The following is a 57,671-nucleotide window of genomic DNA, read 5'->3' as shown; positions in this document are numbered from 1 at the left end:
TTGCACTTAGACGATTTTTTCGGAAAGTATTCTTTAACCATTACAACAGGTTTACTATTACTACTCATTTTTTATGTGTTTGGTTATTTAGCAACCTTACCACGATTTAAAACATTTTACAATTGGTTTGAAGGCATGATGCTGGATGTTATTCCGGGATACGGTAAATATAAAACCGAGCTTGAGAATAAAATAAATCCGAAACCAGATAACAGAACATCAGTATTAGTTAGTACTCCAATGGGTAATAAGCCAGGTCTTTTAATAGATGAAAAAACTAGTAGTTCGGTGGTGTTTTTTCCGAGTACAACAAATGCCTTAGAAGGTGAAGTTTTGGTTGTAGATAATAAAATGGTGCAGAAAATTGATATTGATGCAAAATCTCTCCTTAGTATCATGAAAAAACAAGGAAAAGGCTTGCCAGTTGCATAAAGCGGTTTTGTTTAAATAATTTAGAAACATGTTTTCTGTGATTTGTATTTCTTTTGCCTAAATGTAAGGTGTAAGTTCTCTTTTAAATCTTTTAAAGTTTAATTATAAAGATACTATTCGTTAATAATCTTTATGTTACCTCTGTTTTTGTCCGTATATTGTAGGGGAGATAGCACCGGTTTCGTAAATCATTTTTATAAGATGTATTGCATTCGACAATGGTTTATTTCTGTAAGCGAACAGTGTCTATTCTAGTTGTAAATTAAACTAACAGCAAACTGAAAACAATTTTGTTTTTTAACTCTAAAAGATTCCATGCAATTAAGACTATGAGTGTCATGCTCTGTTCTGTTGTGTGCCTGTCGTCATGTGTATTTAAAAAGACTTCAAATATGGAAAATAATATGAATGCATCAGATTCATTACAAACAAATACCAGTAAAACTAGTGTGCCGCATACAGATTCCTTTGCGGCAGATGTTGCTTTTATGGAACGTTATATAGATGTTATTCAGCTTTCCGATGCCTCGACAAATTCTAAAGTGGCAATTTCGGCGGCTTTACAAGGTCGCGTTATGACTAGTAGTGCTTTTGGTGATAACGGTAGGAGTTACGGTTGGATTAATAAGGCTTTATTTGAGTCGGAAGAAATTTTAGAACATATAAATGTGTATGGAGGTGAAGAACGTTTTTGGTTAGGGCCAGAAGGTGGGCAATACTCCATCTATTTTGAAAAGGGCACTGAATTTACGTTAGACAATTGGTATGCTCCAAAACTTATAGATTTAGAGCCTTTCGATGTGAAAAGTCAAACGGAAAATACGGTTGTCTTTTCTAAGCAAGCGTCATTAAAAAATTATTCTGGTTTTAATTTTGAGATGGGAATAGAGCGCGAGGTTGTAATTTTGTCTAAAACGGCTGTTATAGATGCACTCGGTATTGATAATCTTGGAACGCAAGTTAAAGCGGTTGCGTATAGGACAACCAATTCTATTACTAATTTAAGCGAAACAAATTGGACCAAAGACAAAGGATTGCTGTCTATTTGGTTGCTCGGTATGTATAATCCTTCGCCAAACACCACCATGTTTATTCCTTATAATTCTGGAGAAGTCTCTAAATTGGGTGAAATTGTAAATGATGAGTATTTTGGCAAAGTGCCATCTGATCGTTTGGTTGTAAAAGACCATGTGATTTATTTTAGTGGCGATGGTAAACACAGAAGTAAAATAGGGTTGTCGCCTATGCGTGCTAAAGATGTCGCGGGGTCTTACGATTCTAAGAATGGGATACTAACTATTCTTAAGTATAATAAACCTGAAGGTGTAACGGAGTATGTAAACTCGATGTGGGAAATTCAAGAAGAGCCTTTTTCAGGAGATGTTATTAATGCGTATAATGACGGAGCGCCAAGTCCAGGAGAACAACCATTAGGCCCTTTTTACGAATTAGAATCTTCTTCGCCTGCCTTAGAGTTAAAATCTAATGAAACAGGAACGCATATTCAGCTAACTTGTCATTTTGAAGGTGATGAAGATGCTCTAAACCCGATAGTGAAACAGGTGTTTGGAATCACTATTGAAGCTATTAAAAATGCTTTTTAATTGAAGTACGTTTGAAAATGTTTCAAGCTGTTTTGTTACATAGGAATATCTATAGCTTAGTCATTTTATTGAGTGTTCTGAAGCATGACTATTTCTTAAAAGAGAAGTTATTTAATAGAATATTAGTCTTTTAAGAAAATAGTAAGGCTTAAAGCACCATGCGCGCCAATAACTAAAGATTGTTCAATATCTGCGGTTTTAGACGGACCAGCTACAAAAACACCATAATCTAATTCTGAATCCGATAGTTTTTTATAGGCTTCATGCATGTAAGCCACGATATTTTTTTGAGAAATAACTATAGCTAAGTGTTTTGTGATAAAAGGTAAAACCCGAACAGGGATCTCGTTGTCCGACAACCATACAGCACCGTTTTCGGCTACACCTAATGTGCTTTCTAAAACTAAAGTATCTAAGGTTTCTAATTCATGCGGATTTTGAATGCTTTCTAAGCTGATGGTGTTAAAAGTCGATGTCTCATCTAAATGAGAATACCTAACGTTTTGATTTGCAAATGTGGCTTCAATTTGTGTAATAACATCTTGATTAGAATCTGTTTTTAAAACATTTCCACCTACGACCTCTACTTTTTTTATAAATTCAGCAATAACATCTAAGTCTTCTTCCTTAAAAACAGAACTGTCTATAATAGGTAAATCTATTAATTCAGGTTTGTTAGATTTTATTTTTGCTAGTATTTGTTCTCTGCTTCCCATTGCTTAGTCTTTTTTGTTTTTATTGCGCTCTTCGTACCATTGGTCAAAACTTTGTTTTGGTCCTTCAGGTAAGTCTCTTGCTTTCCCCCAGGCATTGAGTTTCGAGTTAATAACAGATTTTGGTAAATTTCGTAAAGACCATCGGGCTGCTTTTCCAACCTTTTCAAATTGAGATGGTTTGGAGAACATCTGTCCCATCATTTTCATGGATTGTGCTTTTACAAAAGGCTGAGGTGTTTCTTTTGTAATGATTTGGCGCCATTTATAAAGTTGCGAATGGATATCTATTTTAACTGGACACACATCGGAGCATGAACCACATAACGTAGATGCAAATGGTAATGAACTGTGTTTGGTTAAATCTTTACCTGGAGATAGTATAGATCCAATAGGTCCAGGTATGGTAGCATCGTAACTGTGTCCGCCACTTCGTCTGTAAATAGGGCAAGTGTTCATACATGCACCACAACGAATACAGTGTAACGAGGCTCTAAAATCAGGTCTGCTTAATTGTTTAGAACGGCCATTGTCTACAATAACAATGTGCATTTTGGCACCTTTTCTCGGTTTTCTAAAGTGTGAAGAATAGGTTGTAATAGGTTGTCCCGTTGCGCTTCTTGCTAGAAGACGTAAAAATACACCCAAGTGTTCTTGTTTCGGGATTATTTTTTCAACACCCATACAAGCAATGTGTACAGGAGCTAAATGTGCACCCATATCTGCGTTTCCTTCGTTTGTACAAACTACAAATCCACCTGTGTCTGCAATAGCAAAATTAACACCAGTTATGGCGACGTCGGCTTCTATAAATTTTGTACGTAAATGTTTTCTTGCTTCACTAGTTAAATACTGCGGGTCACCATCACAGGGTTTTGTGCCTAGATGTTCTTGAAATAATTCATCGACTTCATGTTTGTTTTTATGTATGGCAGGCAATACAATATGGCTAGGTGGTTCCTTTGCCAACTGTACAATGCGTTCACCTAAATCGGTGTCTATAACTTCAATACCATCAGCTTCCAAATGCGGATTCAAATGACATTCTTCTGTCAACATCGATTTACTTTTTACAACTTTTTTTGCGTTGTTTTCTTTGATGATGCTGTGTACAATACGGTTGTGTTCTTCGCCATCTGCAGCCCAGTGTACTTGTATGCCGTTTTTTATAGCATTAGTTTCAAATTCTATTAAGTAATTATCTAAATTAGATAACATATGAGCTTTTATTCCGTGGCCTAAATCTCTTAAAGATTCCCAGCCTTTTACATTATGAACAGAAAGGTCTCTTTTATGACGAACAAACCATAATGCTTTGTCGTGCCAATCGACTCTTTTTTCATCTTTATTGAAAATTTTTGCTAATTCTGGATGACTCATTTGTTTTGTGTTTTGAACCTAAATAGAGGTGCGGATTTTAGCTTAAAGATTGCTATTTAAAATTTCTGCGATATGTAAAATTTTTAAAGGCTGATTATTTCTAGTAACTAAACCTTCTAAGTGCATGAGACAAGATGTGTCTGTTGCCGTCATAACTTCGACACCGCTTTCTAAATGGTCTTTAATTTTATCTTTTCCCATTTTAACAGAAACGGCTTCTTCGGCAACAGCAAAAGTCCCTCCAAATCCGCAACATTCATCACTTCTTTGTAAGGGCATTAATTCTACGCCTTTGGTGTGTTGTAATAATTCTTCAATATACGAATACCGTTCTCCTACAACTTCAGAACAAGAACCTAAACGTAGTCCTCTTAATCCGTGGCAACTTTTGTGAACGCCCACTTTAAAAGGGAATGAAGCCCCAATATCTTTAATTTTAAGGATGTTTAATATAAAATCGCATAACTCGTAGACATTGTTACGAACGTTGGTTACATCTTCTGTTTGTGGAATAACATCGAAATGTTTTTTTACATGGTAAGCACAACTTCCAGAAGGTGTTACTATATAATCGAAGTATTTAAAATTGGTTACAAAATTGTTACAAGCACCAACAGATTCCGTTTCGTATCCGGAATTTGCCATGGGCTGCCCACAACAAGTTTGTCCAGAAGGATAGACAACCTCGACTTTAAGTTTTTCTAAAAGCTCTAGAGTGGCTTTTCCTACTTGTGGATATAATTGATTGATATAACAAGGAATAAATAAGCCTACTTTCATCAGTTTGAATTTAGAGTTTTTAATAATTTTTTTAATCTCAAATTGAAGTAATATTTTTAAGGATACCTTTTATTTATAAACTTTTAGTGTTCTGTAGCCATAAACAGCAATTACACAAAAGCATATAAACGGAAGGATGAAAGAGAAATTAACACCAGAAAAAGGGCCAATTTTCTCCATATCTATTAATGTACCTTGTAAGATAGGCATTAAAGCTCCTCCTACAATTGCCATAACTAGACCGGCAGCACCTAATGCAGTGTCGTCTTCGCCTAAACCATTTAATGCAATACCGTAAATTGTAGGAAACATAAGCGACATAAATGCCGATGTTGCCACCAATAAATATAGTCCCATGATACCTTCAATTAAAATCACTCCAGAAATGGTTGCCATAGCACAAAGAGCAAATATCATTAGTAGTTTTTTAGAGTTGATATACTTCATTAAAAACGTACTTATAAAACGACTTACTAAAAATATAGTCATCGCAATAATATTATAGTTTTGCGCTTCTGCTTTAGGTATTCCTAAGTTTCCAGCATATTGAATAATAAACGTCCAACACATAATTTGAGCAGCTACATAGAATAATTGAGCCAGTACACCTTCTTTGTATTTTCCGTTTTTAAACAATCTTTGAAACGATGATTTCGCACTCGAGTGTTTATTATCTTTCTTAGTGTTTGGCATTTTTGTTATAGAAATAATAACAAGCATGGCTATAACGACAAAACCAAGAATGACGTAAGGATTTCTAATTATTGATAGATCATTAGTTCTAATTACTGCTTTTTGAGCTTCGTCTAAGGTGTTGAAAATTAATTCTCCAGCTTCATTTCTTTTGTCAGAGTCTAAAGCAACAAGAATGAATTTTGAAGCGACAAACATTCCAAAAAGTGAACCGATTGGGTTAAATGCTTGTGCTAAATTTAAACGCTGCGTTGCAGTGCGTTCGTCGCCCATCGATAAAATATACGGGTTTGCGGTTGTTTCTAAAAATGCTAATCCGAATGTTAAGATGTAAAGCGATCCTAAGAAGAATCCAAATACCTCATATTGTGCAGCAGGATAAAATAATAAGGCACCTACCGCATATAATGTTAATCCTAAAAGTATACCCGATTTATAACTGTATTTTCTAACAAACAATGCAGCAGGAATTGCCATAGTGGCATACCCACCATAAAAGGCAAGTTGTACTAATGCTGCTTTAGCAGTCGAAATTTCCATAACGGTACCAAATGCAGCAACCATAGGGTTGGTGATATCGTTAGCAAAACCCCAAAGCGCAAATAATGAGGTGATAATTATAAATGGAATTAAGACGTCTTTAGAGACTACAGGGATTTTTTCTTGGGTACTCATTGTGGTTTTAGCTTAGTTAGTTGTAAAAAAATAAACACTATTCCGTTTATAGATACTTATTTTCTCTTAAAGTTGGATAGTGTTTATTAAAAAAAATTACATTTATTTTTTATCTATACTGCGCGTAGATAACTTTGGTTTGAAGATATTCTTCCATACCATGCTTACCATCTGCTCCACCTATACCAGATTTTTTCCAACCTGCATGGAATCCTTGAATCGCTTCAAAGTGCTCTCTATTGATGTATGTTTCTCCGTACTGTAATTCTTCAGCAGCATGCATTACTTTGTTAAAGTTTTCTGAGAAGATAGACGATGTTAATCCAAATTCGCAGTCGTTTGCTAATGCAATAGCTTCGTCAAGTGTGCTAAATTTCATCACGGGTAAAACAGGACCAAATACTTCTTCTTGAATAATTTGCATGTTTTGAGTGACATTAGTTAATAAGGTTGGTTGATAGAAATACCCTTTATCAAACCCTGGTGTTCTAGTGCCTCCTACAATAACTTCAGCGCCCTCTTTCTTAGCATATTCTACCATTTCAGTCACTTTATCTAATTGCGCTTTAGAAACTAGAGCACTCATATCTGGATTGTTTTTAGAAAACGCGTCTTCAACTTTTAAAGTTTTCATTTTTTCAGCAACCATATCTAAAAATTGGTCGTGAATAGATTCTTCAACATAAAGACGTTCAGCACAGTTACATACTTGTCCGCTAAACGTAATTCTTGAGGTTACAACAGCGTTAACGGCTAATTCTAAGTTTGCATCTGCACATACAATTGCAGGGGCTTTTCCTCCTAATTCTAACGATACTTTTGTAATATTTTTAGACGCTGCTTCCATAACCATTTGTCCAGCACCAACACTACCAGTTAAACTAATAATACCTGTGATTGGACTAGATGAAAGTGCGTTACCTACAATACTACCTTTACCACAAACATAATTTAAAACACCAGCAGGAACGCCTATCTTTTCGATTAATTTAGCAAATTCCATTACGGTATTAGGTGCAATAGAACTTGGGTTAATTACACATGTATTTCCTGTAATTAAAGACCCTGCAACTTTTCTAGCCATTACAAAGAATGGAAAGTTCCAAGGTAAAATTCCGACTGCCACACCAATTGGTGCTTTGTGTAAGAAGATGTGTTCTTTACTACGGTCACTTTGAATAATTTCTCCTTCAATACGTCTTGCAAAACCAGCATAATAATCAAAATAATCTGCAGTAACATCAATTTCAACTTGTGCTAACCCCATAACCTTAGCTTGCTCTGCAGCTAAAGTTTCTGCTAAAAACACGCGATTATCACGAATAACATCTGCCATTTTATTTAAATAGTTACCTCTCTCAATAGCAGGAAGAGATTTCCATGCATGTTGAGATGCTTGAGCAGCTTCTAATGCTAATTCGGCATCTTTAACACTTCCAATAGGCATTAATGATAAAACTTCTTCGGTGCAAGGATTTAAAATTTCAATGACATCTGTCGAGGTCGACTTTACAAATTTTCCATTTATGTACTGTTCAAATGTTTTCATGTTCTATTTTTTTAGTTCTGGTTTAATAAATAAGTGTTTGTTTGTAATTGTATTTAATTTAAAGATAAAGCTAAATACTGTGTAAATTGACAATGTTTACATTCCAAAATTAGATTATATTAAGTTTTTATTGTTTATCCATAATAATCAATAATATGTATAATTTAAACATAGGTGATTTGAGTTCGATTTTTGAGCTATACCGTAGGATTTGCGACTTTTCTATTTGTGTAAATACTGTGGAATTATGGTTTTTAAATGTTGTTTTTATAATAATGTATATTATAAGAAGTAAACTAGGTTTTGTGTGACTTAATTAGAGACAGGAGGTGCTTCTATTGGGTGTGTATAATTTGAAATTAATACATTAACTCTTGTTTAGTTATTGAAGATGGTGTGTTTATTATAGAACATAGATCAAGTTTGTGTTCTTTTTTTTCTAAACAATAGCATGGTAAATTTAATAATAAACGTGTAGTGGTTTATTAGGTTGGATGCTTTGTGTGAAAGAATTAAAAATAGACATTATGTATATTTTTCGTCTTTATATGTCGCTGGAGATAAGCCGATAACCGATTTAAAGACTCTTGAAAAATGGAATCGATCTGAGAAGCCTAAAACAAACGAAATTTCTTCAATCGATTTGTTAGTATGTTCAAATAATTCGCAAGCCTTCGCAATTTTTCTATTCTGTATAAAGCTATGGAGTGTAATATTCATTTCTAACTTAAAAAGTCTAGCAAAAGAATTTGGAGCCATATTAATAATTGATGCCAGTTTTGGGTTGCTCAACTTTTTATTGATGTTAATTTCAATGTAACGAATCACTTTTAAAACACGTTCGTCGATATTTATAGCCTTCCATAATTCTGGACCAATATTGGTTAAGGCCTCTTTAATAAAGGCTTGTAGCTTAAGGTTAAATGTAAGTTTAAAGTCTTTGTTTTCAATTTTTAACCGTTCTGTAAGGTATTCTAATCGGTCTTTTAAATAATCTGTTAGTTCTATTTTTAAAATCCCTGGATACACATTGTCGAACGGGATTCCAAGGTTAAAGTGAATAAATAAATGAATTAAAGACCGCTCGTATTGGCTTTCGTTGGTGTGGTTTGTAATGTGTTTTCCATTAACATGTATGCCGTGAGAGTGTATATGGTTCTTTGTAAATCGAGAGGAAAACGAGGTGAACGGTGGTATAATGTAAATACAGTCAGGTTGCATTTCGAAAATATTATCACGGTGAATAAGTTCTCCACCCTCATTTTTGTTCCAATATAAGCGCCAGTATGGAAACACCATATCGTGACAATCCCATAAATCAAGCAGCCAATAGCGACAACACAATACTTTTAAATTTAAATCAATAAAGTTTTGTTTGCTTGAAGAAGGGTCTCCTAATTGAATGTCTTTTACAATCTTCATTAAAACTTAATGTTTGAATTAGATACAAAAATACAGATTTTAAATATCATTCAAATACTACTATGAAACTATTTTTGTGTTATAAATCATTATTTAAAAAATTATGAAGACTTTAAAACTTCCTGTTGAAGTACAAGACGAATTAAAAAAAGTATCTGAAGTTGCTGGTTATTTATGGCAACGTGAATGGGCAGAAAGAAATGCTGGAAATATATCAATGAATTTAACTTCTTTCTTTAGTAAAGAAGAGGTTCAAGGTATTGGGGAAGAAGTGCCTTTCGATTTTCCTAAAGGCGCTGCCGGTTTCGTGATTTATATAACAGGAACAGGATGCTATCTAAGAGACTTAGTAGATAAGTTAGATGAGGTATCTTGTATTCTTTATATTAATGAAGATGCTTCTGCATATTCTATAATTTGGGGAGGTAAGCAAGCTAATTTTGGACCAACATGCGAGTTAATTTCACACTCTAGCATCCATTTATTTAATTCGATTCACCACCCAGAGAATTTAGCGGTTGTACATACACATCCATTAGAATTAATCTGTATGAGTCATCATGAGTTATTTGATAATGAAGAAGAATTAAACAGACAAATTTGGATGATGTGTCCTGAGGTAAAAGTATTTGTGCCTAAGGGAATTCACTGTACTCCATATGCTTTATCCAGTACTGCTGCTCTTGCAGAAGTAACTATGGAAGCATTTAAAACAAGAAACGTGTCGTTATGGGAAAAGCATGGTGCAACAGCAACAGCTCCAGATGTAATGAAAGCATGGGACTTTTTAGATGTAGCAAATAAAGGAGCAAAAATGTTAATGATGTGTTGGGCTGCAGGATTTCAACCAGCGGGATTATCTAACGATCAGTTAACAGAATTAGAGCAATTTACATAATAGAAAAGCATTATAGATCATGAGTAGATTAATAGGTAGATTACCAAAAGTTGGGATACGTCCTGTGATTGATGGACGTGAATTAGGCGTAAGAGAATCTTTAGAGGTTCAGACAATGGATATGGCCAAAGCGGCCGCAAAATTAATTGAAGAAACTTTACGTTTTCCAAGTGGAGAACAAGTAGAGTGTGTAATTGCAGATACTACTATTGGAGGTGTTGCAGATGCAGCAGCTTGTGCAGATAAATTTAGAAGAGAAGGTGTAGAAGTGTCTTTAACAGTAACGCCATGTTGGTGTTATGGTACAGAAGTAATGGATACCGACCCGTTAACACCTAAAGCAGTTTGGGGATTTAATGGAACAGAACGACCAGGTGCAGTTTACTTAGCTGCCGCTTTAGCAGGCTATTCTCAAAAAGGATTACCAGCTTTCGGAATTTATGGAAAAGAAGTCCAAGATGGAGGAGATAAGTCGATTCCTGAAGATGTATCAGAAAAGATTTTACGTTTTGTAAAAGGGGCTTTAGCAGTAGCCCAAATGAAAGGTAAATCGTATTTATCTATAGGCTATAGCTCTATGGGTATTGCAGGATCTATGGTCGATGTAAACTTTTTACAAGACTATTTAGGCGTTCGTGCAGAATTCGTAGAATCTGTTGAACTTTTAAGACGTATTGAGCATAATATTTTCGATCAAGACGAGTATAAAAAAGCATTAGCTTGGACTAAAGAAAATTGTAAAGAAGGACCAGATAGAAACAGTCCAGAATCGCAAAAATCGGCAGAAGTTAAAGAGAAAGAATGGGAGAAAGTTGTGAAAATGACTTTAATCTGTAAAGATTTAATGAACGGAAATCCTAAACTTAAAGCCATGGGATTTGGTGAAGAGTCTAAAGGTAGAAATGCAATTATGGGTGGATTCCAAGGGCAACGTCAATGGACCGATTACCAACCTAATGCAGATTTTACAGAGTCTATTTTAAACTCGTCTTTCGACTGGAATGGAATTCGTCAAGCGTATACGTTCGCAACAGAAAACGATTGTTTAAATGCCATTTCAATGTTGTTTGGTCACTTATTGACTAATAAAGCACAGTTATTCTCAGATGTACGTACGTATTGGAGTGCAGCATCTGTAGAACGTGTTACAGGTAAAAAATTAACAGGTTTAGCAGCGCATGGAATTATTCATTTAATTAATTCTGGTTCTACAACTTTAGATGCTACAGCTCAGCAGTTAGACGAGGAAGGTAACCCAACAATGAAACCATTTTGGGACATTACAGAAGATGATGTACAAAGATGTTTAGATAACACCAAATGGCCACCAGCTACAGTAGAATATTTTAGAGGAGGAGGATTCTCATCTAATTTCTTAACTAAAGCGACAATGCCTTTAACAATGTGTAGAATTAACCTAATTAAAGGTATCGGCCCTGTGCTACAGCTTGTGGAAGGATGGAGTGTAGAGTTGCCGGAAGATATCCATAACGTTTTAAATGATAGAACAGATCCAACTTGGCCAACAACTTGGTTCGTGCCAAGAACAACGGGAAAAGGAGCTTTTAAAGATGTGTATACCGTAATGGCAAAATGGGGAGCAAACCACGGTGCTATTTCTCACGGACATATTGGTGCAGATTTAATTTCATTAGCTGCCATGTTACGTATTCCAGTTAACATGCATAATGTAGATGAAAACGACGTATTTAGACCTAGTGCTTGGGCTGCTTTTGGAGAAGAACTAGAAGGTGCAGACTACAGAGCATGTGATAATTATGGTCCGTTATACGGATTTAAATAATAGATTATTGTAAGGGAGGAACACGTTTTTTAGTTGTTTTGTAATTTGTTAGTTTAACAGGTTCCTCCAAGTATTGGTGATGTTTAAGTTTTCTCCTATTTTGATGTAAATCAGGCCAAGGAGAAAACTTTTCATTTTTAAATTTTAATTTTATGGAAAAAGTTATAGCAGTTGTAGATATAGGAAAAACCAATAAAAAGATATTTTTGTTTGACAAAAATTTTAATGTTGTGTATCAAAACGCAATTCAGTTTGAAGAAATTACAGACGAAGATGGGTTTTGTTGCGACGATATTGAAGCTATAGAAAATTGGGTTAAATCCAGTATCAAACACATTCAAGTTGAAGGTAAGTTTCAAATCAAAGCTTTAAATTTTTCTACGCATGGGGCCTCATTGGTTTATCTTAATAAAGAAGGAAAACGCATAACGCCACTGTACAATTATCTAAAACCATTAGATATAAATGATTATAAAGGATTTTACGAGTCTCAAGGCGGTGTAGAAGAGTTTTCTAGAAAAACAGCTTCTCCTGCTTATGGTATGTTAAATACAGGGATTCAAATGTTATCGCTTAAAAAAAATAAACCAGACACTTGGGAGCAAGTCCATACCATTTTACATTATCCACAATACCTAAGTTATTTATTTACAAAAACAATTACTGCAGATTTTACGTCTGTTGGGGCACATACCGCGACATGGGATTTCGATACCATGCAATACCACAGTTGGTTAAAAGATGAAAATATAAGTCTGCCAGAACCTTGTAAAGGAAACGACGCAGTGTTGACTGAAATTAACGGTGAGCAAATTGCAGTAGGAACTGGATTGCATGATAGTTCTTCATCTATCATTCCGATATTAGAAAATGAAACGCGTAAAAATTTCGTTTTACTATCTACAGGAACATGGATTATTACCATGAATCCGTTTAGTAAAGAAACATTAACACAGCATCAACTTCAAAATAATTGCTTGTGTTTTATGACTCCCGAAAAACAGCAAGTCAAATCTTCTATGCAGTTTTTAGGACGCATCCACGAGGTGTATATAGAAGCCTTAAGCGAATTCTTTAAAAAAGATATCGATACTCATTTAAATCTGAGTTTAAATGAAACGTTGTGTACGGAATTAATCGACCAAGATGCACGTGTGTTTTTATCTGAAAATATCGATACCGATTTTGAAGCACATCCAGAGTTTTTACAAAAGTTTTTGTCTTACGAGACCGCTTATTATCAATTGATTTATGAAATTAGTAAAAAGGTAATGTTGGCTATAGATTTAATATCTGATGAAGATGCCGTTTTAGAAGATGTATATATTTCTGGAGGTTTTAACCGAAACAAAATCTTTATAGAATTCTTACAGTTACTAAACCCTAGTATCACTATAAAAATTTCAGATTGTAAAAATGAAAGTGCATTAGGAGCAGCGTTATTGATGAAATCTTATTTGTAATAAATATTCAAAACTTAGTGTTTGTAACGTCTTTAAAGTAGATGCGTTACTGAGTAATAATATAAGTGTTTTTTAACAGTAGGCTTTTATATGCTGTGAATTTATGTGGTTATTTAATTGATTTTTTAGGTGTATAACGCGTGTTAATCAAAAAATCATTTAAACTTTTTTTAATGCTTATATTTAGCGGCAGATATTGTAAACATAACTATGCAAGAGCAATTTGGTATTCGCGTTAATTCTAAAATAGAATTAAAACAAACCCTCAAAATCGAGCCATTCGATACGACTAAAAGGTTTACAAAACCCCATAAGCATAACAAGTATTTCGAAATTGTATATTTAAGTCAAGGCAGTGGTTTGCATACCATAGATACTACAGCTTATGTTATTGATGTGCCTCAGTTTTTCTTTGTAAAACGAGAAGAAGTGCACCATTGGTCTATAGATACAGAGCCTAAAGGATTTGTTGTTATTTTTAAAGATGAATTTATTGAAAACACTAAGGATAAAGAAATAAATTTATTAGTGTTAGAGTTGTCTAAAATCAATATGCTTAATGTTAAAAACAAAGAAGATCAAATGGTTATTGAAACCATATTTGAATTGCTTTGTAAGGAAACAAAAACAAATTCAAACATTAATATTATCGAAGGATTATTAAAGGCGTTGCTTTCTAAAATAACAAGTTTAAATACTTACGATAAAAAAGGTGTGTTTGGAGATGTTTCGGAACAATTTTTATACTTCTTAAGCGAGAGTCCGCAAAATAACGTGTCGTATTATGCTAATAAATTATGCATAACACCGCAATATTTAAACACAATCTGTAAGCAGGCATTTAATAAATCTGCTTCCGAAGTTATCGCGACTTATATTAATAAAGAAGCTAAGCGTTTATTGTTATACACAGCCTATAATGTTTCCGAAATTGCACACTTACTTCATTTTAAAGATGCTTCTCATTTTGGGAAATATTTCAAAAAAAATAATCAGATTACCCCATTAAATTATCGAAAATCTGCTGTAAGTAAACCAGTTTAGATTCAAATAGACCATGATATCACTCAAGTGATTTCATATTTTTGATTTTTTATAAAACAATAAGAATGAAGTTTAAAAGTTTATGCCTGTCCGTATTAATAATGGTGTTCTGTCAAAATGTATGTGCTCAAGTAACGGGTACTGTTTTAGATGCTAAAGCGCAAGAGGTGATTGATTATGCAACTGTAGCACTGTATAAAACAAGTGACAGTTTATTAATTACAGGTGTTGTTACTAATCAGGCAGGAACCTTTGCTATAGATAATATTAAAAAAGGAAGTTATTATTTAGAGGCGTCTTTTATTGGATACGAAACCACGAAAACGGAACCCTTTACTGTTGTAAAATCAGATGCGAATTTAAATCTTGGAACCATTTTTTTAAACGCTAGTGCCGAACTTTTAAACGAGGTTGTCTTAAAAGGAACGAGTAGTGCTGTTATTAATAAAGTGGACCGACAAGTATTTTCTACTAAGAACTTTGAAAATGCTATTGGCGGTAATGGTGTAGATGTGTTAAGAAATTTACCTTCGGTAAATATTAACGGTAATGGCGAAATTGCACTGCGCGGAAGTACTAGTTTTACGCTTTTACTTAACGGAAAACCTATACAAAGTAGTGCGTCGCAAATTCTGGCACAACTTCCTGCAAATGCAATAGAACGTGTAGAGGTTATTACTGCGCCATCTGCAAAATACGATCCAGAAGGTAAGTCGGGTATTCTTAATATTATTATCAAAAGAGGCGCAACAAACGGAGCGTTTACACAAATAAATTTAAAGTTAGGAGCTCCAAGTATAGAAGATTATGATAACGAAGACGTTGCTGGTCGCTATGGCGGAGATTTTACATTCAATCTTAGAAATGATACTTGGAATTTTTCTCTAGGAGCAAGCTATACACGTAACGACGTGTCTGGGCGAAGAGAGGGAGATGTGTATACTATTATAAACGATACTTTAACGCAGTTTCCATCAGATGGTGAGCGAAGCTTCGATGAAATTAATTATTCTGGGCGTGTAAACTTAGATTATACGCCAAATGCATCTAATCTTTTTTCATTAGGTGTTTATGCCGGTAAACGCTCTAAAGATAGACGTGCTAATATTTTCTATTATGATAATCATGCCATAACACCTGCGGACGGTGGTGATGAAGATCGTATTTATACTTTTCAATATTGGAATGATAATTTAAGAATCCGAAAAAGTGATTTTGTGGTGGCTAGTTTCGATTATGAACATACTTTCATTAATACATCGCATTTGTCAACATCTTTTTTATATGAATATACTTTTCTAGGCGGTCCTACAACTAACGAAAATTTAGCATATCCAGATATTTCAGAAATTTTACAAGAAGAATATAACACAAATGATAATCCATTGCACGGAATACGTTTTCAAGCAGATTATACGTTTAAACCCATGGATATTGGGCAATTCGCTGTAGGGTATCAATATCGAAATTTAGATCATAAAGGAGACTTCGTGTACGAAAGAAAAGATTTAGATACCGGTGAGTTTATATTAGTGCCAGAATTTTCTAGTGAAGTAAATTTAATACGACAAATTAATTCTGGATATGTACAGTTAGATAAGTCTACAGCGCAATTCGATTATAGCGTAGGTTTACGTCTTGAAAGTATGGATAGAGAACTGTATTTAAAAGATAAGGTTGGGGTTGTAGATACAACGTATACATACGATTTTGTGAAACTATACCCTTCTGCATCTGTACAATATAAAGTCAATGAGGATTTAAAATTAAAAGCGGCCTATAGCCGTCGTATTGAGCGTACCACATCTTTTAAAATGAATCCGTTTCCTGAGCGAGAACATTCTGAAACTTTAGAACAGGGAGACCCTACTTTAAAACCTGAATTTATAGATTTAGTAGAGGTTGGAGTTGTTAAAGATTTTGAGGAAGGAGCTTCGTTATATGGAACCTTTTATTATCGCGATGTAAAAAATCTTATTAACCGTGTAAATACCATTTATAACGATACCATTTTAAACAGAATTTACTCTAATGTTGGTTCTGGAACATCAATAGGTTTAGAATTAGGAAGTGAGTTTAAAGTAACCGAAAATTGGAATAATTTTATAGGAGCCAATCTATATAACTTTGCCATAGATGGCGCGTATAACGGAAACCAAATAGATACCAGTAGTTTCGTGTATTCGTTAAATATTAACTCTACCTATACATTTTCTGAGACGGCATCTTTACAGTTTACGTTTAACTATTTATCAGAGCGGGTAACTGCTCAAGGTGAAGATTCTCAATTTTATTCACCCAATTTAGCTTTTAAGAAATCCTTTTTTAACAATCAGTTAGTAGCCACATTACAATGGCAAAATATAGATATGGGACTTCTAGATACAAACGAACAACGTATTACCACTTGGCAGGATGGTTCCTTTTATACTACAACTAATTATGTTTACGAAGTAGATATGATTTTCTTAAACTTAACCTATTCATTTAATAAAAGGAAAAACGAATCTAAATTTATAGAGAGTGAATTTGGTAAGCGTGAATTTTAAACGTTTTAGGCGTAAACGTCGTAACCATACATTATATAAATCTGAATAAAAAAGAGATGACTATAGGGAATTCTTAGTCCGTGTATTTGATACGCTAAAATTAAACTGATTTGTTTTTTTATATAGAAATGTCTTGTTAAAGAAATATTAAAAAACTTCTAGCAATTACGGTTAGCCGTAAAATATTAAGGCGCTAAACTTTTACATTTGAGGTAAACTAAATGAACCTTATGAGAAAGCCAAATCTTATCATGTCCCTGTGTTTAGGGGCTTTATTAGCCGTGAGTTGTAGTAGCTCAACTTCAGATGAATTCGAAGAAGTTAATGGAAGTGTAGAACACAAATTAATTAAAAACGTAATGTATAATTCAGCTCAAAATCCGAGCGAAAATCGTGTGATTACGTTAAACTATAGTTCTAATGGAACTTTAAATACAATTAGCAATGGCGAAGAGTCAAGTGTTTTTGTATACGAAAATGACCAACTAACAAATGTAACAGGAGGCGGAGATGCGTTAAATGTAGAAGAACTTTTTGATTCACCTTACAATGCTTATGAAACTGGGCAAGTAGAAGAATACGACGATAATGGTAATCCTAAATTAATTGTATTCTTCGAGGAGGATTACAATTATGATACAAATGAATATATCATTAAAGAATATACTGCCGAAATTAAGTATGATGATGCGCCAAATCCGTATTACTATACATTAGAATCTGCTGGAATAATTGATGCTTTAGACAAGGTGAAATTAAACTTTAGTTTAAATCAATCTTCAGAAATTTTAAGAGCTAAGGCTTTGTTTCCATTGAATAATCCAATACAAATTATTTATAAAAATGAGCTTGGAGAAATCATGTTAACTTTAAATGCAAACTACGATTACGATACAGATAATTATCCGAAAACAGCAGCATTAACTGCTGTAGATTCAAGATATAATGAAACATCTACTTCGACCCTTATTTATACTTATGTAAACTAATTTTACTCTTATTTTACTTTGTAGTATTAAGTAGAATCTAAAAACGGAACGACAAATTGTATATCTGTCATTCCGTTTTTTTTATTTTGTAATCTATTATAATATCTATGCTGGTCTAATATCTACAGCAACATTCATTTTGTTCTTTCCAGTACTGTAAACCACACCTTTTAAAGGCGGTACATCGTAATAATCTCGTCCCCAAGATACGGTGATGTGTTGGTTTTTTGGAATCTGATTATTTGTTGGATCAAAATCTACCCAACCAAATGTTGGGATGTAAACAGAAAACCACGCATGAGAAGCATCTGTACCTACTAATTTTTCTTTTCCTGGAGGTGGTAAGGTTTCTATATACCCGCTTACATATCGCGCAGGTAAACCTATAGAACGCACGCAAGCAATGGCAATTTGAGCAAAATCTTGACAAACCCCTTTTTTCTCTTTCATAACTTCATGAATCGGGGTAGCTATGGTACTAAAACCAGAATCAAATTTAAATTCTTTAAAGATGCGTTCCATTAATTCGTACGAGGCCTCAAAAACAGAACGGTCCGCTTTAAATGATTCCTCGGCATAAGCTTTTATTTCTGGAGAAATTCGAGTAATAAATATCGACTCTAATTTAAATTGATTGATATCTACCAAGTCAAGTTTATTTGTTTTTAAGAGTCTTAAAGAATCTTCTAAAGTGATGGATTTTCCCATTTTAGAGGTTTCAATGTCGTCTTGTTGACTGTAATCTCTTAATATTTTACTTTTTGCAGTAACTTCTAATTTTTTATGATGTTCTTGAATTGAAAATCGGGTGACTATATTTCCGAAGAAATCTAAACGTTCAGTGATTTCTGCGGGTTTTGGACTAATTTCTAATTCATACTCTAACAACTTTTGGCCAGGCATGGTTTTAGGTTTTAAAGTCGCAATATTATGACAAAAAGTTACACCGCTATCGTAGTCGTAACTTGTGGTGTGAGATACTTTAAACTCCATAATTAAAATGGGAAATTTTGATCAACCAATTGCTTTTGTTGATACGAATGATTGAAATAGGTGTCGGACAAGGAAAGCGACATTTCGTGTAATAAGTCACTCAGTTCGGTTAAACTATCGTCTAAATTTTCTCTAATTATTGTGTCGTCTGCGCTTAGTTCTAATAGGAAATCTAGATTTAAATTTCTGATTTTAGAATTAGCTTCCGAAATAAATTTTTGACAAGCAGTTACGGCTCCAATATTTTCGGAATGCGGTAATTTATCCACATCTTTTTGAATGCGCTTAAGCTGATATGTTAACGATTTTGGGAACTCTTCGTTTAAAAGAATAAGTTCTAAAACGTTTCCTGTACTTAAGTGAGAACGGTAACTATACCTGTAAATGTTTAAACTTTCGTGACTGTTAAGTAATGCTTCTAAAATCTCGTATTGGGTTTGTTTACTGTGACTCACTACCAAAAGAGAGCGGCATTTTGTAATGCGCATCATGGCTTGTTCGCTTTGTAAACCAATAAAATAAAGTAGAAGGCCTTGTTCAACCATTATACTTTCTTCTATAAGTGCCATAAACGCTATAAGTCTAGTAATAATCTTATCTAAAAATTTTATGAGCGACTGTATTGAGGTATTTTCATCGGCATCATCTACAAATAATTTCCAGTTTTTCTGAATACCATCGTAAACACGCCACATGTCTTTAGACCATAAATTCCTTAATGTGAAATACGAATTATTAAAACTACTCAAAGTTTGAGCTAAACTTCCAGGCCTATTCTTATCAATTAAAATAGATAAGATTTCTTTTAATGGATCTTTTAAAGTTGTTTCACCATCCTTACCAACAAATCCTGGAAAGGTAGATGTAATATGTGTGACAGATTTTAATAAGCAAAGCAAACTCTCTGATTGTTCACCTTGTTTATTATACTGTTCGTTGCTCATTTTTGTTAAAACCGTACGTATATAGCGCGCTGTTACTAAGGCACGACCTAAATAACGTCCAGACCAATATAAATTTTCAGCGGTGTTACTTGGTAAATCATTGATACCAGATAATGAAATCTTACAGGTATTATCCCAAGAGTAATTTTGAATATTGGTTTGAGGTTCGTCTGTAATAATCCAGAAATCCTTACTTACACCACCACGCTGATTGGATACAAATAAATCCTCACGCTCCGAAGCGACACGAACTAAGCCACCTGGCATAATAGAATACCCATCGCCTTTAGCCACAGAAAACGTTCTGCACATAACTTTACGAGGTTCTAATTTATCTTTTGCAAAATCTGGAGCCGTAGAAAACAATATTTTTTCTTGAGCAACAAATACAAACGGATTGGCAATGATTTCTTTCTTTAGGTTTTCTAAAGCTTTAGGTTTAAGGAATTCGCAGAAAAAAATGTTCTCCCTGTTTGATCTATCAATACGTTTTAAAACTAAATTAGATAGATTTTCTAGAACATAATCGCGTTCTTTTTTCTGTCCGCACCACCAAGAGCCAATTTGTGGAAGTATTAAATCTTCTTTAAAAAAGTATTTACAAATCGCATTCATAAACGGAATAAGTCCCGAATTTTCTAAAATCCCACTACCTATAGGGTTTATAATTGTAACTTGTTGTTCTCTTACTACATCTAATAATCCTGCTACACCTAAGTACGAATCTTCACGAAGTTCTAACGGATCCATAAACACGTCGTCTACACGTCTTAATATAACATCGACTTGTTTAAGCTCTTTTAGAGATTTCATCCAAAGTTTTCCGCTTCTTACTACTAGGTCGTTCCCGGCAACTAACGGATATCCTAAAAATGAAGACATATACGCATGCTCAAAATAAGTCTCGTTTAGAGGTCCAGGTGTTAAGATAACAATGTTTGGGTTTTCTTTGTTTTGTGGTGCCGAATCAATCAGCATTTTATTAAAATCGGCAAAGAAAGGCGACGGTGGTTTTACGTGAATATCTTTAAAAATATCGGGTAAAATTCTACTTGTAGCATATCTGTTTTCTAACGCATAGCCCATGCCCGAAGGCGCTTGAGTTCTGTCATTAACAACCCACATTTGTCCGTCTGGTCCACGAGCTAAATCTGCAGAATGGATTAGTAAATCTTTAGATGTTTTATATTTTATTTGATCACACTGTCTTAAAAAGCCACGATGTGCATAGATAACTTCTTGTGGTACAATACCGTTTTTTATAAGTTCGCGTTTTCCGTAAATATCTTTTAACGTTAGGTTTAATAATTCCGAACGTTGTTGTAGTCCTTTTTCTATTTTATCCCACTCTTTTTGGTGAATTAGAAAAGGGACTATATTTAATTTCCACGCACGGTGCATCCCTTTCGGGTCGTTGTAAACATTATAGGTTACACCGTTTTCGTCCATTAACCAATCCATCTCCTCTTGTTTTGAGGTCAAGGCGCTAGACCCCATTTGAGTAAGATTACTTAATAATTTTTCCCAATTGGGATTAACGGACATGTTAGATTTAAGAACTTCGTCATAATTTTTAAAATCAGAAAAATAGTTCTCAAATAAAGTGTTTTTATCAATCGGCATTAATCGTTTATTTTTTTCTTAAATCTAGGGTATAAGGGAATTCAGAATTAACTGGTTGTTCCTGATATTTATACTTTCTAGAACTGCCGTGAATTTCGACATTTCTACTCGAATTATTATCATCTTGTTCAATTTTTTCTACTTCAAAGATTTCTCCTTGAGTATGTCCAATATCCCAGAAACGGTTAATTCTCCTAGATTCAGCTTCATAGCTATTAATCGGATACGTTTCGTAAGAACGTCCTCCTGGATGCGCCACAAAATAGGTGCAACCCCCAATAGCGCGTTTGTTCCATGTATCAATAATGTCGAAAACTAAAGGTGTGTCTACATCTATGGTTGGGTGTAACGAAGAGTGCGGGTTCCAAGCTTTATAACGAATACTTGCTACAAATTCTCCTTTTACACCGGTATTATTTAAATTGATTTTTACACCATTACACGTTAGTACATAACGCTCTTCGGTAAAGTGAGACACCTTAACTTGAATACGTTCTACCGACGAGTCTACATATCTTGCTGTTCCGCCTCCAGTCATTTCTTCTCCTAAAACATTCCAAGGTTCGATAGCGGCGCGTAACTCTAAATTAATGTTATTAATTTCGACCATACCATGAAGCGGGAATCTAAATTCGAAGAATGGGTTAAACCAGTCTTCCTTAAATTTATATCCGGCTTTGTTAAGCTGACTAACAATATCTTTAATATCTTCTCTTACATAATGTTCTGTTAAGAATTTATCGTGTAATTCTGTTCCCCAACGTACTAAATCGTGCTCGTAAGGTTTTTTCCAAAACCATGCAACTAATGTTCTCACTAGTAGGTTTTGCATTAAACTCATCTGTGGATGTGGCGGCATATCGAAAGCACGAAGCTCTAATATTCCTAAACGTCCAGACGATGAATCTGGAGAATATAATTTATCGATACAGAATTCTGCACGGTGTGTATTTCCTGTTAAATCGGTTAATAAGTGACGGAATAATCTGTCGGTTAACCAAAACGGAACTTTTCCATTTTTTGGAATCTGACTAAATGCGATCTCTAGTTCGTATAGATTTTCCATACGCGCTTCGTCAATTCGTGGCGCCTGACTGGTCGCTCCGATAAAAGCTCCAGAGAATAAGTACGATAGCCCAGGATGATGTTGCCAGAAGGTTAGTAAACTTCTTAGTAAACTTGGTTTACGCAGTAGTGGACTGTCTTTAGGCGTAACGCCTCCTAAGGTTACATGGTTTCCACCTCCGGTTCCGGTGTGTTTGCCATCTAACATAAATTTTTCGGTACCTAAACGCGACTCTTTGGCGAGTCTGTATAAGGTTAGTGTGTTATGTGTAAGTTCTCCCCAGTTTTTTGCAGGCTGAACATTTACTTCTATTACACCAGGATCTGGCGTAATTTTCATAGATTCTAATCGGTTGTCTTTTGGCGGATCGTAACCTTCTAAAACCACTGGGATTTTAAGTTCTTTTGCTGTAGCTTCAATAGAAGATACCAGGTCTAAAAAGATTTCGGCAGTATCTAAAGGCGGGAAAAATAAGTGCATTTTACCATCTCTAACCTCGGCGCATAAACCAGTACGGATAAAATAGTTATTGGTGTCTTCAGAAATACCGTCTTCTTTAACTTTTCTAGAACGTCTTAAAACAATGTTCTTGTAGCTAGGAAGTTTTTTCTTTTTTGTAAAATTATCGGGTTGTTGCTGTGGAAATTCTCCAAATTCTGGATCTCTAAGCAATGAGTCTAGAGGTAATCGTAATCCGATAGGAGAGTTTCCTGGAATTAAGAATAAGTGTTTACGTCTAAAACTCCAAGCATTAGTGTACCATGTCTCTGAGGTATTGTTTAAAGGTAAAACATGGCCTATAGCTTTCGACTTTCCATCTTTAAGGATTTGCTTTAATTTATCTTTTACTAATAAAGCACCATCGTCTACCGTAGGGTCTACATCTATAGGTAATTTACCTTCTTCCCACATAAAATAAAACGCATCTTCGTAGGCAGGAATAATGTGTTTATCTGTAATATCTAATTTCTGAGTTAAGGTCTTTAAAAATAATTCGGATGCATTTTCTGGAAGTGGCGGATTATCGGAAAATAGGGATAATAACTTCTTATTATGCCAAATCTTTTTTCCGTCTTTTCTCCAACACAGTTCTATTTGCCAACGTGGTAATGGTTCTCCTGGATACCATTTTCCTTGTGCTTGGTGCAATACACTACCGTTATCGTATTCGTCGTATATTTTTGCTGCTAAATTTTTTGCAAGCTCGCGTTTGTGAGGACCATCGGCAGCTGTGTTCCATTCTTCCGATTCCATATCGTCTATAGACACAAAAGTAGGTTCTCCACCCATGGTTAATCTTACATCGCCTTTTTCAAGTTCTTTTTCTACTTTAAATCCGAGTTTGTATATGGCTTTCCATTGTTCTTCGGTATAAGGTTTTGTAACGCGAGGAGATTCAAAAATACGTTTTACTGAATTCTCAAATTCGAATTCTGTTTCACAAATATCTGTCATTCCACTTACAGGAGCAGCACTTTCAAACGACGGTGTACAGGCAAGCGGAATATGGCCTTCTCCAGCTAATAATCCAGAGGTCGCATCGAAACCAATCCAACCCGCACCAGGAAGATAAACCTCTGCCCAAGCGTGTAAGTCTGTAAAATCTTCCTCAGGGCCAGAAGGGCCATCTAACGATTTTTCGTCAGATTTTAATTGTACGATATATCCGGAAACAAATCGCGCACCAAATCCTAAATGGCGTAAGGTTTGTACAAATAACCAAGCATAATCTCTACAAGACCCTGTTCTGTGATCTAATGTTTCTTCGCAGGATTGTACACCCGGATCCATTCGGATGTTATATTTTAAATATTGATATATTTTCTGATTGATATCAATTAAGAAATAAATCGTTTTTCTTGGTGTGACATCGATAGTTTTTAAAAAATCTTGTAATAGTGGTCCTGATTCAGTAACCTCTAAGTATGGAAGTAGCTCTTTTTTTATAGTATCGGTGTACGTAAACGGATATTCCTCAGCACTTTCTTCTACAAAAAAATCAAAAGGATTTATAGTTTTTAAATCCGCTATAATTTCAACTTCTACAGTTAATTCTTTTGTTTTTTCAGGGAAAATTAATCTCGCCATATAATTTCCAAATGGATCTTGTTGCCAATTGAAAAACTGCTCTTCGGGAGTAATTTTAATAGAATAAGCTTCTATTGGTGTTCTACTGTGTGGAGCTGGTCGTAATCTAAAAATGTGTGGAGATAAAGATACCAGTCTGTCGTACTTGTATTTCGTTTTGTGTGTAATTACTATTTTTAAAGCCATAAATAAATCCAATTAAAGACTCTACAATTTAGTTGATTTTTACTCGAAAACTAAAGGAACTGAAGAAAAAAAGCTAAAGATTGGAAATTATAAGTTTTTTATATTTTAAAATGACGTATCAATAATTTTTTTGTGCTTTTTTGAAGTAATAACTAATTTTTAAAAGATATGATTTATGATATTTTGGGTAAATTGTTAAAAACACGTGTTTTTGGTAGGTGTAAAACGTGTAAAAATTAAGTGGAGTTCTTTATTTTTAATTGTTAATTTTTAAAACTGCTTTTGTATTAAGCGTGTTGGTTTTTGAGAAGAATCTATTATAATTTCGAAGTCAATAACACCTAAAACTAATTCTTCTTCAGTTAATACTTCAACTTTCCAGAGTCCAGATTTTACATTGTTTTTATAAGAATAGCCACGATATCCTTCATTTCTTCCGCCGGTAATATTAAATTTAATATTGTCTAATGTCACCCAAGTATCCTGTGTTTCATCGTACCAATTCCATCGGTGTATAATTGATTTTTTTAATGCTGTAGGTGCAAATATCGATGAGTAAATATATACAGGTGCATCTGGGTTGCGTACGAATTTAGAATGGTGATCTCTCCAAAATATAATGGGGTCTTTTTGCTCAAAAGTTACAAGATATGTATTGTCTTTCACTTTAATGTCATGCGCTACAATTCCGGTTTGTAAAGCCAAAGGCACAGGAGGAATGAGTTTAAAATAATAAAATACATTAATGGTAATGTATATGGAGAAGATGATAGAAAATAATTTTCCTAAACGGATTTCTGCTCGGGTGCTTGGGCTTTTGCTGTAAATAAAGGTAATTAATAATAATGTACAGCTTAAACTGACTAGCCCTGAAATTATAAAAATTGTAGGATTCATTTCTTTAATGAATACCGGAATCATAAAACTGAAAAATGTAAAACAGATAAAATAATAAACACCAAACTGTAAATATTTATTAGAGATACGCTTTTTTAAAACTTCATTAGCAAATAATAATGTGACTAAAATGAGAAAAAAAGAAGCCGTTTTAGATAGAGATACACTTCGGGAAAAGTAAACCACGTAAGCACTAGAAAGTCCGCCAAAAAAGAACTGTATGGCTAGCGGAAAGTACTCTTCAAAACGCTCTAGAAATGTGTTTTTCCATTTACCATCGTCTGCCAAATTATATAAATATAGTGTAATGCTTAAAGATGTCATGTGCAGGCAAAGCACAGTAAGGTCGTAGAGTCTGTCTATACGGCCAAGCGTAAGTGTGTCAAAAATAAATCCGCCAATAAAGAATAAAACAGGAGCATATTTTTGATGTTTACGGATAAATTTTCGTAAACCACTATTCTTAAATGTTACCAAAGCACGTTTCATAATCGGTTTTAGGCAGAGCAAATATAATAGAATAAAAACCGCATTAGATTAGTTTTTCATGCTTTGTGTTATTAATAACAAGAAATTAAGAAGGTGTTAAATAATAGATTAAAGCAATCTGAAAATTAAACCTGTAGTTCTATTGATTAGATGTCTTGTGATATTTAAAAAACAACCTAATCGGTAAGTGTATTAAAGCAAAAAAGCTTCAGAGGATGTCTGAAGCTTTTTAGAATTATAGTGTTTTTTTTATTGTTTAGTGTAGGTAACTCTTTCAATTCCATCTTCGATAGAAACCATTTGGGTCTCCGATATTTTTCTAAAATGAAATTCCACCTCTCTTTCTACGCCAGGTTCTCCTTCGTATTCAAGTTCAAATTCATATTCGGTATCAGAAATAATATCTTCATCTACAAAAATATAACCGTTAGATTGGTCTGCGATATTTTTATAGCAAGTTTCTGTGCCAGATTCAATTTCGCAAAAGTCGTCTGTTGTAAATTTAACACCAGATAAATTAGTTGAGCCTTGTACATACCAAGTGCCTTGAATCCAAGTGGGTGTATGAAATGTTGTGTTTCTAGCTCCATCGTCATCAGAGTTACAAGAAAAACAGATTACTGCAATAAGGATAATAAATAAGTGTTTCATAACATGAGTTGTTTGTGTCGCAATTTACATAATTTTTAGAATGCTTAAGTCATAAAATAAAGAAACTCCATCTATAACAATAGCGTTTTATAAGTTGTGTAAAAATGACTGACCTTTCTTTGGTTTCAAGGAATCGTTTTGTAAAATTGATTAACTTGTCGACGTTTTACTACGTTATTAAGTTCAAAATTAAAGATGCTTATGGTTTTAACTTTTAAAAATTATTTTAAAATAGTAATTCTGCTTTCTGTTTTTGTCTCTTGTGGTGTGCAAAATAAAATTGTTGACAAGCCTATTGTTTTTAATGAAGAGCGTAACGAATTAACGCTTGAATATCTTGACGAACATTACGGTTTAAAACAAACAGAACCTACAATAGTTCCAAAAATGATTGTGTTGCATTGGACGGTGATACCAACCTTAGAACAATCTTACGAAGCTTTTAAAAATCCATTGCTACCTAATTTTAGAACAGAAATCAATAGTGCGAGTGCATTAAATGTGTCTTCTCAATTTTTAGTAGATCGCGATGGTACCATTTATAGGTTAATGCCAGAAACCACAATGGCAAGGCATGTAATAGGTTTAAACCATTGTGCTATAGGTATCGAAAATGTTGGAGGCTCTAAAGACTTACCTTTAACCGAACTTCAGGTTAAAGCAAACATTAAATTAGTTAATTATTTAAGTAAGAAATATCCAATAGACTATCTTATTGGTCATTACGAGTATTCAAATTTTGAAGGCCATCCGTTATGGTTAGAAAAAGATAATGGGTACAGAACAGAAAAAACAGATCCAGGGAAAACATTTTTAGAAGCTGTTAAAGCAGGGACGCTTAAGAATGAATTTAAAACAACTCCGAGTAAAAAAAAATAAGACCATGAAATATATATTAAGCAGTATTCTTCTTGTGATTACAGCAACTGTATTTGCTCAAAACATTAACTTTACTTCACAACTTTATAAAGAATATGATAAATATAAAGTTGAAGAGTTTTCTACAAGGCGTTTAAAACATAGCGATATACAACCGTTTATAAAAAGGTTGAGGTTAGATAAAAAATATATTGTAAAACATGTAGGGTCGTCCATCGAAGGGCGTGCTATTAATTTAATAAGTATTGGTAGTGGTTCGGTAGATGTTTTTCTATGGTCGCAAATGCATGGTGATGAAACCACAGCAACACAGGCTATTTTCGATATTTTTAATTTTTTAGATAGTGATGAATTTAAAGCTGAAAAAGCAGAAATTTTAAGTAAACTAACATTACATTTTTTGCCTATGCTTAATCCTGATGGTGCAGAAGTTTTTCAGCGTCGTAATGCTTTAGGGATAGATGTAAATAGGGATGCTTTAAGATTACAATCGCCAGAAGGGCAAATATTAAAGCGTGTTCGCGATAGTTTAGATGCCGATTTTGGTTTCAATCTTCATGATCAAAGCCGATATTATAATGCAGAACGTACAAGTAAACCTGCAACGGTTTCTTATTTGGCTCCTGCCTATAATTATGAAAAAGATATAAATGATGTTCGCGGAAATGCAATGAAAGTTATTGTGTTTATGAATACTATTATTCAACAATATGCCAAAGGGCAGGTGGGACGATATAACGACGATTTCGAACCAAGAGCTTTTGGTGATAATATTCAGAAATGGGGTACGAGTGCCATTTTAATAGAATCTGGTGGGTATAAAAATGATCAAGAAAAACAGGAAATACGCAAGCTTAATTACGTGTCTATTCTTTCTGCAATTTATGTGATTGCAAACGAAAATTACAAAAAGATATCTATTGAAGATTATGAAAAAATTCCTCAAAACGATAGAAAACTGTTCGACCTTAAATTAACCGAAGTTACATATAATCTTTTGGACAAAAACTATGTTCTAGACTTAGGTATTAATTATACAGAGAAGGATGTCGACGAGCATGTAAACTACTATAATGTGGGGCGAATTATTGATCAAGGAGATTTGAGTACATTTTATGGCTACGACGATTTTAATGCTAAAGGTTATACTATTGTTGAAGGAAAAGTGTATCCAGAAATATTTGCCAATGTGAAGGATTTAAATTCTCAGAAAGTAAATGAACTATTAAAATCGGGTTATACCTATGTAAGAGTGTCGGATTTAAAAGACTCTAAAAAGTATACACAACTTCCAATACATATTATAAGCGAAGATTTTAAGGTTCCTGAATTTCGCATTGGTGTGGGAGTAAATCCTACTTTTATACTTAAGAAAAATGATGCCGTTAATTATGCCGTTATAAATGGCTTTCTAATTAATTTAAACAATACAAACAAAGTGTTTAAAAATGCTTTAATTCTTAAAGATTAATACGTGTCTCTAAGGTGTTCGAAAATGTTTTGCATGTGCTTTTTTACTTCGCTAGTTGGTGTGGTGTAATGGTTATTCATAAAGCTGAAGATTAGTGTTTTTCCAGATGCTGTAAGTAAGAAACCACTTAAAGAATAGTTGTTTCCTACAGATCCTGACTTAGCATAAATATAAGGTTCTGTTTGTCCAGCGTACGAATTTTTTAATGTTCCCGATTGGCCTCCTGCTGGAAAAAAATGAAATAAACGTTCGCGAGGAATTGTCGTGTAGAGTTTGTTTAAAATCTGAACAAAAGATAAAGGTGAAAATAAATTATATCGACTTAATCCAGAACCGTCCACCCAACGTGGTTTTTGCTTTAAATCGTTTAAATGATGTTCTAGAATATAGTTTCTAAGTAAGGTTGTATTTAAAGTGTCGGTGATTGTACTCGAAGCTAAAACGAGCATTTGTTCTGCTAGAAAGTTATCGCTTAAATGCATCATTCTTGTGTATAAAGAGTCAGACGGAATGCTATAGGCTATTTCTGGAGTAGAATTAAATTGTTGATGAGAAAAACTCACCTTTCCAGGCAGTAAATCGCTCCAAAGATTCTGAGTTGTTAGACTGTCTAATACAATTGGGATTTCTCTCGCTCTTGTAGATGTCGTATCGTAAAAAAAGATATTTTCGTTATATAGGCGATTGATTTTATCTGTTTTTTGAAAAACACTGTCTTTAAAATAGTTTGGACTAACTTCCAATTTATTCGTATTCGATATGCTCACCACATTTCCATACATTGGAAAGCTGCTTCGTTCTGGACTAAAATAGGTATCGTAATCTTCCCAAGCCCAACCTGGACCAAATTTGTCATCGGTAAAGGTGTTTCTTAGAATGGATACGTGCTTATAACCTTTGGCCATTTGTAAAGCTGTACTATCCTTAAAATACGGATGTAAAAAACTAGGATCTCCTATTCCTCTTAATTGTAGCGTATCGTTAGATGCATGATAATAGAAAGCAGGAATGCTGTCTTTTAGTAATGTTAGTGCACTAAATAAGGTAATGATTTTGGTATTACTTGCTGGCGTGAAATATTTTTCTGCTTGGTGTTTATAAACCGTGTCTTTTGTTTCAGGGTCGTAAATCATAATTCCAGTAAACTGATTATCGTAAAATGCAGTTGAAATAGATTTTGTAATCGTTTTCGATAATTTCGAAGACTTACAACCTACAAAAATAGTGAGTCCTAGTATAATACCTAAGATTTTTAAGAAAGGGGCTAGTTTTATTAAATGCTTTATACTATGCATATCTGTTACGATTGTGTTGGTTGGAAAACTATATAAAACTAATAAGTATTACCTATTAGGTATTATAAATGTAGGCATTTAAATATTACGCTATAAATGTTTGTGTGGTGCTATGGAGTAAAAATTCCAATACGCATTTGGGGTCTTCTAAGAGTAATTATCAAAATGACATTTAAGCTATGTAAAACATGTATTGCATATTACGGATATTTATTTTAATTAAAAATTCTTATTAAAACATCATAAATCATGTGTTTTGAAGTCTTTTAACAAGGGTTTTGTAATTTGTTTATAAAATTTATGTTAAATTAACATAATGTTAAAATCAAACTAATATGAGAAAAACAATTACAATTCGGCTTACTCTTATTGTCTTTTTTACCTCTTTGTTCTCAGTACTTTATGCTCAGAACATAGAGGTTAAAGGAACAGTGAAAGATGATACCGGTATGCCATTACCTGGGGTAAATATTCAATTAAAAGGTACCTCAACCGGAACTGCCACAGATTTTGATGGAAATTACAAGCTTAAGGCTAACATGGGCGATGTTTTAGTGTTTTCATTTTTGGGGTACGATAAACAAGAAAATACTGTTAACAGCTCCGTTTTAAATGTAACCCTAGTTATGGGGGAAGGAGAAGCTTTAAATGAAGTTTTAGTAACTGCTTTTGGTATTGAGAAATCGGCTAGAGAAGTGGGGTATTCAGTATCTCAAGTCAAAACAGCCGATTTAGATTTGGCAGGACAGTCTAATGCGGTTTCGGCTCTTCAAGGTCGCGTTGCAGGATTGCAAATAAGTCAAACTTCAGGGTCTTCTGGAGGTGGTGTAGATATTTTAATTCGTGGAGTTACATCTGTAAATCCAGATAGAGATAATCAGCCCTTAATAATTGTAGATGGTTTGGCTCTTAATAACGATACGTTTTCGGGAAGTGTGTTGCCAAGTACGGGATCTAATTCACCAAGTAGTTCAGAACAATTTTCATTTTCAAATAGAGCTTCAGATATAAACCCTGAAGATATTGAAACCTATAACGTTTTAAAAGGTGCTGCAGCTACAGCATTATATGGTGTTAGAGCAGCCAATGGAGCGATAGTTATTACAACTAAAAAAGGAAAGTTGGGTAAAGCCAGAGTTAATATGACGGCGTCAACAACTTTTAGACAAATTAGAACAACGCCAGATTTACAAACTACATATAGAGAAGGGTTTAGTGGAGCACCAAGAACCTTGTATACACCAGAAACCGACACTGGATTTACTAGATTAGGAGGGACATCTTTCTATTCTTGGGGGCCAGAATATACCGATGATTCTTATACTATGGATGACGGTACAGTGGTCGATTTAACAGGCGATCAGTTTTACGATCCATACGATTTGTTTAGAACAGGTGTGAATACCCAATTAAACTTTAGTCTTAGTGGTGCAACAGAACGCATAGATTATTTCTTTTCTGCAGCAAATAACAGTGAAGAAGGTGTGTTGCCAAATACAAATTACGACAAAACAACTTTCAGGTTTAAAGGAGGATATACTGTAACCGATAACTTTAAAATAAATACATCTGTTGCTTATACTAATTCTGGAGGAGCTCGAGGAAATGGTGGAGATAAATCTGTTTTTAGTGCATTAGCATATTATTCAGGAACATTTCCTATTAACGATTATCAAAACGCAGATGGTTCCGAAAGAGATTACTCGTTTGGTATTATAGATAATCCAAGATATTTATTAGAAAAGAGTCCGCTTTTAGATGATGTAAATAGATGGGTTGGAAATGCAACTTTAAATTGGCAACCATTGTCATGGATGAATATTACATATGCGGCTCAAGTTGATAATTACTCAGATCAAAGAAATCGTTTTGTAACTCCAGATTTAGATGCTGGATCTGCTGTAGGCGGATTTATTGTTAATCAGAATATAAATTTCTTAGGTCTAGAATCTAACTTTTTAGTGGCGATGGACAAAGAGTGGTCAGACGATTTTTCAACCACACTTACTGTGGGTAACCAAATATCCGATTCTAAAAGAGATTACACATGGCAGCGTGGAGAAACCCTTAACGTACCAGGTATAAACGATATCGCAAATACCATTAACTTATTTGCTGGTAAAACAGTAACTCAGCTTAGAAATGTTGGTGTCTTTGGAGAGTTAAAAGTAGATTTTAGAAATAAATTATTTTTAACGGTTACAGGAAGAAATGACTGGATTTCAACCTTGCCAAAAGAGAATCGATCATTTTTCTATCCGTCTGTAAGTATGGCTTACGATTTTCATGATTTAATAGACAAGGATAGTAACTTCTTTAGTTTTGGTAAATTAAGAGCATCATGGGCAGAAGTAGGTAAGGGGCCATTATTTGGTCAAGTAGGACACTATTTTATTGCCGATGGCAATTTCCCTTTCGGTGGAGCCGGTGGATATAGATCAAGTACGCAACTAGGAGATACTAATATGTTGCCTGAACGAAACCAATCTTACGAAATTGGAGCCGATTTACGTTTCTTCAAAAACCGTTTACGAATCGATTATGCTTACTATAAAACACGTGTTAAAGATCAAATATTTACGGTAGGAGCAGCCTATTCTTCTGGATTATCTGGTATAGTAAGAAATGCAGGAGATTTTGAAACTTACGGGCATGAATTATTAGTTGGATATGATGTTATTAGAACAGAAGATTTTAAATGGGAACTTATTTTTAACTGGTCTACAAACGAAGGAAAAGTGCTTAGCTTACCAGAAGATGTAGAATCTTTAATTTTTGCAGATGCAGGATTTGCAGGGATAACTTCAGAAATTCGTGAAGGTGACAAAATGGGAGACATGTATGGGTATACTTATAGATATGAAGATGGAGAACGTTATATAAACGAAAACGGGTTGCCAGATGTAGATACTTCAGAGCGTGTAAAAGTAGGTAATGCGTTTCCAGATTTCGTCACGTCTTTAGGTAGTAATTTTAGTTATAAAGGTTTTGGTCTTAATGTTCTTGTAGAATGGAAAAAAGGAGGTGATTTATACGACGCTGGTAGACGTAATAGTTTACGAAATGGTGTTCTAGCTGAAACAGCTTATAGAGATGTATTAACGGTTATGGATGGAGTTATGGATAATGGCTCTGGCGGATATGTTACCAATACAACAGAAGTGCTAATCGATCAAGATTATTATAGAAGTAGTTACAATTTCAATTTAGCTTCAGAAGTTTTATTACAAGATGCATCTTGGGTAAAATTACGTAACATAGGAGTGTCTTATAGTTTGTCTGGAAATATTTTAGAAAGATTAAAAATGAACCGCATTAGTTTCTCTGTAAATGCTAATAATATTTTATTATGGACGCCTTATAAAGGTTACGATCCAGAAGGAAATCAATATAGTGCAGGGAGTAATGTATATGGTTTTACAGGGTTAGGAACACCACTTAGTGAGAGTGTGTCAATGGGAATTAATTTAGGATTTTAAAAGATGAAAAAGATGAACAAGTTTATAAAAAAAACAGGAATGTTTGCACTACTGTTAGTCGGACTCTCTGCCTGTAGTGATGAATATTTTGATGTCAATACACCGTCTGGTACAGCACAAGAAGACCAATTGCGTGTAAGCGATTTAATGGCACCAGTAATGTATAGAGTCTTAGCAGGACAACATTCTGCAGAACAAGCTTTTGGAAATTATACTCAGTATTTTGTGGGACAAGGAGGAACAGCTTCGGGAGAAACAACCGCATCTGGTTTATGGTCTAGTGTGTATTTGTACACCTTACCAAATATAATCACCATAAAAGAAAAAGCAGAAGCTATAGATGCAATACATTACAGCGCAGTTGCCAATATTATTACAGCAATAAACCTTGGAATTGCGACAGATTCTTGGGGTAGTATTCCATATTCTGAAGCGACAAACGGACAAGATAATTTGTTTCCTGCTTTCGATTCGCAAGAATTTATTTATCAAGAAATATTTAATCTTTTAGATGGTGCTATTGTAGAACTTCAAAAAGTAGATGAGTCTGGAACCTATTTAGGAACAGACGATTTAATTTATGAAGGCGATATCGATAAATGGATTAGAGCGGCTTACACCTTAAAAGCGCGTTACCAATTGCATGTAATAGGTAAAGGTAGTGTGACTGCAAGCGATGTATTAGCTACAATTGAAAATGGATTTGAATCTAACGCTGATGATTTTCAAATGTTTTACGATGATAAAAATCAAAACCCATGGTATTCTACAGAGGTTGTTGCTAAAGGATCAGGGAATTTTCATAACGATTTAGCGAGTCAATTAGTAAGTTCTATGAATGGCGATTACTTCCCTTTCGAAAGTAATGCTTTATCAATCGATCCGCGTTTACCGGTTTTTGGTGAGAATGATGGCACAGACGAGTGGAAAGGCTACGTAAGTGGTGGCGGCGGTTTGGCTCCAGATGGAACTTTAGGAAATACAGGTTTCTCGAATGGCGGTTTTTATACCTCTATAGATTCTCCTTTATTACTTATAAGTTATGCTGAAGCGCAGTTTATTAAAGCTGAAGCTGCTTTCTTAGCTAATGGCGGTTCTACCACAAGTACAGGTACAAATAGTGTAGCTTACAATGCATATTTAGAAGGTATTCAGGCGAGTATGTCTAAGTATGGTGTAGATGCTACAGCTTATATAGCAGATGGTGCTGTAGCTGTAGGTGAGTCTGGATTGAAATTGCAACATATTATGAAAGAAAAATATATTCATAATTTCTTAAATCCTGAAACTTTTGTAGACTTCAGAAGATATGATTTTTCTGATGATGTCTTTAAAGGTTTAAAAATAAGAGAAGAAGAAGATTCAGATGGAGATTATGTAGGACAATGGTTTAGAAGAGCGAGTTATCCGTCTACTGAAGAGTTTAGAAATCCAGAAAACGTTGCGGCGAATGAAGAAACGCCAGTAACTCCAGTATGGTGGGACGAATAGAGTTTAGTTTTTAGATACTAAAAAAGCACTTTCTAAATTGAAAGTGCTTTTTTTTATGCAAGAGTTTTAAGAGTGTGTTTCAGTGTATCTATATCGGTTTTAGAGTGATTTGCAGATAAGACAATCCGACTTAAAACAGATTCAGGTGTTGGGTAATTAAAATGTGTGATAACGATGTTTTTCTTCAATAAAGCATCGTAAAATCCAGGTTGAAAATTATAAATGTTAGGATAATGAGTGTTGAATATAAATCGATCATCCAGGTGTAAGCCATCGAAAAAATAGCGTAGATTCTCTTTTAATTTAGCCTGTTGATTTTTATAAATAGCTTCAGATTGTAAATACCCTTCTAAGTACGCAGGATTCATTCCAGATGCCGTTGAAAACATCACCGTCGATTTTATATCATCAATTGTTGATGCATCGCCAGCTATAATGCCTCCAGGAAGTCCCATGGCTTTTCCTAAAGAGGCTACCATAATTTTTTGTGAAATATGCGTGGTCGGAATACTGTTAAATAAACCCATGCCTGTTGCTCCCGTTATGCCTATACTATGCGATTCGTCTAAAAGTAAGGTAATGTGTTTTTGTTTCGGCAGTGTTTCTAGAAAACTAAAATCTAAAGCATTAACATGTGCTGTTGGCACAGCATCTGCACAGATTACAATATGTTCTTCGGCGTCTGTTAATAATGTAGGATGTAATGCATTTTCAACATATAAAGGCAAACTATTTGCTGCAAGAATAGCAGGATGCGTATTGGGGTAATGATAAAACCGTGTATGCGATTCCGATAAGTAGTCAATCACAATTTTACCGGCTAACATTCCAGAAGAGACTGTAAGACAGTCTTCAGTTTGTAATTGAGAGGCCAAAAGTAATTCCGTAGCTTTAAAAACGTCTAGTTTTACGTTGGCATGTCTAGAGCTACCATAAGCTGTTCCCCATTTTTTAATGCCTTGTATTATGGCATCTTGGAAAGCAGGTAGTGTGGCTAAACCTAAATACGAGGTACCTCCAAAATAAGAAAAGCTTGTGTTGTCCAGATATATTTTATCGTTCGGACCTTTTGTAACGTCCATTATAGTAAAGTTACTCCAGTTCCGTTTAAGGCACTGTAATGAGTTACACCATTTTTAATGGTTATACCTGTAGCAATATCTTTTGCTAACAACATGGCACCATCCATATCGACATAATCAAGTAAAGGTAAAAGTTGTGCTACAGCAGAAATACCAACCGAAGATTCCGTCATGCAACCTACCATGGTTTTCATACCTAGATCTTTAGCTTCTAAAAGCATGGTTCTAGCAGGTGTTAACCCGCCACATTTTACAAGTTTCACATTAACGCCATGGAAATGGTTATGGCATTTAGCAATGTCTTCACTCACCTGACAACTTTCGTCTGCGACTATTGGAAGTACAGAATCTTGAAATAGCTTTTTATGGCCGTCCCAGTTATCGGCTTTTAAAGGTTGTTCCAAAAATTCCACACCAAGAGCTTTTAATGCGATAGCATTTTCAAGAGCTTCATCGACGCCCCATCCGCAATTCGCATCAATTCTGAAAATAGCATCGGTGTGTTTTCGTAATTCGGTAACTATTTTAATATCTTCATTTGTACCTAATTTAATCTTGTAAATAGGCCAAGGGAGTTCTTTCATTTTTGCTACCATTTTTTCAACGGTATCAATGCCAATAGTATAATCTGTTATTGGGTTGTTTGAAATGTCGTAACCCCAAAGTTCGTATAATTTCTTATTTTGTTTTCGTGCATATAAATCGTTATATGCAAGGTCTAATGCACATAGCGCAAACATATTATGCTTTAAAAGCGGATACATTTTAGCCCAAAAGATTTCAGGCGTTTCATTAGTAGTTGCTTCAATAATTTCTTTCACATTACTCAATGTTTCCATCATTATAGGAACGGTAATGTTATAATACGGATTTGAAGTCGCCTCACCATAACCTGAAAGACCACCATCCTCTAAAACGACGATTAAACTCGGTTGCACATCAATAGATTCTCTAGATATTGTGAAGGTGTGTTTTAATGGAAGAATGTAATCTTTTAAAATAAGTTTCATAAGCGAAGGTGTTGTTACTCAAAAATACGGATTAATCTGTTTTATAGTTTCAATTTACCGTTTATTTTAAGGGAACATTAGGGTTTTTAAATAAAAAAAACGTCTAACAAGTAGGTCTGTTAGACGTTAGGTTTATGAAATATTTGTTGAATTAAATCTTAATAAGTTTAGAGGTGTTTTGTTGCCCTCTCGCATTAATTATTCTCACGAGGTATAAACCTGATTTAAGTTGAGACATATTAAACGAATTTGAAGTATTAAAACTGCCTTTAAAATCTTTAACCAATTTTCCTGTGATATCAAAAATGCTTAATTGGGTGGCTTCTACATTAATTTTAAAGCTTGTTTTTGTTGGATTAGGGTAAATTGAAAATACATCTTTTAATGGCGCATCGTCTACACTTAAACTTTTAGGGAGATTATTTCCATAAATTTTAAATGTTCCCGGCTGTAAAGTAATTGCATTAGTTGCAGAAATTGATGTACTTCCTGTATCGTCCATTAAATCGTACCAAGTGCCATTAGTTGGGAAATCGGGGTTTACGGTTTTAGAGGTCGTATCAAAATTAGAGATGATAACAACATCTGTTAATTCTGTAGCTGGCAAATCGGAATTCCAAACACGGATTCTTGGTGTTAAATCTCCTGAAGTAATGGTGTAATCGCCTTCAAAAACAGCTTCGTTAATTTTTAGAGCATTTAAATGCGACCACGTATCGTAAACTGATTTCCTAGCGGTGTTTCCTAACCAATTATCGTCCCATTGTGGTTGAGGTTTTGTAGATAATTTACACGAATCGTCTGAAGACACCGTACCGTCGGTGCAGGTGAAAATAGAGTTATTCATCCCTAATTCGCCAAAGTGCCAAATCATTTTTGGTCCAGGAATAGTAAGGGTAATAGCTCCCAAAGCTTCCATACGCTGTAATGCCGTATTTAAATCTTTTACATTATAAGCTCCGCTAGACGCACCGTATTGTAAATTCTTATACATAAGGCGTTCTTCGTCGTGACTTTCGGCATAACCCACAAGACGTTTAGAATCGAATCCGTGTGCTTCGTGGCCCATGCGGTTAAAGTTAGAATCGGATGCATAACCCATTGTTAATTGGTTGTAAGAACCTGTCATTTTTCCCCACATCATAATGCCTTTGCCGTCTTCATCTTTGTAATTTGCCCATTGTTGTTCTTCGTTATCCTGACCTAAATGTTCGAAAATTACGTAATGTGAAGCGTCTAAACTCCAAGAATAATCGGCATATTGTTTTAGAATGTCTACACGATCTTGCTGATAACTGTTTGTGCAATTGTCGTCGCTAGAAGAGCAATTCTGCGTAAATCCTTTAGTTAAATCCCAACGGAATCCATCGATATTGAATTCGGTTACCCAATGTTTCACCACACGCTCTACATAATATTGTGTACGGTCTTGTTGGTGATTAAAATCGGAACCCACACTGTAACTGTGTTTTGCTTCTTCGTTAAAATATGGATTTTCAGCACTTGGGTCTCCCCAGCCGTCGCCATCGGCATCTTTCATCCACATACGTACCATAGGATTTCTTCCGTAGGCGTGGTTTAAAGCGACATCTAGAATCACTGCAATTCCGTTTTTATGACATAAATCGACAAACTCTTTAACCTTATCTTCGGTGCCGTAAAACTTATCTAAAGCCATATGAAAAGCGGTGTTGTAACCCCAACTTTCGTTGCCTTCAAATTCCATAATTGGCATCAGCTGAATCGCATTTACATTCAATCCTTTAAAATAATCAATACGGTCTATTAAGTCTTGAATGTTTCTGTCTTTATCGAAATCACGAATTAAAACTTCGTAAATCACTAAATCTTCTTTTTTAGGTTTTTCGAAATTCGTTACTGTCCAATTATAATCACTTTTACCAGTTTGTAGTACGGTAACTTCGCGTTCTTGGCCTGCTGGATATTGTGGTAAATTCGGATATGTTTCAGAAGAAATTTCAGAATCATCGAAAGGAGATAATACTAAAGTTGAAAATGGGTCGGCTGTTTTTACTAGTGCAGGTGAATTTGCAATTGGCGTTTCGTCTACCACCCAATATTGATAGGTTTCAATCTTTTGAGATGTTAGCCCCGTTAATTCTAACCAGAATTTTCCAGAACTCGGGTCCTTTTTCATGGCGTAGGCCGACGATGGTTGCCAGTTATTGAAGCTTCCAACCACGTAAACGAAATCTTTTAAGGGTGCATCTAAAACAAGTGTTGCTTTTGAAGCATCGCTGTCATTATAATTAATTCCGTTTTCCAATCCGCTAGGCATCGCTTGCGCAATAGTTCCCGGATTAATTAAAACCGAAAACGATTTTGAAACTGTTTCTGTGCCTTGCGTTACGGTTAACGTATAATTCTGATTTGTTGTAATATTAGAGTGCGTATATGAATACGCAGACGTATTAGTACTTGTATTAATGGTAGAACCATTGCTAGCCAAGCTATAATTTGCATTTCCGTTGGTATTTGAAGCTGTAATGCTGAGGTTACCGCCAGAATTTACAATAGTTGTACTGTTTTCTGAAGGACTATTTAATGTGACTTGAAATGTTCCCACGTTAATGCTGAAGTCGTTACATCCTGAAGCTTTTAGTTCCTGATTGCCTTCCGGGTTTCTAAACACCATTCCCATTTTTGAAGCGGAAGATGCTTGAGCATCGGTTAAGCTGAAATAAGTTTTTGGGGTAATAGTAATGCTCCAAATGCCGTTTCCGTTATTGGTCATTTCTCCTATACCATCGTCTTTACCCCAATTACCAACTACATTGTATTCCCATGGATTGGAATCGCTTCCTATTCCAGAATGCATATACACTTTAGAAGGATTGTTAAGAGAATTACAACCGGTTGCAGATGTAATGTCTACTGTTATGGTGACTGCATCGGTGGTGTTAAAAGCACTCGGACTCGTGGTAATCTGAGCAAAACCCAACCAAGATGCTATTATAAATAAGAAAGAAAGTAAGTTTGTTTTCATAATGTTGTTATTGATTAAAAACAAAAATGGCTGTGATTATTACGTCACAGCCATGTGTTTATAAATTAGTTTGCTGAAATTGTGTACATTGGGTTGCTGTCGTCTGATAGGTCTAAAACAATATTATAATTACCAGCAGTAATCGGAATATTTGCGCCACCGTCATCAAGGTTTCCATCGTTTCCATCGTCACCATAGTTAATACCCCAATCGTTGTTCGCTCTAAATTTCATTTCGCCAGTTGTTAGCGAAACTCCATTTATATACCAAACACCTTCTTGTGCATAATCCATACTTAATAAAGTATCTGGACCATCCCAGCCGTTAGGCGTAGCGTCTCCAACTAGTCCCCAAAGTTTTTCAATAGGTTCTAGAGTATAGGTTAGGTCGTTTAGGTTTAAAGTCACTAAATAATTTCCAGCCGTAACAGGAATATTATCGCCTCCATCTTCTAAAGACCCATCGTTTCCTGTATCTCCATAGTTAAACGCCCAGTCGTTATTTCTTCTGAATTTCATTTCACCAGCAGTAAGTGCTACAATAGCACGCCATTGGTCTGAAGTTGGGTCGTAAGTTAAAGGCGTATCTGGACCATCCCAACCATTAGGTGTTGCATCTCCAACAAGTCCCCAAGTATACGCTTCGATAGTATAAGTTAAGGTGCCTTGATTAAAGGTTACTTTATACGTTCCAGCGTCTACTTTTATGTTGTCGCCTCCAGCTTCTAATGTCCCATCGGCTCCAGTATCTCCGTAATTTACATCCCAGCTATTGTCTTGTCTAATCTTAAATTCACCTGTTTTAAGGGTTACGTAAGCTACAAAAACATCAGCTTCGCTAGTTTGATAGAAAGGCATATCTGGACCATCCCAACCGTTAACTGTAGCATCTCCTACAAGACCCCAGTTTGTCGATAAGTCCAAAACATTCGCATAGCCAGTAACCGTAATAGCTTCGGTGTTTGAAACCGCAGCAACTTGACTAGTACCAACTGTGCTTACCACTTTAAGATCTAAAGCGGTAGGCGTATTTGGTTCTATTTCTAATGTTTGTAAAATGGTATTTAAATTTTCAGTAGCGACAGCATACTCTAAAGTATTTCCTGCGTCTTTTATTACAGCGTTCTGAAAATTATTCCCTGCAACATCAAAATATACCGTATATTTTGGAATGGCATTATAGCCGTAGTCTGGTTCTGTCCAGTTTAAAGTTAAAGCGGTTGTACCTTCGTTTTCTTTTAGAAGCACAACATCGCTCGCAGAGGTAGACAATGCTGTAGTAGCTGTATCGTTAAGTACGGTATCTACATCGTCTGTGGTGCAACTGTATAATGCTAAACAAACCAACATTATACTCAATATTTTTGAAACTATATTTTTCATATTAGATTGTTTTAGTATTAGTAACCTTGATTTTGTTCTAAGTTCGGATTTATAGAAATCACGTTAGTTGGTAAAGGAAATATTTCTCTGAAAGACTCTACACCGTTACCTGCACTAGATCCGCCTTTAAAAGGCCATAAATACGTGTCTGTTGTAAACTGATTAAAACGAATTAAATCTGTTCTTCTTAAACCTTCCCAATACAATTCTCTTGAACGTTCATTTAAAATGAAGCCTAAAGACAAATCAGAAATAGATACATTTCCAGAGTTATTACCATAAGCACGCGCTCTTAATTGGTTGATTAAACTTACAGCAGTATTCAAATCTCCACCACCGCCACGTACAGCAGCTTCGGCATAGTTTAAATAAATTTCGGCTAATCGAATTAAAGGAATGTCTGTATCTGCAAATTCTCCAGAAGTATCATTGGCTTGGCTTCCGTCTCCATTAACATTGCTAAATTTAGTTACAGCATAGCCATCTGTAAAGGTGTTTGCAATGGTTGTAATTTCGTATTCTTGTCCGTCTGTGTAAAACATCGCACGATTATCAGCCCAAGCTGTTGGATTTCCATCGCTATCGCGACCTGTAATAGAACTTTCAAATTTACTAACTAACGCTTTTGTGGTTCTTAGTCCGGCCCAACCTCCGTTCACTCCGGAAGCAAGTGGATCCATACTACCACCAATAGACGCGTGGATTAAGAAGGTTGTTCCACCGTAAGTAGTAGATTGTACACCATCAAAATTAGCTGTGAATATAAATTCGTTTTGCGAACCATTGCGGTCGTTATCTGCCGAGAATAATTCATCGTAAGCAGAACCATTTCCGTTAAGATCTGTAGTATTTAAACTGTAGGCAGAATTGATCACATTATTCGAATAAGTAATACAATCGGCGTATTTGTTTTCTCCAATCCAAGATTCAGCATTTAAATATAAACGCGATAATAGGGCCCAAGCCGCTACTTTATCTACTCGACCATATTCATTACTATCTGCTAAAAGCTCTTGAATTTCTAATAATTCTGACTCCACAAATGTAAATAATTCTGATCTGTTACTTTGTGTTGGTAAAGCAGTAGACACTTCTGTTGTTAATGGCACATTTGCATATAAATCTATTAAATTATAGTAAGCAAAAGCTCTTAAAAAACGAGCTTCGGCAATAAATGTTTGTGCTTCTGCATCTGTTAATGGCGCGGCATTACTAATGAATGAATTACAGAAAGACACTTCTTGTCCTAAACGGTAATACATTGCTTCAGAAAAATCGTTACTAGACGACCAACTTAAGTTGTGTAAATCCGGTAATCCTGGATCTCCCCATCCTACAACAGAATGATCTGTAGTTAATTCATTTAGATTGAAAAGCATACGTGTATATTGTGAAAACCCTTCATCTATACCTGAAATATCTGCTTGACCTGCGGGTCCTTCTTGTCCTGTTAATGCTAAACTAGCATATAATTTTGCTAATGCACCTTTGGCTTCTTCAGTAGTTGCAAAAACATCTTGTTCTGTAAAGCTATCTGGATCGATAGGCAATTGGTCTAAATCGTCATGACAAGACACGACAGAAAGCGTTAAAGCGATACCAACTGTGAATTTATTTATTAATTTTCTCATGAATTCTTTTTTTAAAAGTCAATATTTACACCTAATACATATGTTCTTGGTCTTGGGTAGAAATTGTTGTCAATTCCACCGTAAACCTCTGGATCTAATCCGTCGTAATCTGTAGCGATTAATACATTTTGAACAGAACCATAGAAACGGAATGTTGTGTTTTTAATAGCTTCGGTTAGTGTATAGCCCAACGTGATGTTGTCTATTTTAAAGAAAGAGGCATCTTTTACATAATGGTCGCTTAATAAACCACTGTCTGTTAAGTTTTGGAAACCTGTGTCGTAATAGTCTGTATGTAGGTTTGTTAAAATTCCATTTTCAGTAGCTCTATTTAAAATCCCGGCACGAGACGCTACGTTATCGTAAATGTAGTTTCCAATATTTGCTCTCGAAACTACTGCAAAATCCCATTTTTTATAGCTTAAGTTTGTACTTAAACCCATAGTAATATCTGCATACGGATCGTGATTTATGTATTTATCTTCTTCATTAATAATATTATCATTATTTCTGTCTACATAGGCACCTTCAACTGGGCTTCCGTTGCTATCGTAAACTTGCTCGTACACTAAAAAGCTAAATGGAGCTTCACCTTTTATATGTGTTTGTACCGTATTACCTGTACCTCCAGTTATACCTCCAACTAATTGTTGATCGGGAAGGTTTGTTATTTCATTTTCATTTAAAGCAATATTATAGTTAATGCTCCACTCAAAATTATCATTTCTTACAGGAATTAAGTTTAAGTTGAATTCAACCCCTCTGTTTTCCATGTCTCCAATATTAGCTTCAATTTGATTTCCGAAGTTTGTGAAAGGATCGATGAATGAGTTGCTAATTAAATCTGTAGTTTTCTTTGAATACACGTTAATAGATCCAGAGATTCTTCTAGATAAAAAGGCATAGTCTATACCAATGTTTAATGTTTGCCCAACTTCCCAACGTAAATCCTCGTTAATTGGAGATGGTCTAAACGTTTGGTAGAATGAACTTCCTAATTGGTAACCTGCTGTTGCTTGACTACCATCGTAACGTGTTAAGAATTTATAATCTCCTAACCCATTTACGTTTCCTACTTCACCATAACCAACTCTTAATTTTAATTCGTTAAAAGCACTTCCTTCTAGAAAAGCTTCTTTGTGAATATTCCAAGCTGCAGCTACAGAAGGGAAATAACCCCAACGGTCGTCTGGATTTAATTTAGAAGAAGCATCTGCTCTTAAACTAGCGGTGATAAGATATTTGTTGTCGTAGTTATAGTTAACACGACCAAAATATGATAATAGTACGTTTTTCGACTTGTCGATAAATTCGTACGCTAGTCCGTCTTCTTCGTCTTCACTGTCGTAACTATTGTTATCAAATTCAAAAGATTGGTAAGAATATCCTGCCACAGCGGTTAAACTATGAATGTCTTTAAACGATTTGTCGTAAGTAATATAGGCATCAAATAATTGATTGGTAGCATTATTTACAAAACTTGTACGTGATCCATTCCAAGATTCATCGGCTGTTGGTATTAAATCTGATGTTATTTTTCTACCGTGGCTATTTTGTTTATCTAAACCAATGTTTATTGTTGCTGTAATATCTTCAAAAAAGTGAAGCTTGTAATCAATTTTAGCATTCCCAACAAAACGACGAACTTCAGAAGTGTCATCAACCAAATCAATTAAAGCCAATGGGTTAGTAGGTGCTAAACTTGGTTGGTTACCCGTGTTAGGGTCTATCCAAGAATAGTATCCGCCATATTTCGAATTTGCATCGTAAATAGGTTTTGTAGGATCGAAATCGATAGCAGACCCGATAGCATCTCTGTTGGCGAATGTATTTTCAGTATACATTCCACGAGCATTTAAGTCTAACTTTAAATGATCATCGAATAAACTAGGCTTAATGTTTAAAGATCCTGTTGTTCTGTTAAGATTGTCATTTTTCAAAATCCCATCTTGGTCTGTATAGCCTATAGATGCTCTTATAGGTACACCATAAGCATTACCTAAAGCACTAAACGAGTGGTCAGATCCGTATGCGTTTGTGTAAATTTGGTCCTGCCAGTTAGTGTTTTCATTTCCTAATAGGGCTATATTTTCTGCTGTTCCAGTTTCTGTGATAAGCGTTCTAAATTGATCACCTGTCATAACATCTACTTGGTTAATTGGAGTTGCTACTGTAGCAGAACTGTTTAAGCTAAATTTAAAACCACTGTCTTTACCTTTTTTAGTTGTAATTAAAATCACACCGTTTGCAGCACGTGATCCGTAGATTGCTGTAGCAGAAGCATCTTTTAAAACAACCATACTTTCAATGTCGTTAGGATTAATAAAGTTAAGTGGGTTTCTAGATCCGCCAACGCCTCCTTTTTCTATAGGAAAACCATCTATTACATAAAGCGGTGTACGCTCTAGAGCTAAAGATCCTTGTCCTCTAATAATAATGTTTTGGCCTTCTCCAGGAGCTCCTCCTCCAGAAGTTACAGAAACACCAGCAACTTTACCACTAATTAATTGTTGTGGCGATAATACAGGACCTTCGTTAAAGTCGTCTGAATTTACCATATCTACAGCACCAGTTAAATCTTCTTTTTTAACGGCACCATAACCAATAACAACTACTTCGTCTAGTTCTGCAGCATTTTCTGCTAATTTAATGTTAAGTGTGCTTTGTCCTGTATAGGTTACGTCTTTTGAAGTATACCCTAAATAGGAAAATTCTAAAATATCGCCATTACTAACTGAAAGTGTGTAATTTCCATCGAAATCTGTAGCTGTTCCAGTTGTTGTTCCTTTAACAATAATATTTACACCTGGTATGGGTAAATTTGATGTTTCTTCGGAAACTTTTCCTGTGACTGTTTGTTGCGCCAATACCAAGGCTGGAGCAAAAAACAGTGCCAGTAATAAACTGTTTAAAATTGTTTTCATACAATGTGAATTAATTTAAATCTGATTAGGTTTGTTTGTTTTGTATTCTTACTTCTCGAGATTAAAATTATGTAAATTTTATGTTAAAGCTGATTTTACGTTTACGAAATTCTTAACGTAAACGTTTTCGTGTTAGTAACTTTTTCTGTTTTTGCAAATAAATCATCAAAATGATGTTAAATATTGAAAAATGACAAGGTTGTAGTATATTTGTAGTTAAACCCATAAGCAATGAAAAAGAAAGTTACCTTAAAACAAATAGCGAAAGAATTAGATGTGTCTATTGCTACAGTTTCTAAAGCATTGCGAAATAGTAAAGAAATTAGTGAAGATACAAGAGAGAAGGTTAAGGCCTTTGCAAAATTGTATAATTACAGACCTAATAATATTGCGTTAAGTTTAAAGAATAGAAAGACCAAAACCATAGGGATTATTATTCCAGAAATTGTACATCATTTTTTCTCTAAAGTCATTCAAGGCATAGAGGAGGTTGCTAATAAAAAAGGGTATAATGTTATTATTGGACTGTCTAATGAGTCTTTCGATAAAGAGGTAATAAACATGGAAATGCTCGCCAATGGTAGTATAGATGGGTTTATTTTATCGATGTCTAAACAAACATTATTAAAGCAAGATTATCACCATTTTAATGAAACGATTAGCCAAGGGATGCCAATTGTTATGTTTGATCGTGTAGTAAATGAAATTAATTGTGATAAGGTTGTTGTAGACGATTTAAAAGGAGCTAAAAAAGCTGTCGTTAAACTGATAGAAAATCAATGTAAAAACATCGCAATCATTACCACTAAAGACTATATTAGTGTGGGGCGTTTACGCACGCAAGGCTACATTGAAGCGCTTAATGAACATAATATTGATACCCAATCGGAATTAATACTAAAGGTTGATGATAAGCTAGTTTCTGAAGATTATATTGAAGTCTTAGAACAAGAACTCAAAACTTTATTTTTAGAAAACCCGAATATAGATGGTGTTTTTGCTGTAAACGAATTGTACGCTATAACTGTAATGAAGGTGGCTAGAAAACTCGGGAAAAGAATTCCAGAAGACCTTCAAGTTATTGGTTTTACAGATGGTGTTTTGTCTCGTCACTCTACGCCAACGCTTACAACTGTTTGTCAGCATGGTAAGAAAATAGGAGCCGTTGCTGCCGAATTATTAATAGAAAAATTAGAAAACGAGTCTGAGTACGAGTATTTTAAATCGGTGGTAATAGAGACCGAATTAAAAGAAAGAGAATCTACTAAATAAAATTTAACATAGGCTAATTTAAAATCTTTTGTATATTAGCGCCATAATCAAAACTTGTATTTTTACTTCTCACAATAAGTTTTGATAAGTTTTTCGCTTGTCAATGGTATTCATTTAAATATACTATTAATGAAAAAGCGTGCCCTCAATTTCTGGGAAATATGGAACATGAGTTTCGGTTTTCTAGGAATACAATTCGGATTTGCATTACAAGGAGGCTTTATGTCTCGAATATTTCAAACACTAGGTGCAGACAAGGAAGCCATTCCATTGTTATGGATAGCTGCGCCTTTAACGGGTTTATTAATTCAGCCTATTATTGGTTATTTAAGCGATCGTACTTGGAGCCCACGTTGGGGAAGACGAAAGCCTTATTTTCTAATCGGAGCTTTATTAAGCTCTATTGCCTTATTAATTGTACCACATTCGCCTGTGTTATGGGTGGCTGCAGGTTTTTTATGGATTTTAGATGCGTCTATTAATGTGTCTATGGAACCATTTCGTGCCTTAGTTGCCGATAAACTGCCCGATTCTCAACGGTCTTACGGCTTTGTAGTACAAACTCTAATTATTGGTATTGGTACATGGGTAGCAAGTAATTTACCTTGGATGGTCTCTCAGTTAGGGGTTAGCGATGCCGCGCCTATGGGTGTTGTGCCTATGTCGGTTAAAGTCGCTTTTGGTATTGGTGCTGTGGTGTTTTTAGTCAGTATCTTATATACCGTGTTTACAACTTCAGAATATCCGCCAGAAGATATGGAGGCTTTCGAAAAGGAGAAAGCTAAGAAAAATTCGTTCATATCAGATATTACAAATAATATAGGGAACATGCCTACCACGATGAAAAAATTAGGGTTAATTCAATTTTTTAGTTGGTTCGCCTTTTTTACCATGTGGAGTTTAGCCAATCCAGCACTAACAGAACATATTTATCATACACCTGCACCAATAGAATCGGCTTACGATTTAACCATCCCTGCACAAGCTGAAGCTTTCGATGTAGTGAATACTGCATTTCAAAAATCTTCAAATTTAGTGGGGTCCTCTATGGGAATTTATGGATTATCATCAATGGTTTTTGCTTTGGTGCTAGCTTTTTACACTTCTAAAAAACGGATTAATCGAAAATATGTGCATATGGGATCGCTGTTTTTAGGCGGTTTAGGATTTTTATCCATGTATTTTATACCCGCTCCAGAATTTCTAAAATATTCATTTATTCTTGTCGGAATTGCTTGGGGTAGTATCTTATCTATGCCATATGCCATGCTGTCAAGTGCCGTAGATCCTACAAAAATGGGAGTTATTATGGGAATCTTCAATATGTTTATTGTTATCCCACAAATTATTGCGGCAGTAGGAGGAATTAATTTTGTGTCTAGTTTATTAGGCGAAGAAACTATAAATGCCATGTTGGTGGCCGGTTTAAGTCTCATTATAGCAGGATTTTGTAACTTGTTAATCACAGATAAAAATGCTATATCGTATCAACCAGAATTAGAAAACGTATGAAAAGAAAAGGATTTATATTCGATTTAGACGGTGTTATTGTAGATACCGCAAAGTATCATTTTTTGGCTTGGAAAAATCTTGCCAATAGTTTAGGCTTCGATTTTACCGAAACTCAGAATGAACAACTTAAAGGCGTGAGCAGAGTCGAATCGCTTAAAAAAATCTTGGCTTGGGGAGAAACTTCTGTTTCCGAAGAAAAGTTTCAAGAGTTAATGACTTTAAAAAACACCGAATATTTAGAGTTTATTAATAAAATGGATAATTCAGAAATTCTTCCAGATGTGCCTCGTGTGCTCGATTATTTAAAAGATAACAACCAAGGCGTGTCTTTAGGTTCAGCAAGTAAAAACGCAAGAATTATATTAGAGAAAGTAAACATCTTATCTAAGTTTGAAGCTATTGTAGATGGGAACGATGTTTCTAAAGCAAAGCCGGACCCAGAAGTGTTTTTAAATGCAGCTACTGCTATAAACGTAAAACCAGAAGACTGTATTGTTTTTGAAGATTCTGTTGCAGGCGTACAAGCTGCAAATGCGGCGCATATGATTTCGATTGGTATTGGTAGTCAAGACGTATTACATGAAGCCGATTATATTTTTAACGACTTCACGGAGATTTCAACAGAATTTATAAATAAATTAATTAACAACTAGAATACCCTAAAGCGGCGCATACACTGAATGATTCTTCTTCAGTATATAAATCGCGGTATTTTATTATCTTAAATAAAAAATGAATCAAGATTATATTAAACCAGACAATTGGTCGATTATTGAAGAAGGATTTGATGTAGAACGCGTTAAATCGTCAGAAAGTTTATTTAGTATTGGTAATGGTGCCATGGGGCAACGTGCTAATTTTGAAGAGTACTATTCTGGGCCAACATTTCAAGGAAGTTATATCGCTGGTGTATATTATCCAGATAAAACACGTGTAGGTTGGTGGAAAAATGGCTATCCAGAATATTTTGCTAAAGTATTAAATGCTCCAAGTTGGATTGGTATTAATGTATTCGTAAACGGAAATCCTTTAGATTTATATACATGTAAACACGTTTCAGATTTTAAACGTGAATTAAATATGAAAGAAGGTTGGTTGTCGCGTTCTTTTGAAGCTACATTGCCAAACGACATGCAAATACGTGTAGAAACGAAACGTTTCTTAAGCATCGATTTAGATGAGGTTGGGGCTATTTCTTACAACGTTACGCCTTTAAGTGGTGATGCAGAAATTACCTTCGAGCCGTATTTAGATTCTGGAATTACTAATGAAGATACCAACTGGGACGATAAGTTTTGGGAAACTACTGCGGTAACTCAAGATGGTGCCATGGCATTTATAGAAGCTTATACCATGAAAACGGAGTTTAAAACATGTACGTTTATGACTTCGGAATATTTTTTAGACGGACAAAAACTTGAAGCTAAAGAAGACACATCGCACTCCGATAGAAGTATTATGTTTAAGTTTACTACGTCAGTAAAACAAACTCAAACCTTTTCTATTCATAAATATGGTGGGTATACTGTAGATCGTAATCACGACGCATTGCAACTGGTTTCGGCAGCAAAAGAAACGTTGAGTAAAGCGGTAAACTTAGGATTCCAACATCTATTAGTGCAACAAGAATTAGCTTGGGCTAAAATTTGGGACATGGCAGATATTACCATTTCTGGAGATGTTAAAGCGCAACAAGGAATAAGATTTAATATCATGCAATTAAATCATACCTACTTAGGTAAGGACGCACGTTTAAATATTGGTCCAAAAGGATTTACAGGCGAGAAATACGGCGGAAGTACATATTGGGATACCGAAGCGTATTGTATTCCATTTTATATGGCGACCAAAGATCAAAAAGTGGCGCGTAATTTATTAGAGTATCGCTACAATCACTTGGATCGCGCTATTGAAAATGCAGGGAAATTAGGGTTTACAAATGGTGCGGCCTTATACCCAATGGTAACTATGAATGGTGAAGAATGCCATAACGAATGGGAGATAACTTTCGAAGAAATTCATAGAAACGGTGCTATTGCATTTGCTATTTTTAACTACTACCGCTACACAAACGACTATAGCTACATTCCAGAAAAAGGATTGGAAGTTTTAATCGGTATTGCGCGTTTTTGGCAACAGCGTGCTACGCTATCTGCAGCACACGATAAATATGTTATTCTTGGTGTTACTGGTCCGAATGAGTACGAAAACAACGTCAATAATAATTTCTACACCAATTACATTGCAAAGTGGTGTATCGATTATGCGATAGAAAATATTAAGAAAGTTGCTAAAGAGTACGAGGACGATTTTAGTAGAATTCAGGATAAAGTAAATCTGTCTCCAGAAGAATTAGAAAAATGGAAAGCTGTAGCTGGAAACATGTATTTACCATTCTCAGAAAAATATAATGTGTACTTACAGCAAGACGGGTTCCTAGACAAAGAATTAATTACGGTAGCCGACTTAGATAAAGCCTCGCGACCAATTAATCAAAAATGGTCTTGGGATCGTATTTTACGTTCACCTTATATTAAACAAGCCGATACATTACAAGGGTTCTACTTTTTCGAAGATCATTTTACTACAGAAGAATTAGAACGTCATTTCGATTTTTACGAGCCATTTACGGTTCACGAAAGTTCATTATCACCTTGTGTACACAGTATTCAAGCGGCTAAATTAGACCGTATGGATCAGGCGTACGAGTTTTATTTACGTACGTCGCGTTTAGATTTAGACGACTATAATAAAGAAGTTGAAGAAGGACTGCACATTACATCTATGGCAGGAACATGGATGAGTATTGTTGAAGGATTTGGAGGCATGCGAATTAAAGATAATATGTTGTCTTTCGAACCTAAAATTCCAGAACAATGGGAAGGATATTCATTTAAAGTGAATTTTAGAAATCAGGTTGTAAAAGTTAAAGTGACTCAAAAAGGCGCTGAATTTAAACTTGAAAAAGGTAGCGAATTAGAAATACTCGCTAACAATAAAAAAGTAGTACTTCAATTAGAAGATTAGTACTTTATTCTTGTGCATTTTGATGGTTAGAATTATCAAAATTTAATAGTCAAAATGCACATTTCTTTTATCGTATTTTAAGTTGCTGCATCCTGCGCTTTTACTTAGCAACTCCTGATTTTAGATTTCATAGTTATCATGATAAAAATATTTTTTAATACATGTTATAACGTAAAACAAAACATCTTTTTTAGTTTGGTTTTTATGTTTGTAACACTAGCAACTCAAGCGCAAATGATACGTTTAGAACCGCCAAATTGGTGGGTGGGTTTCAAAAATTCAGAATTGCAATTGCTTGTAAATAGCTCTGAAATAGGAAACGCTATTCCCGAAATTAACTATCCAGGTGTCTCCATTTCTGAAGTGCACCAAGCTCATAGTCCGAATTATTTATTTATCGATTTAAAAATTGATGCTTCAACGGTGCCAGGAACATTCGATATCGTGTTTCGTAAAGCCGATGGTACCTCGGTTAAATATGAATACGAATTAAAAGCTCGTCCTAAAAACCCTGAAGATTATATTGGTTTTAATAGTTCAGATGTGATGTATTTAATTACGCCAGACCGGTTTTCTAACGGGAATATTAAAAATGATATCGATACCGATTTAAGGGAACAAAAAATAGATAGAACCGATAATTATGCAAGACATGGTGGCGATATTCGCGGTATTATAAATCATTTAGATTATATAGATAACTTAGGATTTACAGCGATTTGGCCAACACCTATGCTAACAAATGATATGAATTCGTCTTCGTATCACGGCTATGCCATGACCGATTTTTATGAAGTGGACCCGCGTTTTGGAACACTTCAAGATTATAAAGAATTGGCTCAAAAAATGGATGCTCGAGGTTTAAAACTTATCATGGATATGGTGGCGAACCATTGCGGAAGTGAACATTGGTGGATGAAAGATTTGCCTTTTACAGATTGGGTGAATCAGCAAGAAACGTTTGAAACCTCTGGAACACTTCGTAATTCGAATCACCGGCGCACTACAAATCAAGATACCTATGCTTCAAAAGTCGATAAAAAAGATATGGTCGAAGGCTGGTTCGTGCCATCTATGCCCGATTTAAATCAGAGAAATCCATTTATGGCGAAGTATATTATTCAGAATAATATATGGTGGATTGAAACTTTGGGACTCGCAGGTATTCGTCAAGATACCTATCCGTATTCCGACAAATCATTTATGAGTACTTGGGCTTCAACAATAATGTCAGAATACCCGAATTTTAATATTGTTGGTGAAGAGTGGAGTACAAATCCGTTATTGGTAAGATACTGGCAAGCCGGAACACCTAATAAAGAAGGTTACGAATCGCATTTAAAATCGACTATGGATTTTCCGATGCAACAAAATATAATAAGCGCCTTAAATGAAAATGAAGATTGGGCGACTGGTTTTGTAAAAATGTACGAAGGTTTGGCAATGGATTTTGCTTATACAACTCCTGAAGATATTTTAATTTTTGCAGACAATCACGATATGGACCGTGTATTTACTCAGCTTCACGAAAATATTGCTAATACTAAAATGGCGTTGAGCTATATTTTTCTCATCCCACGCATAGTGCAAATGTATTATGGTACCGAAATTTTAATGCAAAACACGGCACAACCAGACGACCATGGTTTAATTCGGTCCGATTTCCCTGGTGGCTGGCAAGACGATGCTGTAAATGCGTTTACCGGTTTAGGTTTGTCCGAAAGCCAAGCCGATATGCAAGATTTTGTCTCGAAGATTTTAAATTATAGAAAAAAGAGCAAGGCTATTCATACTGGTAAAACTGTTCATTTTGCTCCAGAAAATGGAATTTATGTCTTGTGTAGAGTTCAAGATGACGAAACGGTTGTTCTTATTTTAAACAAAAATGAAGAGGCTAAAGAATTAGATTTAACACGCTTTAAGGAATTGAATTTAGAAGGTGAAACTCTTAAAAATGTTGTTACGGGAGCAACTGTAACTTGGGAAACACATTTAAAACTTACTGAAAAAGGTCCGCTTTTATTAACCACAAAAAATGAATTATGAAACAGTTCTTTTTAATGGTTTTATGTTGTGTTTTAGCAACTAATGCACAGAGTCAAATTGAAACTGTAGAACTTTCGAATGCAGAAATATCTTCCGGAAAAATTTTACGAATTTCTAAATTTCCATCTAAATATATCACGCCTAGAACGGTCGATATTTGGTTGCCTAAAGGATATTCTAAATCTAAAAAATATGCCGTGTTATATATGCACGATGGACAAATGTTGTTCGATGCATCTGCCACTTGGAATCACCAAGAATGGATGGTCGATGAGGTGGCTTCAGAATTAATGAATAGCCATAAAACAAAGGATTTTATTGTAGTGGGAATTCATAATATTTCAGAAACACGATATGCCGATTTGTTTCCGCAAAATACTATAGACTATTTATCTACAGAAGATAAGTCAGCATTTTTAACCCATGCGAAAACAGATAAACCAGATTTAATTTTTAAAGGAAATGACTATTTAAAATATTTAGTCGAAGAAATAAAACCTTATATAGATAGTCGTTTTTCAACCTTAAAAGATAAAAACAATTCTGTTGTAGCGGGGTCAAGTATGGGAGGATTAATGTCTTGGTATGCCATTTGCGAATACCCAGAAATATTTGGTGGAGCGATTTGTATGTCTACACATTGGCCAGGTGCCGACCCTGAATTAAACGGTCCTTTTCCAGTCGCTTTTTTAAAATATATAAAGGCACATATGCCCAATCCTGAATCGCATAAAATTTACTTCGATTTTGGAACGAAAACACTCGATAAATATTATCAGAAATACGAAGATGATGTAAATGAGTTGTTTAAGTCTGCGGGGTATACAACTACTAACTTTAGGAATGAGAAGTTTGAAGGTGCCGACCATTCGGAAGCGTCTTGGCAAACACGATTACACATTCCGTTTACCTTTTTAATGTCTAAATAAAATGAAAAACATACTATATATATTATTTGCGCTCTGCTTTTTACAAGTCAGTTTTGCTCAGAACCCCAATAGAACTTTTGTGTCTTCAGAAACCACTAAAGCGGGTTATAGAGTTGTGGTTCAAGATGGTGTTTATGTGATTAAATTATACAATAAATCGATAGTTGAAACCACTTTTATTCCAAAAGGAGAACAAGAAAATCCAGAATCTCATGCGGTAATTTTAACAGAATACACGCCGTTTTCTAACATCTCAGATACTCCGGAAGCTGTGCGTCTAAATTCAGAGGGCGTGTCTGTAATTATTAAAAAATCACCTTTTCAAATTCAATATACATATAAAGGGCAACCTTTAATTTCAGAAAAGGACGGCTATTCGAAGACCGAGGATGGTGAAGCCATTCAGTTTAATTTAGACGATACCGAAGTGTTGTATGGTGGTGGTGCTAGAGCGTTGGGCATGAATCGTCGCGGACACCGTTTACAATTATACAATCGTGCACATTACGGTTACGAAACGCATAGCGAGTTAATGAATTTTACCTTGCCAATAGTCATGTCTTCTAAGCAATACATGATTCATTTCGACAATGCACCTATCGGATATTTAGATTTAGATAGTAAACAGGATAACAGTCTAACTTACGAAACCATTTCCGGCCGAAAAACCTATCAGGTTATTGCATCAGATTCGTGGGAAAATATTATAGATAATTACACCCAATTAACAGGAAAACAACCTATGCCACCACGTTGGGCTTTGGGAAATTTTTCTAGCCGATTTGGTTATCATTCCGAAGCAGAAACACGCGCAACCATTGCTAAGTTTAAAGCAGAAGAAATTCCTGTAGATGCCGTGATTTTAGATTTATATTGGTTTGGGAAAGAGGTGCAAGGCACTATGGGGAATCTGGCATTCGATACAGATTCGTTTCCAACGCCTGAAAAAATGATTAAAGATTTCGATAAGGAAGGGGTAAATACCATTTTAATTACCGAGCCTTTTGTGTTAACCACCTCTAACCGTTGGGAAGAAGCTGTCGAGCAAGATGTGTTAGCGAAAGACTCATTAGGACAACCCTATACTTACGATTTCTTTTTCGGAAATACAGGTCTTATCGATATCTATAGCAAATCGGGTTTCGATTGGTTTTCTAACATCTATAAGGATGTATTCGAAATGGGCGTATCTGGAATTTGGGGCGATTTAGGCGAGCCTGAAGTGCATCCTAAAGCATTATTACATGCCACAGGAACAGCAGACGAAGTGCATAATATTTATGGTCACGATTGGGCACGATTGGTTTATGAAAGTAGCTTAAAAGTGAATTCAAAAGTGAGACCTTTTGTGTTAATGCGTGCGGGATATTCCGGTTCGCAACGTTACGGATTAATTCCGTGGTCTGGCGATGTAAATCGCACTTGGGGCGGATTGCAAAGTCAGCCAGAAATTGCACTACAAATGGGAATGCAAGGCTTAGGTTATATGCATAGTGATTTAGGTGGTTTTGCAGGCGATAATCTAGACGACGAGTTGTATGTACGTTGGTTGCAATATGGCGTTTTTCAGCCTATATACAGACCTCATGCACAGGAAGACGTACCTAGCGAACCTGTTTTTAGAAACGAACACGCAAAGAATTTGGCACGGAAAGCCATAAGATTACGTTATGCCTTATTGCCGTATAATTACAACCTTGCCTTCCAGAATCATAAAAAAGGGACACCATTAATGCGTCCGTTATTTTTTGAGCATCCAAAAGATGTTACCTATCAAAATTTGGCAAATACGTATTATTGGGGAGATTCCTTTTTGGTGTCACCTATTTTAGAAGCAGGTGTAAAAACGCATGAAGTTATATTTCCAAAAAATAATATGTGGTTCGATTTTTATACAGATGAAAAAATTGAAGGCGGACAAACCAAAACCGTTTCGGTAGTCGAAAATAGCATTCCAACCTATGTTAAAGGCGGAGCATTTATTCCAATGGCAAGACGCATGCAAAATACCAAGTCGTATACCGGTCACAATTTACTGCTTCATTACTATCACGATGCCTCCATTACAAGCAGTTCTTCTCTGTTATATAATGATGATGGGGAAACATTAAACGCATTTGAAAAAGGAAAATACGAGCGCCTTAATTTTTCTTATTCACAACATAAAAAAGGAATGCAATTTGTGTTTAAAGATGATGTAGGTCCGGCGTACAAAGTAGATTCAAAAACCATTCAGCTAATTATTCATAATATGGAAACAGCGCCAGCAAGCATTAAAAACGGTAAAAAAGAATTGGCGTTT

At 35.0% G+C, this 57,671-nt stretch carries 37 protein-coding genes (2 of these 37 cut by a window edge); 19 read left to right on the top strand and 18 right to left on the bottom strand.

What is annotated here, in order from left to right; genetic code table 11:
- Both BN863_RS15370 and BN863_RS15365 read left to right on the top strand, forming a co-directional pair.
- Positions 1-432, top strand: partial view of a hypothetical protein gene (locus tag BN863_RS15370; RefSeq protein WP_038532091.1) — the 3' portion only. 147 nt of this gene lie to the left of the window's left edge; only the last 432 of its 579 coding nucleotides appear in the window; its start codon lies beyond the left edge, outside the window; the stop codon is at positions 430-432.
- Positions 433-824: 392 nt separating this feature from the next.
- Positions 825-2,036, top strand: coding sequence for a DUF6786 family protein (locus tag BN863_RS15365; protein WP_038532088.1), 1,212 nt, complete (start codon positions 825-827; stop codon positions 2,034-2,036).
- Positions 2,037-2,158: 122 nt separating this feature from the next.
- On the opposite strand, the gene BN863_RS15360 is transcribed toward BN863_RS15365, so the two are convergent.
- From BN863_RS15360 to BN863_RS15335, 6 genes are all read right to left on the bottom strand, one after another.
- Positions 2,159-2,752: a LutC/YkgG family protein gene (locus BN863_RS15360; protein WP_038532086.1), complete on the bottom strand. Its 594-nt coding sequence runs from the start codon at positions 2,750-2,752 to the stop codon at positions 2,159-2,161.
- A gap of 3 nt (positions 2,753-2,755) precedes the next feature.
- Positions 2,756-4,129, bottom strand: coding sequence for a lactate utilization protein B (locus BN863_RS15355; RefSeq protein ID WP_038532085.1), 1,374 nt, complete (start codon positions 4,127-4,129; stop codon positions 2,756-2,758).
- Positions 4,130-4,171: 42 nt separating this feature from the next.
- Complete coding sequence (locus BN863_RS15350) at positions 4,172-4,909, bottom strand: (Fe-S)-binding protein (protein ID WP_038532083.1); 738 nt, start codon at positions 4,907-4,909, stop codon at positions 4,172-4,174.
- Positions 4,910-4,978: 69 nt separating this feature from the next.
- A complete protein-coding gene (gene fucP, locus BN863_RS15345) occupies positions 4,979-6,277 on the bottom strand; it encodes an L-fucose:H+ symporter permease (RefSeq protein ID WP_038532082.1) in 1,299 nt (432 codons plus the stop codon).
- A gap of 109 nt (positions 6,278-6,386) precedes the next feature.
- Positions 6,387-7,826 carry an aldehyde dehydrogenase gene (gene aldA, locus BN863_RS15340; RefSeq protein ID WP_038532080.1) on the bottom strand — a complete coding sequence of 480 codons (1,440 nt, stop codon included), beginning with the start codon at positions 7,824-7,826 and terminating at the stop codon, positions 6,387-6,389.
- Positions 7,827-8,351: 525 nt separating this feature from the next.
- The gene (locus BN863_RS15335) at positions 8,352-9,248 is read right to left on the bottom strand and encodes a helix-turn-helix domain-containing protein (RefSeq protein WP_038532078.1); all 897 of its coding nucleotides are present in this window, start codon (positions 9,246-9,248) and stop codon (positions 8,352-8,354) included.
- Positions 9,249-9,351: 103 nt separating this feature from the next.
- Between BN863_RS15335 and rhaD the strand changes: the two genes are divergently transcribed.
- The 6 genes from rhaD (at position 9,352) to BN863_RS15305 (ending at position 17,995) form a co-directional block, all read left to right on the top strand.
- Complete coding sequence (gene rhaD, locus BN863_RS15330) at positions 9,352-10,146, top strand: rhamnulose-1-phosphate aldolase (RefSeq protein WP_038532077.1); 795 nt, start codon at positions 9,352-9,354, stop codon at positions 10,144-10,146.
- Positions 10,147-10,165: 19 nt separating this feature from the next.
- Entirely contained in the window at positions 10,166-11,950 is a 1,785-nt protein-coding gene (locus BN863_RS15325) for an L-fucose isomerase (RefSeq protein WP_038532074.1), read from the top strand.
- 152 nt (positions 11,951-12,102) lie between these two features.
- Entirely contained in the window at positions 12,103-13,413 is a 1,311-nt protein-coding gene (locus BN863_RS15320; protein ID WP_051774881.1) for an FGGY family carbohydrate kinase, read from the top strand.
- Positions 13,414-13,623: 210 nt separating this feature from the next.
- Positions 13,624-14,457 (top strand): AraC family transcriptional regulator, encoded by an 834-nt coding sequence (locus BN863_RS15315; RefSeq protein WP_038532072.1) that lies wholly within the window; start codon positions 13,624-13,626, stop codon positions 14,455-14,457.
- A 65-nt stretch (positions 14,458-14,522) separates the two neighbouring features.
- Complete coding sequence (locus BN863_RS15310; RefSeq protein WP_038532069.1) at positions 14,523-17,006, top strand: TonB-dependent receptor domain-containing protein; 2,484 nt, start codon at positions 14,523-14,525, stop codon at positions 17,004-17,006.
- A gap of 230 nt (positions 17,007-17,236) precedes the next feature.
- Positions 17,237-17,995, top strand: a complete 759-nt coding sequence (locus BN863_RS15305) for a hypothetical protein (RefSeq protein WP_038532067.1) — start codon at positions 17,237-17,239, stop codon at positions 17,993-17,995.
- Positions 17,996-18,100: 105 nt separating this feature from the next.
- On the opposite strand, the gene BN863_RS15300 is transcribed toward BN863_RS15305, so the two are convergent.
- From BN863_RS15300 to BN863_RS15280, 5 genes are all read right to left on the bottom strand, one after another.
- The gene (locus tag BN863_RS15300; RefSeq protein ID WP_038532066.1) at positions 18,101-18,988 is read right to left on the bottom strand and encodes a transglutaminase family protein; all 888 of its coding nucleotides are present in this window, start codon (positions 18,986-18,988) and stop codon (positions 18,101-18,103) included.
- A 2-nt stretch (positions 18,989-18,990) separates the two neighbouring features.
- Positions 18,991-21,555, bottom strand: coding sequence for a circularly permuted type 2 ATP-grasp protein (locus BN863_RS15295; protein ID WP_038532064.1), 2,565 nt, complete (start codon positions 21,553-21,555; stop codon positions 18,991-18,993).
- Between the two features lie 7 nt (positions 21,556-21,562).
- Positions 21,563-24,895: a transglutaminase family protein gene (locus BN863_RS15290; RefSeq protein ID WP_038532063.1), complete on the bottom strand. Its 3,333-nt coding sequence runs from the start codon at positions 24,893-24,895 to the stop codon at positions 21,563-21,565.
- Positions 24,896-25,165: 270 nt separating this feature from the next.
- The gene (locus BN863_RS15285; protein ID WP_038532061.1) at positions 25,166-26,281 is read right to left on the bottom strand and encodes a DUF2914 domain-containing protein; all 1,116 of its coding nucleotides are present in this window, start codon (positions 26,279-26,281) and stop codon (positions 25,166-25,168) included.
- Positions 26,282-26,530: 249 nt separating this feature from the next.
- Complete coding sequence (locus tag BN863_RS15280; protein ID WP_038532060.1) at positions 26,531-26,932, bottom strand: hypothetical protein; 402 nt, start codon at positions 26,930-26,932, stop codon at positions 26,531-26,533.
- A gap of 201 nt (positions 26,933-27,133) precedes the next feature.
- Between BN863_RS15280 and BN863_RS15275 the strand changes: the two genes are divergently transcribed.
- Complete coding sequence (locus tag BN863_RS15275) at positions 27,134-27,811, top strand: N-acetylmuramoyl-L-alanine amidase (protein ID WP_038533773.1); 678 nt, start codon at positions 27,134-27,136, stop codon at positions 27,809-27,811.
- Positions 27,812-27,815: 4 nt separating this feature from the next.
- Entirely contained in the window at positions 27,816-29,282 is a 1,467-nt protein-coding gene (locus tag BN863_RS15270) for a M14 family zinc carboxypeptidase (RefSeq protein WP_038533772.1), read from the top strand.
- Here BN863_RS15270 and BN863_RS15265 read toward each other — a convergent pair.
- On the bottom strand, positions 29,279-30,577 hold the full coding sequence (locus BN863_RS15265) for a D-alanyl-D-alanine carboxypeptidase (protein ID WP_051774879.1): 1,299 nt from the start codon (positions 30,575-30,577) through the stop codon (positions 29,279-29,281). The genes BN863_RS15270 and BN863_RS15265 overlap by 4 nt on opposite strands.
- Positions 30,578-30,912: 335 nt before the next feature.
- Between BN863_RS15265 and BN863_RS15260 the strand changes: the two genes are divergently transcribed.
- Both BN863_RS15260 and BN863_RS15255 read left to right on the top strand, forming a co-directional pair.
- Entirely contained in the window at positions 30,913-34,056 is a 3,144-nt protein-coding gene (locus BN863_RS15260; protein ID WP_038532059.1) for a SusC/RagA family TonB-linked outer membrane protein, read from the top strand.
- 12 nt (positions 34,057-34,068) lie between these two features.
- The gene (locus BN863_RS15255; protein ID WP_051774878.1) at positions 34,069-35,547 is read left to right on the top strand and encodes a SusD/RagB family nutrient-binding outer membrane lipoprotein; all 1,479 of its coding nucleotides are present in this window, start codon (positions 34,069-34,071) and stop codon (positions 35,545-35,547) included.
- Between the two features lie 53 nt (positions 35,548-35,600).
- Here the strand turns inward: BN863_RS15255 and BN863_RS15250 are convergent, their stop codons facing one another.
- The 6 genes from BN863_RS15250 to BN863_RS15225 all read right to left on the bottom strand — a co-directional run bounded on the left by BN863_RS15250 (position 35,601) and on the right by BN863_RS15225 (position 46,583).
- Positions 35,601-36,629, bottom strand: coding sequence for an aminotransferase class I/II-fold pyridoxal phosphate-dependent enzyme (locus BN863_RS15250; protein WP_038532056.1), 1,029 nt, complete (start codon positions 36,627-36,629; stop codon positions 35,601-35,603).
- On the bottom strand, positions 36,629-37,639 hold the full coding sequence (locus tag BN863_RS15245; RefSeq protein WP_038532055.1) for a dipeptide epimerase: 1,011 nt from the start codon (positions 37,637-37,639) through the stop codon (positions 36,629-36,631). The genes BN863_RS15250 and BN863_RS15245 overlap by 1 nt, the downstream gene beginning before the upstream one ends.
- A gap of 151 nt (positions 37,640-37,790) precedes the next feature.
- The gene (locus tag BN863_RS15240) at positions 37,791-40,646 is read right to left on the bottom strand and encodes an alpha-amylase family glycosyl hydrolase (protein ID WP_038532053.1); all 2,856 of its coding nucleotides are present in this window, start codon (positions 40,644-40,646) and stop codon (positions 37,791-37,793) included.
- A 65-nt stretch (positions 40,647-40,711) separates the two neighbouring features.
- Positions 40,712-42,028, bottom strand: a complete 1,317-nt coding sequence (locus BN863_RS15235; RefSeq protein ID WP_084817552.1) for a SusE domain-containing protein — start codon at positions 42,026-42,028, stop codon at positions 40,712-40,714.
- 17 nt (positions 42,029-42,045) lie between these two features.
- Positions 42,046-43,659, bottom strand: a complete 1,614-nt coding sequence (locus BN863_RS15230) for a RagB/SusD family nutrient uptake outer membrane protein (protein ID WP_038532051.1) — start codon at positions 43,657-43,659, stop codon at positions 42,046-42,048.
- An 11-nt stretch (positions 43,660-43,670) separates the two neighbouring features.
- A complete protein-coding gene (locus tag BN863_RS15225) occupies positions 43,671-46,583 on the bottom strand; it encodes a SusC/RagA family TonB-linked outer membrane protein (RefSeq protein ID WP_038532049.1) in 2,913 nt (970 codons plus the stop codon).
- 231 nt (positions 46,584-46,814) lie between these two features.
- On the opposite strand from BN863_RS15225, the gene BN863_RS15220 reads away from it, so the two are divergent.
- From BN863_RS15220 to BN863_RS15190, 7 genes are all read left to right on the top strand, one after another.
- The gene (locus BN863_RS15220) at positions 46,815-47,855 is read left to right on the top strand and encodes a LacI family DNA-binding transcriptional regulator (RefSeq protein ID WP_038532048.1); all 1,041 of its coding nucleotides are present in this window, start codon (positions 46,815-46,817) and stop codon (positions 47,853-47,855) included.
- A 129-nt stretch (positions 47,856-47,984) separates the two neighbouring features.
- Positions 47,985-49,367 carry an MFS transporter gene (locus BN863_RS15215; RefSeq protein WP_038532045.1) on the top strand — a complete coding sequence of 461 codons (1,383 nt, stop codon included), beginning with the start codon at positions 47,985-47,987 and terminating at the stop codon, positions 49,365-49,367.
- Positions 49,364-50,020, top strand: coding sequence for a beta-phosphoglucomutase (gene pgmB / locus BN863_RS15210; RefSeq protein ID WP_038532044.1), 657 nt, complete (start codon positions 49,364-49,366; stop codon positions 50,018-50,020). Before BN863_RS15215 ends, pgmB begins: the two co-directional genes overlap by 4 nt.
- Positions 50,021-50,099: 79 nt before the next feature.
- Positions 50,100-52,394, top strand: a complete 2,295-nt coding sequence (locus BN863_RS15205; protein WP_038532042.1) for a glycoside hydrolase family 65 protein — start codon at positions 50,100-50,102, stop codon at positions 52,392-52,394.
- A gap of 204 nt (positions 52,395-52,598) precedes the next feature.
- On the top strand, positions 52,599-54,440 hold the full coding sequence (locus BN863_RS15200; protein ID WP_148304675.1) for a glycoside hydrolase family 13 protein: 1,842 nt from the start codon (positions 52,599-52,601) through the stop codon (positions 54,438-54,440).
- Positions 54,437-55,369, top strand: a complete 933-nt coding sequence (locus BN863_RS15195; protein ID WP_038532041.1) for an alpha/beta hydrolase — start codon at positions 54,437-54,439, stop codon at positions 55,367-55,369. Before BN863_RS15200 ends, BN863_RS15195 begins: the two co-directional genes overlap by 4 nt.
- Before the next feature lies 1 nt (position 55,370).
- Positions 55,371-57,671, top strand: the 5' portion of a protein-coding gene (locus BN863_RS15190) for a glycoside hydrolase family 31 protein (protein WP_038532039.1). Its footprint extends 84 nt past the window's final position; only the first 2,301 of its 2,385 coding nucleotides appear in the window; it begins with the start codon at positions 55,371-55,373; its stop codon lies off the right edge, out of view.

The sequence above is a fragment of the Formosa agariphila KMM 3901 genome, from assembly GCF_000723205.1.
Lineage (GTDB): Bacteria > Bacteroidota > Bacteroidia > Flavobacteriales > Flavobacteriaceae > Formosa > Formosa agariphila.
This window is presented reverse-complemented; position numbering and strand designations above follow the sequence as displayed.

Excerpts from the sequence above, each read along its gene's own strand:
- aldA (WP_038532080.1), bottom strand. The coding sequence starts at position 7,826 with ATGAAAACATTTGAACAGTACATAAATGGAAAATTTGTAAAGTCGACC.
- BN863_RS15200 (WP_148304675.1), top strand. The coding sequence starts at position 52,599 with ATGTTTGTAACACTAGCAACTCAAGCGCAAATGATACGTTTAGAACCG.
- BN863_RS15285 (WP_038532061.1), bottom strand. The coding sequence starts at position 26,281 with ATGAAACGTGCTTTGGTAACATTTAAGAATAGTGGTTTACGAAAATTT.
- BN863_RS15355 (WP_038532085.1), bottom strand. The coding sequence starts at position 4,129 with ATGAGTCATCCAGAATTAGCAAAAATTTTCAATAAAGATGAAAAAAGA.
- BN863_RS15265 (WP_051774879.1), bottom strand. The coding sequence starts at position 30,577 with ATGCATAGTATAAAGCATTTAATAAAACTAGCCCCTTTCTTAAAAATC.
- BN863_RS15365 (WP_038532088.1), top strand. The coding sequence starts at position 825 with ATGGAAAATAATATGAATGCATCAGATTCATTACAAACAAATACCAGT.
- BN863_RS15305 (WP_038532067.1), top strand. The coding sequence starts at position 17,237 with ATGAGAAAGCCAAATCTTATCATGTCCCTGTGTTTAGGGGCTTTATTA.
- BN863_RS15295 (WP_038532064.1), bottom strand. The coding sequence starts at position 21,555 with ATGCCGATTGATAAAAACACTTTATTTGAGAACTATTTTTCTGATTTT.
- BN863_RS15350 (WP_038532083.1), bottom strand. The coding sequence starts at position 4,909 with ATGAAAGTAGGCTTATTTATTCCTTGTTATATCAATCAATTATATCCA.
- pgmB (WP_038532044.1), top strand. The coding sequence starts at position 49,364 with ATGAAAAGAAAAGGATTTATATTCGATTTAGACGGTGTTATTGTAGAT.
- BN863_RS15320 (WP_051774881.1), top strand. The coding sequence starts at position 12,103 with ATGGAAAAAGTTATAGCAGTTGTAGATATAGGAAAAACCAATAAAAAG.
- BN863_RS15205 (WP_038532042.1), top strand. The coding sequence starts at position 50,100 with ATGAATCAAGATTATATTAAACCAGACAATTGGTCGATTATTGAAGAA.
- BN863_RS15335 (WP_038532078.1), bottom strand. The coding sequence starts at position 9,248 with ATGAAGATTGTAAAAGACATTCAATTAGGAGACCCTTCTTCAAGCAAA.
- BN863_RS15280 (WP_038532060.1), bottom strand. The coding sequence starts at position 26,932 with ATGAAACACTTATTTATTATCCTTATTGCAGTAATCTGTTTTTCTTGT.
- BN863_RS15290 (WP_038532063.1), bottom strand. The coding sequence starts at position 24,895 with ATGGCTTTAAAAATAGTAATTACACACAAAACGAAATACAAGTACGAC.
- BN863_RS15220 (WP_038532048.1), top strand. The coding sequence starts at position 46,815 with ATGAAAAAGAAAGTTACCTTAAAACAAATAGCGAAAGAATTAGATGTG.
- BN863_RS15255 (WP_051774878.1), top strand. The coding sequence starts at position 34,069 with ATGAACAAGTTTATAAAAAAAACAGGAATGTTTGCACTACTGTTAGTC.
- BN863_RS15250 (WP_038532056.1), bottom strand. The coding sequence starts at position 36,629 with ATGGACGTTACAAAAGGTCCGAACGATAAAATATATCTGGACAACACA.
- BN863_RS15215 (WP_038532045.1), top strand. The coding sequence starts at position 47,985 with ATGAAAAAGCGTGCCCTCAATTTCTGGGAAATATGGAACATGAGTTTC.
- BN863_RS15300 (WP_038532066.1), bottom strand. The coding sequence starts at position 18,988 with ATGGAGTTTAAAGTATCTCACACCACAAGTTACGACTACGATAGCGGT.
- BN863_RS15260 (WP_038532059.1), top strand. The coding sequence starts at position 30,913 with ATGAGAAAAACAATTACAATTCGGCTTACTCTTATTGTCTTTTTTACC.
- fucP (WP_038532082.1), bottom strand. The coding sequence starts at position 6,277 with ATGAGTACCCAAGAAAAAATCCCTGTAGTCTCTAAAGACGTCTTAATT.
- BN863_RS15195 (WP_038532041.1), top strand. The coding sequence starts at position 54,437 with ATGAAACAGTTCTTTTTAATGGTTTTATGTTGTGTTTTAGCAACTAAT.
- BN863_RS15270 (WP_038533772.1), top strand. The coding sequence starts at position 27,816 with ATGAAATATATATTAAGCAGTATTCTTCTTGTGATTACAGCAACTGTA.
- BN863_RS15235 (WP_084817552.1), bottom strand. The coding sequence starts at position 42,028 with ATGAAAAATATAGTTTCAAAAATATTGAGTATAATGTTGGTTTGTTTA.
- BN863_RS15230 (WP_038532051.1), bottom strand. The coding sequence starts at position 43,659 with ATGAGAAAATTAATAAATAAATTCACAGTTGGTATCGCTTTAACGCTT.
- BN863_RS15245 (WP_038532055.1), bottom strand. The coding sequence starts at position 37,639 with ATGAAACTTATTTTAAAAGATTACATTCTTCCATTAAAACACACCTTC.
- BN863_RS15240 (WP_038532053.1), bottom strand. The coding sequence starts at position 40,646 with ATGAAAACAAACTTACTTTCTTTCTTATTTATAATAGCATCTTGGTTG.
- BN863_RS15225 (WP_038532049.1), bottom strand. The coding sequence starts at position 46,583 with ATGAAAACAATTTTAAACAGTTTATTACTGGCACTGTTTTTTGCTCCA.
- BN863_RS15360 (WP_038532086.1), bottom strand. The coding sequence starts at position 2,752 with ATGGGAAGCAGAGAACAAATACTAGCAAAAATAAAATCTAACAAACCT.
- BN863_RS15315 (WP_038532072.1), top strand. The coding sequence starts at position 13,624 with ATGCAAGAGCAATTTGGTATTCGCGTTAATTCTAAAATAGAATTAAAA.
- BN863_RS15310 (WP_038532069.1), top strand. The coding sequence starts at position 14,523 with ATGAAGTTTAAAAGTTTATGCCTGTCCGTATTAATAATGGTGTTCTGT.
- rhaD (WP_038532077.1), top strand. The coding sequence starts at position 9,352 with ATGAAGACTTTAAAACTTCCTGTTGAAGTACAAGACGAATTAAAAAAA.
- BN863_RS15275 (WP_038533773.1), top strand. The coding sequence starts at position 27,134 with ATGGTTTTAACTTTTAAAAATTATTTTAAAATAGTAATTCTGCTTTCT.
- BN863_RS15325 (WP_038532074.1), top strand. The coding sequence starts at position 10,166 with ATGAGTAGATTAATAGGTAGATTACCAAAAGTTGGGATACGTCCTGTG.